Origin of the sequence: Pseudomonas sp. RIT-PI-o (assembly GCF_001297215.1) — a bacterium.
Classification (GTDB): Bacteria; Pseudomonadota; Gammaproteobacteria; order Pseudomonadales; family Pseudomonadaceae; genus Aquipseudomonas; species Aquipseudomonas moraviensis_A.
This window is the reverse complement of record NZ_LHPA01000021.1, coordinates 57,188-114,119: the sequence shown is the minus strand read 5'-3', so window position 1 is coordinate 114,119 and position 56,932 is coordinate 57,188. Positions and strand designations below refer to the sequence as shown.

The 56,932-nt window shown below is 58.9% G+C and carries 48 protein-coding genes, 4 pseudogenes and 1 riboswitch (2 of these 53 cut by a window edge); of the genes and pseudogenes, 25 read left to right on the top strand and 27 right to left on the bottom strand.

Translation table 11 applies throughout. From position 1 onward, the window contains the following. Window positions 1-729: the 5' portion of a LysR family transcriptional regulator gene (locus tag AEQ63_RS11475; protein ID WP_064363475.1), read on the bottom strand. It extends 171 nt beyond the left edge of the window; only the first 729 of its 900 coding nucleotides appear in the window; the start codon lies at window positions 727-729; its stop codon lies off the left edge, out of view. Between the two features lie 119 nt (window positions 730-848). On the opposite strand from AEQ63_RS11475, the gene AEQ63_RS11470 reads away from it, so the two are divergent. Both AEQ63_RS11470 and AEQ63_RS11465 read left to right on the top strand, forming a co-directional pair. Then, window positions 849-2,216 carry an MFS transporter gene (locus AEQ63_RS11470; protein ID WP_064363693.1) on the top strand — a complete coding sequence of 456 codons (1,368 nt, stop codon included), beginning with the start codon at window positions 849-851 and terminating at the stop codon, window positions 2,214-2,216. A gap of 30 nt (window positions 2,217-2,246) precedes the next feature. Continuing rightward, window positions 2,247-3,521: a glucarate dehydratase family protein gene (locus AEQ63_RS11465; protein ID WP_064363474.1), complete on the top strand. Its 1,275-nt coding sequence runs from the start codon at window positions 2,247-2,249 to the stop codon at window positions 3,519-3,521. A gap of 97 nt (window positions 3,522-3,618) precedes the next feature. Here AEQ63_RS11465 and AEQ63_RS11460 read toward each other — a convergent pair whose 3' ends face one another. Continuing rightward, on the bottom strand, window positions 3,619-4,503 hold the full coding sequence (locus AEQ63_RS11460; RefSeq protein ID WP_064363473.1) for a LysR substrate-binding domain-containing protein: 885 nt from the start codon (window positions 4,501-4,503) through the stop codon (window positions 3,619-3,621). Window positions 4,504-4,660: 157 nt separating this feature from the next. Between AEQ63_RS11460 and ydiJ the strand changes: the two genes are divergently transcribed. After that, window positions 4,661-7,687: a D-2-hydroxyglutarate dehydrogenase YdiJ gene (gene ydiJ / locus AEQ63_RS11455; protein WP_064363472.1), complete on the top strand. Its 3,027-nt coding sequence runs from the start codon at window positions 4,661-4,663 to the stop codon at window positions 7,685-7,687. On the opposite strand, the gene AEQ63_RS11450 is transcribed toward ydiJ, so the two are convergent. Together AEQ63_RS11450 and AEQ63_RS11445 are read right to left on the bottom strand one after the other, a co-directional pair. After that, window positions 7,620-8,306, bottom strand: coding sequence for a paraquat-inducible protein A (locus AEQ63_RS11450; protein WP_042606736.1), 687 nt, complete (start codon window positions 8,304-8,306; stop codon window positions 7,620-7,622). The two genes, ydiJ and AEQ63_RS11450, sit on opposite strands and share 68 nt — an antisense overlap. After that, window positions 8,303-8,899: a paraquat-inducible protein A gene (locus AEQ63_RS11445; protein ID WP_042606737.1), complete on the bottom strand. Its 597-nt coding sequence runs from the start codon at window positions 8,897-8,899 to the stop codon at window positions 8,303-8,305. Before AEQ63_RS11445 ends, AEQ63_RS11450 begins: the two co-directional genes overlap by 4 nt. A gap of 182 nt (window positions 8,900-9,081) precedes the next feature. On the opposite strand from AEQ63_RS11445, the gene AEQ63_RS11440 reads away from it, so the two are divergent. Continuing rightward, a complete protein-coding gene (locus AEQ63_RS11440; RefSeq protein WP_064363471.1) occupies window positions 9,082-10,251 on the top strand; it encodes a DUF1624 domain-containing protein in 1,170 nt (389 codons plus the stop codon). 790 nt (window positions 10,252-11,041) lie between these two features. Here AEQ63_RS11440 and AEQ63_RS11435 read toward each other — a convergent pair. After that, a complete protein-coding gene (locus tag AEQ63_RS11435) occupies window positions 11,042-12,433 on the bottom strand; it encodes an aldehyde dehydrogenase family protein (RefSeq protein WP_064363470.1) in 1,392 nt (463 codons plus the stop codon). A 103-nt stretch (window positions 12,434-12,536) separates the two neighbouring features. Between AEQ63_RS11435 and ptrR the strand changes: the two genes are divergently transcribed. Further along, window positions 12,537-13,415, top strand: a complete 879-nt coding sequence (gene ptrR / locus AEQ63_RS11430) for a putrescine utilization regulator PtrR (RefSeq protein ID WP_064363692.1) — start codon at window positions 12,537-12,539, stop codon at window positions 13,413-13,415. A 12-nt stretch (window positions 13,416-13,427) separates the two neighbouring features. Here the strand turns inward: ptrR and AEQ63_RS11425 are convergent, their stop codons facing one another. Beyond that, window positions 13,428-14,051, bottom strand: a complete 624-nt coding sequence (locus tag AEQ63_RS11425) for a glutathione S-transferase family protein (RefSeq protein ID WP_064363469.1) — start codon at window positions 14,049-14,051, stop codon at window positions 13,428-13,430. Window positions 14,052-14,167: 116 nt separating this feature from the next. After that, window positions 14,168-14,986, bottom strand: a complete 819-nt coding sequence (locus tag AEQ63_RS11420) for an alpha/beta fold hydrolase (protein ID WP_064363468.1) — start codon at window positions 14,984-14,986, stop codon at window positions 14,168-14,170. Window positions 14,987-15,209: 223 nt separating this feature from the next. On the opposite strand from AEQ63_RS11420, the pseudogene AEQ63_RS27995 reads away from it, so the two are divergent. From AEQ63_RS27995 to AEQ63_RS11405, 3 genes and pseudogenes are all read left to right on the top strand, one after another. Next, window positions 15,210-15,560 (top strand): annotated as a pseudogene (locus tag AEQ63_RS27995) (POTRA domain-containing protein); the annotation flags it as partial. 234 nt (window positions 15,561-15,794) lie between these two features. Further along, on the top strand, window positions 15,795-16,031 hold the full coding sequence (locus tag AEQ63_RS11410) for a hypothetical protein (RefSeq protein ID WP_064363466.1): 237 nt from the start codon (window positions 15,795-15,797) through the stop codon (window positions 16,029-16,031). A 136-nt stretch (window positions 16,032-16,167) separates the two neighbouring features. Continuing rightward, window positions 16,168-16,662, top strand: coding sequence for a hypothetical protein (locus AEQ63_RS11405; RefSeq protein WP_064363465.1), 495 nt, complete (start codon window positions 16,168-16,170; stop codon window positions 16,660-16,662). Window positions 16,663-16,764: 102 nt separating this feature from the next. Here AEQ63_RS11405 and AEQ63_RS29095 read toward each other — a convergent pair whose 3' ends face one another. Both AEQ63_RS29095 and AEQ63_RS29090 read right to left on the bottom strand, forming a co-directional pair. Then, window positions 16,765-16,956, bottom strand: coding sequence for a DUF4291 family protein (locus AEQ63_RS29095; protein ID WP_252874699.1), 192 nt, complete (start codon window positions 16,954-16,956; stop codon window positions 16,765-16,767). Further along, window positions 16,953-17,255 carry a DUF4291 family protein gene (locus tag AEQ63_RS29090; RefSeq protein WP_252874698.1) on the bottom strand — a complete coding sequence of 101 codons (303 nt, stop codon included), beginning with the start codon at window positions 17,253-17,255 and terminating at the stop codon, window positions 16,953-16,955. Before AEQ63_RS29090 ends, AEQ63_RS29095 begins: the two co-directional genes overlap by 4 nt. An 83-nt stretch (window positions 17,256-17,338) precedes the next feature. Between AEQ63_RS29090 and AEQ63_RS11395 the strand changes: the two genes are divergently transcribed. The 7 genes and pseudogenes from AEQ63_RS11395 (at window position 17,339) to AEQ63_RS11370 (ending at window position 25,124) form a co-directional block, all read left to right on the top strand. Continuing rightward, window positions 17,339-17,884 (top strand): hypothetical protein, encoded by a 546-nt coding sequence (locus tag AEQ63_RS11395; protein WP_064363691.1) that lies wholly within the window; start codon window positions 17,339-17,341, stop codon window positions 17,882-17,884. Window positions 17,885-18,350: 466 nt separating this feature from the next. Further along, window positions 18,351-21,811: pseudogene (locus AEQ63_RS27190) on the top strand (DUF637 domain-containing protein). Beyond that, a complete protein-coding gene (locus tag AEQ63_RS11385) occupies window positions 21,808-22,353 on the top strand; it encodes a hypothetical protein (RefSeq protein WP_236705257.1) in 546 nt (181 codons plus the stop codon). Before AEQ63_RS27190 ends, AEQ63_RS11385 begins: the two are co-directional and overlap by 4 nt. Before the next feature lie 105 nt (window positions 22,354-22,458). After that, a complete protein-coding gene (locus tag AEQ63_RS11380; protein WP_042606744.1) occupies window positions 22,459-23,094 on the top strand; it encodes a hypothetical protein in 636 nt (211 codons plus the stop codon). 68 nt (window positions 23,095-23,162) lie between these two features. Further along, complete coding sequence (locus tag AEQ63_RS27185) at window positions 23,163-23,855, top strand: transposase (RefSeq protein ID WP_082367795.1); 693 nt, start codon at window positions 23,163-23,165, stop codon at window positions 23,853-23,855. Window positions 23,856-24,086: 231 nt separating this feature from the next. Then, window positions 24,087-24,638, top strand: a complete 552-nt coding sequence (locus tag AEQ63_RS11375; RefSeq protein WP_064363464.1) for a hypothetical protein — start codon at window positions 24,087-24,089, stop codon at window positions 24,636-24,638. Between the two features lie 141 nt (window positions 24,639-24,779). Next, a complete protein-coding gene (locus AEQ63_RS11370) occupies window positions 24,780-25,124 on the top strand; it encodes a hypothetical protein (protein WP_064363463.1) in 345 nt (114 codons plus the stop codon). Between the two features lie 93 nt (window positions 25,125-25,217). On the opposite strand, the gene AEQ63_RS11365 is transcribed toward AEQ63_RS11370, so the two are convergent. Continuing rightward, window positions 25,218-26,261 carry an LLM class flavin-dependent oxidoreductase gene (locus tag AEQ63_RS11365; RefSeq protein WP_064363462.1) on the bottom strand — a complete coding sequence of 348 codons (1,044 nt, stop codon included), beginning with the start codon at window positions 26,259-26,261 and terminating at the stop codon, window positions 25,218-25,220. A gap of 203 nt (window positions 26,262-26,464) precedes the next feature. Between AEQ63_RS11365 and AEQ63_RS29290 the strand changes: the two are divergent. Next, window positions 26,465-27,505: pseudogene (locus AEQ63_RS29290) on the top strand (cache domain-containing protein); the annotation flags it as partial. Window positions 27,506-27,643: 138 nt separating this feature from the next. Next, window positions 27,644-28,411, top strand: a complete 768-nt coding sequence (locus AEQ63_RS29285) for a methyl-accepting chemotaxis protein (RefSeq protein WP_420220201.1) — start codon at window positions 27,644-27,646, stop codon at window positions 28,409-28,411. A 138-nt stretch (window positions 28,412-28,549) separates the two neighbouring features. Here the strand turns inward: AEQ63_RS29285 and AEQ63_RS11355 are convergent, their stop codons facing one another. Beyond that, window positions 28,550-29,035 carry a flavin reductase family protein gene (locus AEQ63_RS11355; protein WP_042606747.1) on the bottom strand — a complete coding sequence of 162 codons (486 nt, stop codon included), beginning with the start codon at window positions 29,033-29,035 and terminating at the stop codon, window positions 28,550-28,552. 322 nt (window positions 29,036-29,357) lie between these two features. Between AEQ63_RS11355 and AEQ63_RS11350 the strand changes: the two genes are divergently transcribed. After that, window positions 29,358-30,764, top strand: a complete 1,407-nt coding sequence (locus AEQ63_RS11350; protein ID WP_064363460.1) for a purine-cytosine permease family protein — start codon at window positions 29,358-29,360, stop codon at window positions 30,762-30,764. A gap of 255 nt (window positions 30,765-31,019) precedes the next feature. After that, entirely contained in the window at window positions 31,020-32,120 is a 1,101-nt protein-coding gene (locus AEQ63_RS11345) for a polyamine ABC transporter substrate-binding protein (protein ID WP_064363459.1), read from the top strand. A gap of 115 nt (window positions 32,121-32,235) precedes the next feature. Here the strand turns inward: AEQ63_RS11345 and AEQ63_RS11340 are convergent, their stop codons facing one another. From AEQ63_RS11340 to AEQ63_RS11330, 3 genes are all read right to left on the bottom strand, one after another. After that, window positions 32,236-33,210: a TerC family protein gene (locus tag AEQ63_RS11340; RefSeq protein WP_064363458.1), complete on the bottom strand. Its 975-nt coding sequence runs from the start codon at window positions 33,208-33,210 to the stop codon at window positions 32,236-32,238. A 242-nt stretch (window positions 33,211-33,452) separates the two neighbouring features. Next, on the bottom strand, window positions 33,453-33,917 hold the full coding sequence (locus AEQ63_RS11335) for a hypothetical protein (protein WP_064363457.1): 465 nt from the start codon (window positions 33,915-33,917) through the stop codon (window positions 33,453-33,455). A gap of 194 nt (window positions 33,918-34,111) precedes the next feature. After that, window positions 34,112-34,900, bottom strand: a complete 789-nt coding sequence (locus tag AEQ63_RS11330; RefSeq protein WP_064363456.1) for an AraC family transcriptional regulator — start codon at window positions 34,898-34,900, stop codon at window positions 34,112-34,114. Between the two features lie 83 nt (window positions 34,901-34,983). Here AEQ63_RS11330 and AEQ63_RS11325 point away from each other — a divergent pair, with 83 nt between their 5' ends. Next, entirely contained in the window at window positions 34,984-35,982 is a 999-nt protein-coding gene (locus tag AEQ63_RS11325; RefSeq protein WP_042606753.1) for a bile acid:sodium symporter family protein, read from the top strand. 60 nt (window positions 35,983-36,042) lie between these two features. On the opposite strand, the gene AEQ63_RS11320 is transcribed toward AEQ63_RS11325, so the two are convergent. After that, complete coding sequence (locus AEQ63_RS11320; protein ID WP_152972350.1) at window positions 36,043-38,316, bottom strand: hypothetical protein; 2,274 nt, start codon at window positions 38,314-38,316, stop codon at window positions 36,043-36,045. 30 nt (window positions 38,317-38,346) lie between these two features. Further along, window positions 38,347-38,952, bottom strand: coding sequence for a LuxR C-terminal-related transcriptional regulator (locus tag AEQ63_RS11315; RefSeq protein ID WP_042606755.1), 606 nt, complete (start codon window positions 38,950-38,952; stop codon window positions 38,347-38,349). A 114-nt stretch (window positions 38,953-39,066) separates the two neighbouring features. Here AEQ63_RS11315 and AEQ63_RS11310 point away from each other — a divergent pair, with 114 nt between their 5' ends. Next, on the top strand, window positions 39,067-40,695 hold the full coding sequence (locus AEQ63_RS11310; protein ID WP_064363454.1) for an ATP-binding response regulator: 1,629 nt from the start codon (window positions 39,067-39,069) through the stop codon (window positions 40,693-40,695). 50 nt (window positions 40,696-40,745) lie between these two features. On the opposite strand, the gene AEQ63_RS11305 is transcribed toward AEQ63_RS11310, so the two are convergent. The 3 genes from AEQ63_RS11305 to AEQ63_RS11295 all read right to left on the bottom strand — a co-directional run bounded on the left by AEQ63_RS11305 (window position 40,746) and on the right by AEQ63_RS11295 (window position 44,115). Beyond that, window positions 40,746-41,315: a phage infection protein gene (locus tag AEQ63_RS11305; protein WP_236705256.1), complete on the bottom strand. Its 570-nt coding sequence runs from the start codon at window positions 41,313-41,315 to the stop codon at window positions 40,746-40,748. Window positions 41,316-41,569: 254 nt separating this feature from the next. Continuing rightward, window positions 41,570-42,742: a cystathionine gamma-synthase gene (locus AEQ63_RS11300; RefSeq protein WP_064363453.1), complete on the bottom strand. Its 1,173-nt coding sequence runs from the start codon at window positions 42,740-42,742 to the stop codon at window positions 41,570-41,572. Continuing rightward, on the bottom strand, window positions 42,739-44,115 hold the full coding sequence (locus AEQ63_RS11295) for a pyridoxal-phosphate dependent enzyme (RefSeq protein ID WP_064363452.1): 1,377 nt from the start codon (window positions 44,113-44,115) through the stop codon (window positions 42,739-42,741). The genes AEQ63_RS11300 and AEQ63_RS11295 overlap by 4 nt, the downstream gene beginning before the upstream one ends. A 444-nt stretch (window positions 44,116-44,559) precedes the next feature. Here AEQ63_RS11295 and metE point away from each other — a divergent pair, with 444 nt between their 5' ends. Beyond that, a complete protein-coding gene (metE, locus tag AEQ63_RS11290) occupies window positions 44,560-46,848 on the top strand; it encodes a 5-methyltetrahydropteroyltriglutamate--homocysteine S-methyltransferase (RefSeq protein ID WP_064363451.1) in 2,289 nt (762 codons plus the stop codon). Window positions 46,849-47,033: 185 nt separating this feature from the next. After that, window positions 47,034-47,585, top strand: a pseudogene (locus tag AEQ63_RS11285) (GNAT family N-acetyltransferase). Here the strand turns inward: AEQ63_RS11285 and AEQ63_RS11280 are convergent. Genes AEQ63_RS11280 through AEQ63_RS11270 form a run of 3 tightly spaced genes read right to left on the bottom strand, consistent with a single transcriptional unit; the run spans window position 47,524 to window position 50,311 of the window. Beyond that, entirely contained in the window at window positions 47,524-48,288 is a 765-nt protein-coding gene (locus tag AEQ63_RS11280; RefSeq protein ID WP_064363450.1) for an ABC transporter ATP-binding protein, read from the bottom strand. The pseudogene AEQ63_RS11285 and the gene AEQ63_RS11280 sit on opposite strands and share 62 nt — an antisense overlap. Next, window positions 48,285-49,301 (bottom strand): FecCD family ABC transporter permease, encoded by a 1,017-nt coding sequence (locus tag AEQ63_RS11275; RefSeq protein WP_064363449.1) that lies wholly within the window; start codon window positions 49,299-49,301, stop codon window positions 48,285-48,287. The genes AEQ63_RS11280 and AEQ63_RS11275 overlap by 4 nt, the downstream gene beginning before the upstream one ends. Beyond that, window positions 49,298-50,311, bottom strand: coding sequence for an ABC transporter substrate-binding protein (locus AEQ63_RS11270; RefSeq protein ID WP_064363448.1), 1,014 nt, complete (start codon window positions 50,309-50,311; stop codon window positions 49,298-49,300). Before AEQ63_RS11270 ends, AEQ63_RS11275 begins: the two co-directional genes overlap by 4 nt. A gap of 141 nt (window positions 50,312-50,452) precedes the next feature. Next, window positions 50,453-50,646: riboswitch (cobalamin riboswitch) on the bottom strand. 209 nt (window positions 50,647-50,855) lie between these two features. On the opposite strand from AEQ63_RS11270, the gene AEQ63_RS11265 reads away from it, so the two are divergent. After that, window positions 50,856-51,083, top strand: a complete 228-nt coding sequence (locus tag AEQ63_RS11265) for a ParD-like family protein (RefSeq protein WP_003225727.1) — start codon at window positions 50,856-50,858, stop codon at window positions 51,081-51,083. Next, window positions 51,080-51,871, top strand: coding sequence for a type I methionyl aminopeptidase (map, locus tag AEQ63_RS11260; protein ID WP_064363447.1), 792 nt, complete (start codon window positions 51,080-51,082; stop codon window positions 51,869-51,871). Before AEQ63_RS11265 ends, map begins: the two co-directional genes overlap by 4 nt. 200 nt (window positions 51,872-52,071) lie before the next feature. Here the strand turns inward: map and AEQ63_RS11255 are convergent, their stop codons facing one another. The 5 genes from AEQ63_RS11255 to ribBA form a co-directional block, all read right to left on the bottom strand. After that, window positions 52,072-53,226 (bottom strand): ABC transporter ATP-binding protein, encoded by a 1,155-nt coding sequence (locus AEQ63_RS11255; RefSeq protein ID WP_064363446.1) that lies wholly within the window; start codon window positions 53,224-53,226, stop codon window positions 52,072-52,074. A 17-nt stretch (window positions 53,227-53,243) separates the two neighbouring features. Continuing rightward, window positions 53,244-54,053 (bottom strand): ABC transporter permease, encoded by an 810-nt coding sequence (locus tag AEQ63_RS11250; RefSeq protein WP_007918021.1) that lies wholly within the window; start codon window positions 54,051-54,053, stop codon window positions 53,244-53,246. 6 nt (window positions 54,054-54,059) lie between these two features. Then, window positions 54,060-54,968, bottom strand: a complete 909-nt coding sequence (locus AEQ63_RS11245; protein ID WP_064363445.1) for an ABC transporter permease — start codon at window positions 54,966-54,968, stop codon at window positions 54,060-54,062. Next, complete coding sequence (locus AEQ63_RS11240; RefSeq protein ID WP_016775018.1) at window positions 54,965-55,990, bottom strand: ABC transporter substrate-binding protein; 1,026 nt, start codon at window positions 55,988-55,990, stop codon at window positions 54,965-54,967. The genes AEQ63_RS11245 and AEQ63_RS11240 overlap by 4 nt, the downstream gene beginning before the upstream one ends. Before the next feature lie 322 nt (window positions 55,991-56,312). Next, window positions 56,313-56,932, bottom strand: partial view of a bifunctional 3,4-dihydroxy-2-butanone-4-phosphate synthase/GTP cyclohydrolase II gene (gene ribBA, locus AEQ63_RS11235; protein WP_016775017.1) — the 3' portion only. The gene runs 490 nt beyond the window's last position; only the last 620 of its 1,110 coding nucleotides appear in the window; the start codon falls outside the window, past its right edge — the gene reads right to left on this strand; its stop codon occupies window positions 56,313-56,315.

Below are 56,932 nucleotides of genomic sequence, written 5' to 3'. Positions count from 1 at the left end.
TACCAGTGCCAGACCCATGCCGGCGTTGACCAGCGCCAGAATCGTCAGCGAAGACCCCAGCCATTGCACGTAATCCGGTGCCACCCGCGCTGAACGCAGCGTACCGGTCAACAGTTCGTTGAACGGCGGATAAGCTTCATGGGAGTACATCAGGAACGGTTGTTTATCCAGATCAGCGACTGACACTTCAGCCGCGTTTGCCAGCCGATGCCCGCTCGGTACCGCGAGCACGAACGGCTCGCGCACCAGGCATTCGGTGGCATAGCCCGGTTCCTGCAATGGCGCCCGGGCGATGCCCAAGTCGATACGGCGAGCCCTCAACGCCTCGTGTTGCTGATAGGTGTTCATCTCTGCCAGATCGATTTTTACCTGGGGCTGCTTGAGTCGCGCTTCGGCGATCACCTTGGGTAGAAACTCATACACCGCGCTGCCGACGAACGCGATGTTCACCGTACCGATATCGCCCTCGGCAAACCGGCGTGCGGTGACCGCCGCTTGCTGTGCGCGCTCCAGCAGATTCTGCGCTTCAACGAAAAAAGCCCGGCCCGCCGCCGTCAGCGCAACGCTGCGGGTGCTGCGGGTGAACAGCTCGACGCCAAGGTGATGTTCGAGCAATTGAATCTGCCGACTCAGCGGCGGCTGGGTCATGTTCAGGCGTTCGGCGGCGCGGCGAAAGTTGAGTTCCGTGGCGACCGTGGTGAAACAGCGCAGTTGGGTGAGTTCGAACATTGATCTAATCCGGGTATCAATCGAATGCAAGTTTAGATTAGACGGGATCAATGCGCGGCGTCCATGATCGGCTCATCGCTTCAAGCCATCCCAAAAAAAACAAGATCGGGAGTCGCCTCTTGAAAACCCTCCAGAATCCGCCGGACATCACGGTGCTTGCCCGCGCCGCCGCCAAGGTCAAGCGCCATGTGCTGCCGCTGTTCGTAGTGATGTTCATCGTCAATTACATCGACCGGGTCAACATCGGTTTCGTGCGCAGCCATCTGGAGACCGATCTGGGCATCGGCGCGGCGGCTTATGGATTGGGTGCCGGTCTGTTTTTTATCGGTTACGCATTGTTCGAAGTGCCATCGAACATGTTGTTGCAGCGCTACGGCGCGCGGGTCTGGCTGACCCGAATCATGTTCACCTGGGGCGCTGCGGCCATGGCCATGGCATTTGTCCAGGGTGAAACCAGTTTCTATGTACTGCGCTTTATCCTTGGCGCGGCGGAGGCCGGGTTCTTCCCGGGCATCATTTACTACTTCACCCAGTGGCTGCCGGCGTCCGAGCGCGGCAAAACCATGGCGGTGTTTCTCAGCGGCTCGGCGATTGCCTCGGTGATTTCCGGCCCGGTCTCCGGTGCGCTCCTGCATATCAGTGGCTTGGGCATGCACGGCTGGCAATGGATGTTTCTGATCGAAGGCGCGGCCTCGGTGGTGTTGTGCGCATTCGTCTGGTTCTGGCTGCAATCGCATCCGCGGCAAGCGAAATGGCTCAGCGAGGAAGAGCGAGACGCGCTGGTCGCGGCGATTGCCGAGGAACAGCGCGCCCGCGAAGCGGTACAAGTTGCCAAGCCGTCGATGTTCAAGCTGCTGGCCGACCGGCAGATCGCGCTGTTCTGCTTCATCTATTTCTCCATTGCCCTGACCATCTATGGCGCGACATTCTGGCTGCCAAGCATGATCAAGAAGATGGGCAACCTCGGTGATTTCCAGGTCGGGCTGCTTAATTCGATTCCCTGGATTATTTCGATTGTCGCCATGTACGGCTTTGCAGCGATGGCCGGCAAGTGGAAATTCCAACAGGCCTGGGTCGCGCTGACCCTGGTGATCGCGGCCATCGGCATGTTCATGTCGACCACGGGCGGGCCGGTGTTTGCTTTCGTCGCCATCTGTTTCGCGGCCATCGGCTTCAAAGCGGCGTCGGCGCTGTTCTGGCCGATCCCGCAAAGCTATCTGGATGCACGCATCGCTGCGGCGGTGATCGCGCTGATCAACTCCATTGGCAACCTTGGCGGCTTTGTCGCGCCGACCGCGTTCGGCATTCTCGAACAAACCACCGGCTCCATCGAAGGCGGCCTGTATGGCCTGGCAGCGACATCGCTGGTCGCCGCCGTGGTGATCTTCTTCGCCCGCACAGCGCCCGGCGCCAAAGGCCAAAACCCGGCAAAGCCAAGTGACGAAGCCGCCGTTGTGGCGCCGGTTCGTCCGGCTGCGAGCCACTGAATCGATTGTTGATCTGTCAGGAGCGTCATCTTGAAAATCACCCGTGTCAGCGTCACCCCGATTGCCTTCCGCGATCCGCCACTGCTCAACGCCAGTGGCATCCACGAACCTTTTGCCCTGCGCTCGATCATCGAGATCGAGAGTGACAACGGCTACATCGGCCTCGGCGAAAGCTACGGCGATGCCCCGGCGCTGGCGATCCAGCAACAATTGCAGAGTCAGTTGATCGGCCTTGATCCGTTCAATCTCAATCAATTGCGCGCGATCGTGCAGGCCACCGTGGCGGCGAATAAACCCGCAAGCATCGCTGGCGCCGAACTGGCGCCCGGTTCTCACGCCAGTAAAGCGGTGAGTAATGCCTACTCGGCATTCGAAGTGGCGTTTCTCGATTTGCAGGCGCGCTACCTCAATGTGCCGCTGGTGGACCTGCTCGGCGGGGCGATCCGCGAGGAAGTGCCGTTCAGCGCCTACCTGTTTTTCAAATACGCCGAACATATCGACACGCCCTACAAGCCGGACAACTGGGGCGAGGCGCTGAACGAGCAGCAGATCGTCGCGCAGGCCGCGCGGATGATCGAGGCGTACGGATTCAAGAGCATCAAGCTCAAGGCTGGCACCTTGCCGCCGGAGCATGAAGTGGCGTGCATCAAGGCGCTGAAAAAAGCCTTTCCGGGATTTCCGCTGCGCATCGACCCAAACGGCAACTGGTCGCTGGAGACGGCGATTCGCATGGCCGAACTGCTCGGCGATGATCTGCAGTATTACGAAGACCCGACCCCCGGCCTTGATGGCATGGCCGAATTGCACAAGCGCACCGGTCTGCCCCTGGCGACCAATATGGTGGTCACCGATTTCGACGAGTTCCGCCGCAGCGTTGCGCAGAACAGCGTGCAGATTGTCCTTGCCGACCACCATTACTGGGGTGGTCTGCGTGATACGCAGACGCTGGCGAAAATGTGCGAGGTATTCGGCTTCGGCGTGTCGATGCATTCCAACTCGCACCTGGGCATCAGCCTGATGGCCATGGCGCACGTCGCGGCGGCGGTGCCGAATCTGGATTACGCCTGCGACACCCACTACCCGTGGCAGGAGCCTGACGAGGAAGTGATCAAGGGCGGCAAGCTGCCGATTGTCGATGGCTGCGTGAAGATCACCAGGGCGCCCGGGCTGGGGCTGGAACTGGATCATGAGCAACTGGGCAAGCTGCATGATCAGTACCTGACCTGCGGGATTCGCCAGAGGGATGATGTGCGGCAGATGCAGCGGTACAAGGCGGATTGGCGGGCGGTCAAACCCCGATTCTGAGGTGTCTGATTTGGCGCTATCGCGAGCAGGCTCACTCCTACAGTTTGAAATGCGTTCCCCTGTAGGAGTGAGCCTGCTCGCGATGGCGCCGGTGCTGTCAAAGCGTCTCCAGCAGCCAATCCCTGAACGCCTTCAACGAAGGCAGATTCTCATTGCGCGGCGGATACACCAGGTAATAGCTGCGCCGACTGGTAATTGGCTCGCCCAGTTGCAGCAATTCGCCCTTGAGCAATTCTTCCTCGACCAGAATTCGCGGCACCAGGCCCACGCCGATATTGGCGCGTACCGCCTGAATCAAGTGAGAGGTCATCTCAAAGCTCGGCCCGATCCTCATGCTGCGGTGCGGCAGTTGATGATGGCTGAACCATTCCGCCCACGCTTGGGCATTGCTGCTGACGTTGAGCAGCAACTGCCCGGCGATGTGCCGCTCGGCCTCGTCGCGTTCAGTTTCCGACAGCTGCGCGCTGGCAATCGCCACCAGTTCTTCGGTGTGCAAGGGCAGGGCAGTCAGGCCTGGCCACTCACCCCCGCCAACGCAGATGGCGGCGTCGATTTCGCTGGTGTCGAAGTCGATGGTCTCGATCCGCGAGTGCAGGTGCACGGTCATGCCCGGGTGCGCCGTGTAGAAATCCTTCAGCCGTGGCAGCAACCATTTCGAACCGAAGGTCGGTAATGTCGCCAGGCGCAGGCTGTGAATGCCCGAACCAAACGCCATCGCCTGCAACGTCGCGCTGCGAATCTGCCCAAGGGCTTCGGCGAGCTCGCGCTGATACATGCGCCCGACATCGGTCAGTACCACCTGCCGGCCTTCGCGAGTGAACAGGCGCATGCCGAGCATCTTCTCGAGAATCTGTACCTGCCGGCTGACCGCGCTCTGCGTCAGTGACAGTTCATGGGCGGCGCGGGTGTAGCTCTCGTGGCGAGCGGCGGCCTCGAAAGCCAGCAGCAGCGACATGGACGGCGTGAGGGTGCGCGGATTCATTCGTAAAACTCATCGATAGCGGGCCGAATTTACGCTTGTTCCAAGGTTTGCCAGCAATGAACATGGGCGCAATCAGATGGCGGAGCCTGACGCAATCATTCGTTGCGCACAACTGTTCACCGCCACACAGCCCGATTTGACCGAGATGACCTGACCGATGATTGCCCAGCTGTCGCCCGCCAAAGCCCTGACCGGCGATTACCAACAATTCCTCGCGGCCCTGAAAGACAGCGGCTTTCGCGGTGAAATCAGCGCCGATTACGCCAGCCGCGTGGTGCTCGCTACCGATAACTCGATCTACCAGCGCCTGCCGCAAGCGGCGGTGTTTCCGCTGGATGCGGGCGATGTGGCGCGGGTAGCACGGCTGATTGCCGAGCCCGCCTACGAGAACGTAGTGATCACCCCGCGTGGCGGCGGCACCGGCACCAACGGCCAGTCGCTGACGGACGGCATCGTCGTCGACCTGTCGCGGCACATGAACCGCATCCTGGAAATCAACGTCGAACAGCGCTGGGTGCGGGTGCAGGCCGGGGTGGTCAAGGATCAGCTCAACGCCGCGTTGAAATCCGCCGGGTTGTTTTTCGCCCCGGAATTGTCGACCTCGAACCGCGCCACGGTCGGCGGCATGATCAATACCGACGCCAGTGGCCAGGGCAGTTGCACCTACGGCAAGACCCGCGACCATGTGCTGGAACTTGAGATGATCCTGCGCGGCGGCGAGCGTCTGCACGGTCTGGCACTGACGGAGGATGAGCTTGAAAGGCAGTGCGCTCGCAATGATCGGGTCGGCGAAGTCCATCGTTGTGCACGGCAGATCATTGATGAGCAGGGCGAGCTGATCAAGGCACGCTTCCCCGATCTCAACCGTTGCCTGACCGGTTATGACCTGGCGCACCTGCGCGAGGCCGACGGGCGCTTCAATCTCAACAGCGTACTCTGTGGCGCGGAAGGCTCGCTGGGCTTCGTTGTCGAAGCGCGTCTCAACGTGCTGCCGATCCCCAAACATACGATGCTGGTCAATATCCGCTACGCCGGGTTCATGGATGCACTGCGCGATGCGCGGGCGTTGATGGCGCTCAAGCCGTTGTCGATTGAAACCGTCGATTCCAAGGTCTTGTTGCTGGCGATGCAGGACATCGTCTGGCACGGTGTTGCCGAGTATTTTCCCGAAAACGCTGAGCGCCCGACTTTGGGGATCAACCTTGTCGAGTTCTGCGGCGACGACCCCGAAGATTTGCAGCGTCGCGTCGAAGTGTTCGTCGAACACCTGAAAAATGATCGCACCGTGGAGCGCTTGGGCCACACGCTGGCGGTCGGTCAGGCAGCGGTGAACAAGGTCTACGGCATGCGCAAACGTGCGGTGGGCCTGCTCGGCAACGTCGCCGGTGAAGCCCGCCCGCAGCCCTTCGTCGAGGACACCGCCGTGCCGCCGCAGCACTTGGCCGAATACATCGCCGAACTGCGCGACCTGCTCGATAGCCACGGTTTGCAGTACGGTATGTTTGGCCATGTCGACGCCGGTGTGTTGCACGTGCGGCCGATCCTCGACATGAAAGACCCGCAGCAAGCGGCGCTGGTGCGCCCGGTGTCCGATGGTGTCGCGGCATTGACCCAGCGCTACGGCGGCCTGCTCTGGGGCGAACATGGCAAGGGCCTGCGTTCGGAGTACGCGCCGGCATTCTTTGGCGAACTGTATCCGGCGCTGCAAGCCTTGAAAGCAGCGTTCGACCCGTTCAACCAGTTCAACCCGGGCAAGATCGCCACGCCTGCCAACAGCGGCGCGGCGCTGCTGAAGATCGATGAAGTGACCCTGCGTGGCGAACTGGATCGGCAGATCGACGAGAAGGTCTGGCAGAGCTACGGTGCCGCCATGCATTGCAACGGCAATGGCGCCTGCTACAACTTCGATCCCGATGACGCCATGTGCCCGTCGTGGAAAGCCACCCGCGAGCGCGCGCAGTCACCCAAGGGCCGCGCCTCGCTGATTCGCGAATGGTTGCGGTTGCAGGGAGAGGCGGGTGTTGATGTGCTTTCGGATGCGATTCGCCAACCGGCGTTCTTCCGCACGTTGTGGCAGCGCTGGCGTAACAGTCGCGACCCGTCGGCGGACTTTTCCCATGAGGTGTATGACGCCATGGCCGGTTGCCTGGCCTGTAAATCCTGCGCGGGGCAATGCCCGGTCAAGGTCAACGTGCCGGAATTCCGCTCGCGCTTTCTTGAGCTGTATCACAGCCGTTACCTGCGTCCGGCGCGGGATTATCTGATTGCTTCGCTGGAATATACGATCCCGTACATGGCGCGAATTCCGGCGCTGTATAACGGTTTGATGGGCGCTGGCCGGGTGCGTGGCGCACTGGCGCGTATCGGCGGCATGGTCGATGTGCCGTTGCTCAGCCGTTTCGATTTCCACGCGGCGATGCGTCGTTGGCAGGTGCAGCCAGCGACGGTTGCGACACTGTCGACGCTCACGCCGGAGCAACGCGAACGCAGCGTGGTCATCGTGCAGGACGCCTTCACACGCTACTTCGAAGCGCCGTTGTTGGCGGATCTGGTCGAGCTGATTTCGCGCCTGGGTTATCAGGTGTATCTGGCACCGTTCAGCGCCAACGGCAAACCGCTGCATGTGCAGGGCTTTCTTTCGGCGTTCAATCGGGCGGCGTTGCGCAACGCTGAGCAATTGCAGGCGCTGGCGCAGACTGGCGTGCCGCTGCTGGGGCTCGATCCGGCGATGACCCTGGTCTACCGTCAGGAGTACTTGAAAGTCCCGGGCCTGCAGGCCTGTCCGCAAGTGGCTCTGGTGCAGGAATGGTTGCTCGAAGTCATGCCGGAGCAGACGCCTAAGACTCAGGCCAAAGCGTTCCGCCTGCTCGCCCATTGCACGGAGAAGACCAACGCGCCGGCCGCGACCCGGCAGTGGGAACAGGTTTTCGAACGTGCCGGTTTGCAGTTGGCGACGCAAGCCACCGGTTGCTGCGGCATGTCCGGCACCTACGGCCACGAGGCACGCAATCGCCAGACGTCGGCGTTGATTTACGAGCAGTCGTGGGCGCGTCAGGTGCAGGCGCCGGCGGAGCAGGGCGAGGCGTTGGCGACCGGCTATTCCTGCCGCAGCCAGGTCAAGCGCCAGTCGGATCGGGCGCTGCGCCATCCGTTGCAGGTGTTGCTGGAGGCTCTGCGTCGCTGATCATGTCGCTGGTGTCCTGGTCCCAGATCAGGCGCGGGTCGAAACTCATCGCCGCGAGCATGGTGAACACCACGACCAGGCCGAAGAACAGGATACCCGGTCGTGGCTCGATATCGCCCAGCGCCTGGAATTTCACCAGCGCCGCGACCAGCGCGACCACCAGCACGTCGAGCATCGACCAGTAACCGATCAGCTCGACGAAGCGATATAACTTCGAACGTTCCCTGCGCGCCCAATCGCTGTTTCGCTGGACGGTGATCAGCAGCAGGGTCAGGGCGACGAATTTGATCCCCGGCACCGCGATGCTGGCGATGAAAATGATCAAGGCAATGTCCCACGCCCCGGCTTCCCAGAACTCCAGCACGCCGCTCATGATCGTGCTGTCGGCACCGTTGCCGAGCATCACCGTGTTCATCACCGGGAGCAGATTGGCGGGAACATAAAAGGCCAGCGCGGCGAGCATGTACGCCCAGGTGCGCGCCAGCGAATTGGTCTTGCGCCGATGCAACGGCGCATCGCAGCGCGGGCACTCGTGTGGCTCGTCGGTCATATCGCAGGCCAGGCCACAGCTGTGGCACAGGCACAGGTTGAGTTCGCTGGCGGTCGGCGGACGCTTCATAAAATGTCCCACAGTTCGCGGATGTCCCGGCCGGCGATGCGGATCATCATCAGGCTCAGCACCGCCAGGGCGAACAGGCCGATCCCGGGCAGCACATCGAGCAGGCCGGCGAGTTTGAACACTGCGACCATCGCCCCCAGCAGACACACTTCAAGCATGCTCCACGGGCGCAGGGTTTCCAGCCAGCGCATGCACAGATTGAACCCCGGTGCCCGACGCAGGCCGAGGGCAAAACCCAGCACCCAGACCAGCAGCACCAGCTGAAAGGCCGGGGCGATGATGATCGCAATCGCCGCGACCATGGCGATAAACGTGATCGGCCCCTGGCTCAGCGCCAGCACCGAATCCCACAGCGTCGCGCTGTTTTTCATGCCTTTGAGGCTGATGCTCATCACCGGGTAGAAATTGGCGAACAGCCACAGCATCGCCGCCGTGAACGTCAACGCCAGACGCTGCTCGATGGTCAGGCCGTTGAAGCGCTGCAGCACGCCACCGCAGCGCACGCATAGGGTTTTCTGGTGCTTGGCGAGCACGACTTTCTCGTACACACAATCACAGTGCTCGCAGATGATCAGGTGTTCGGTGTTGACCATGGACAACGCTCGAGGAAGGCCGCGACGGCAGGGCAGACCTGTTCACTATAGAAGGCCACGGCCGATGGGCAACCTTGATCCTGAGATGTTTGGGTTTTGCTTTTTTGATGTTATAAGGTAACGCGAATTTGCGGGCGGCGGTGCGGCCGTCCGGTGTTATCCCTCTCGATTGCGAAAGATCCATGACCCCTGTGCTTCCCCGTTCTGCCCCATTGACGACTGGCCGGCTGCTCTCCATTGATGCGCTCCGAGGCTTGGTGATCCTGTTCATGCTGCTCGATCACGTCCGCGAAACCTTCCTGCTGCACCGCCAGGTGGCTGACCCGATGGACATCGCCAGCACCGAGCCGGCGCTGTTTTTCAGCCGCACGCTGGCGCATTTGTGTGCGCCGGTGTTTGTCTTGCTGACCGGATTGTCGGCCTGGCTGTACGGTGAAAAATACGCCGGCAAAGCCGATGTCAGCGCGTTTCTGTTCAAGCGCGGATTATTTCTGGTGGTGCTGGAATTCACTCTCGTCAACTTCGCCTGGACGTTCCAGTTACCGCCCAGCGTGATCTACCTGCAAGTGATCTGGGCGATCGGCCTGAGCATGATCGCGCTGGCGCTGCTGGTCTGGTTGCCGCGCGCGGTGTTGCTGACGCTGAGCCTGGCGATCATCGCCGGGCACAACTTGCTTGATACGCTGCACTTCCCAGTGGATTCGGCGCTGCATGTGCCTTGGGCGATTCTGCATGATCGAGGCTGGATCGAGATCAGCGACACCCTGCGCTTGCGTACCTCGTACCCGCTGCTGCCGTGGATCGGTGTGATCGGCTTGGGGTACGCGCTGGGCCCGTGGTTTGCCCGAAGTATGGATGCGGCGGTGCGTCAGCGTCGTTTGCTGCTTGCCGGAGTCGGTGGGTTGCTGGGGTTTGCGGCACTGCGCTTGATCAACGGCTACGGCGAGAAACCGTGGGCGGTCAGCGATTCGCTGGTGCAGACGCTGATGAGCTTTTTCAACATCACCAAGTACCCGCCGTCACTGCTGTTCATCGCATTGACCGTTAGCTCCGGCCTGTTGCTGCTGCTCGCCTTCGAGCGCGTGCAGAGTCGCCGCTGGATTGGCTGGCTGACCGTATTCGGCTCGGCGCCGATGTTTTTCTATCTGCTGCATCTGTACGTGTTGAAAGTGTTGTACCTGATTGGCGTGGCGCTGTTCGGCCTGAATCAGGGCAGCTATTTCGGCTTTTCGACGGTGGCGGCTGTGTGGCTGGCAGCGGTGGTCCTTGCCGTGGTGTTGTACCCGGCAGTGCGCTGGTTTTCGCAACTGAAAGCGCGGCGCCGGGACATCAGCTGGTTGAAATATCTGTAACTTGCGCGGACTTGTGGGAGCGAGCCTACTCGCGAAGAGGTGGTGTCAGTCAATACATTCGGTGACTGACAGAATGCTTTCGCGAGCAGGCTCGCTCCCACAATGGAAGGGTGTTGCGCCCCACATCACCTACACCGCCGTCCCCCTGTGGGAGTGAGCCTGCTCGCGAAGAGGGCGTGCCAGTCAATACTTTCTCGGCGACTGACAGAATGCTTTCGCGAGCAAGCTCGCTCGCACAATGGAAGGTGTTGCGCCCCGACTCACCTGCGCCGCCGTGCCCCTGTGGGAGTGAGCCTGCTCGCGAAGAGGTGGTGTCAGTCAATACATTCGGTGACTGACAGAATGCTTTCGCGAGCAGGCTCGCTCGCACAATGGAAGGTGTTGCGCCCCGACTCACCTGCGCCGCCGTGCCCCTGTGGGAGCGAGCCTGCTCGCGAAGAGGTGGTGTCAGTCAATACATTCGGTGACTGACAGAATGCTTTCGCGAGCAGGCTCGCTCCCACAATGGAAGGGTGTTGCGCCCCACATTACATACGCCGCCGTGCCCCTGTGGGAGTGAGCTTGCTCGCGAAGAGGGTGTGCCAGTCAATACTTTCGGCGACTGACAGACTGCTTTCGCGAGCAGGCTCGCTCCCACAGTGGAAGGGTGTTGCGCCCCGACTCACATACGCCGCCGTGCCCCTGTGGGAGTGAGCCTGCTCGCGAAGAGGGCGTGCCAGTCAATACTTTCGGCGACTGACAGAATGCTTTCGCGAGCAGGCTCGCTCCCACAATTGCTACCGTGATTGGCTTATTTGCGATCCAGCCACACGGTCTGCGCGTTGCAGAATTCCCGTACGCCAAAGTGCGAGAGCTCACGACCGAAGCCGCTCTTCTTCACGCCGCCGAAGGTCACGCGCGGGTCGCTGGCGGAGTAGCCGTTGATGAACACGCCGCCGGTTTCCAGTTCGCTGGTCAGTTGCTGGGCCAGCGCCACGTTGGCGGTGTAGATCGTCGCGGTCAGGCCAAAATCGCTGTCGTTGGCCAGAGCCACGGCGTGCGCGCAATCGCGGGCGGTGATGATCGAGGCGACCGGGCCGAACAGTTCCTGTTTGAACGAAGTCATGCGGTCAGTGACATCGGCCAGAACCGTCGGCTCATAGTAGTTGCCGGCGCCTTCGGCCTTTCTGCCACCGAGCAACAGCGTCGCGCCTTCTTCAAGGGTGTCGCGCACTTGCTGATCGAGTTCGTCACGCAGATCGAAACGCGCCATCGGCCCGATGTAAGTGTCGGCGTTCAGCGGATCGCCCATTTTCAACTGGCGTGTAGCTTCAACGAACTTACGCGTGAATTCCTCGACCACTCCTTGTTCGATGATCAGGCGCTTGGCAGCCGCGCAGACCTGCCCGGAGTTCTGATAACGACCGACTACCGCCGCATGCACGGCTTCATCCAGATCGGCGTCATTAAGCACAATGAATGGATCGGAACCGCCGAGCTCCAGCACGCACTTCTTCAACGCTGCACCGGCCTGAGCACCGATGGCCATGCCGGCGCGGACGCTGCCGGTCAGCGTCACGGCGGCGATGCGCGGATCGGCGATGGCGGTGGAAACGCCTTCCGGGGTGACGTTGAGCACTTCGAACACGCCGTCGGGGAAACCGGCGCGGACGAACGCATCGCGCAGCAGATAAGCGCTGCCCATCACGTTCGGCGCATGCTTGAGCACGTAGGTGTTGCCGGCAAGCAGCGTCGGCACCGCGCCGCGCAGCACCTGCCAGATCGGGAAGTTCCACGGCATCACCGCCAGAATGGGCCCCAGCGGGCGATACTCGATGCGCGCCTTGCCGCCTTCAACTTGTGTGGCCTCAGCATCGAGCATGGCCGGGCCGTGTTCGGCGTACCACTCGCAGAGCTTGGCGCATTTCTCGATTTCGCCACGGGCCTGAGTGATCGGCTTGCCCATTTCCTGGGTGATCATCGTCGCCATCGCTTCTGAGGTTTCACGCAGCGCGCCGGCCAGAGCGGTCAGCAGGCTTGAGCGATCCTGCAGCGGCTTGCGCTTCCACTTGCCGAAGCCGTAAGCGGCGCGGGTCAGTGCTGCATCGAGGGCAGCGGCGGATTCAAACGCGTAGTGACCGATCTGCTCGCCGGTGGCGGGGTTGATCGAGATGGCGTGGGTCTGGCTGGAAATCTGGCTCATGGCGTTGTCCTTCATGTTCGTCGGATGGGCCAAGAGTAGGGTGGTGTTTGTTTTCTGGAAACTGAATAATAAAGATCGTTTCCTTCACGTTTGGAGAATGACCGTGGATCTGGTGCAACTGGAAATCTTCAAGGCCGTGGCCGAGCACGGCAGCATCAGCGCCGCCGCCACGCAGATTCACCGCGTGCCGTCGAACCTGACCACGCGGATCAAACAGCTGGAGCAGGATCTCGGTGTCGATCTGTTCATCCGCGAGAAAAGCCGTCTGCGTTTGTCGCCGGCCGGGTGGAGTTTTCTCGAATACACGCGGCGCATTCTCGATCTGGTGCAGGAAGCCCGGGCCACTGTGGCGGGGGAGGAGCCCCAAGGCGCATTTCCTTTGGGCTCGCTGGAAAGTACTGCTGCAGTGCGCATTCCTGAACTGCTGGCGGCGTACAACCAGCAGCATCCGAAGGTCGACCTCGACCTCTCGACCGGGCCATCGGGGACGATGATCGACGGCGTGCTGTCCGGGCGTCTTGCCGCTGCATTTGTCGACGGCCCGGTACTGCATCCGGCCCTGGAAGGCGTGCCGGCGTTCGAGGAGGAAATGGTCATCATCGCGCCGCTCAATCATTCACCGGTCGAGCGTGCGGCGGACGTGAATGGCGAAAATATCTACGCTTTTCGTTCCAACTGTTCCTACCGTCACCATTTCGAAAAATGGTTCAGCACTGACGCCGCCGTGCCCGGCAAGATTTTCGAAATGGAGTCCTACCACGGCATGCTCGCCTGCGTCAGTGCCGGTGCTGGCCTGGCGTTGATGCCACGTAAAATGCTGCAGAGCATGCCCGGCAGCGCGACGGTCAGCGTCTGGCCGCTGACGGCGGATTTTCGCTATCTGACTACCTGGCTGGTGTGGCGTCGGGGCACGGTGTCGCGCAGTCTGAGCATGTTCGTGCGGTTGCTTGAGGAGCGTGGCGTGGTGAGTGAACAGGGCTGAGCGCAGGCGTGGTTACGGCGTGCCGTTGCGCCCGTACAAACGATAACCGTCGTGCTGATTCAAGCGATCGTAGTAGGCGCGCACCGCAGCCAGGTCCCCGTGATCGAGCGGCGTTTCGAACCAGCGATTGACCGACAGCCCGATCGGGATATCCGCCAGGGAAAACTGCTCGCCACTGACGTAAGCACCGGTCTTGTGCAGTTGGCGATCGAGGATTTGCATGTTCCGCGTCCAGTCCCGGCAGCCAGCGGCCAGGGCGTCGCGGTCCTGATAATCCGTCGACTTGCGCACCAGCGCCATCAGCGGGTACGACCATGAGCGATTCAGCTCCGAGGCCTGCCAGTCGATCCACTGATCGACCCGCGCCCGGGCGATCGGCTCGGCGGGATACAAATTCGCGCCGCCATAGCGCGTCGCCAGATACCGAATGATCGTGTTGGATTCCCACAGGGTGAAATCGCCGTCCTGAATCACCGGCACCATGGCGCAGGGGTTGAGCGCGAGAAACTCCGGAGTGTTCGGCGACTTGAAACCCGACCCCCAGTCTTCACGCTCGAACGGGATGTCCAGTTCGGCGCAGGTCCACAGGACTTTGCGCACATTGATCGATGAGGCTTTGCCGAGAATTCGCAGCATGGGATTTCCTTCTCCTGGTGTCGGACGCAGAAAAATACCATAGCGCAAAACACAGGGCCCGCATTGCGCGGGCCTTGGTGGATAAGCATTTACCGGCCGCTTGTGCCCAGCGGAAATCAGCGGTTGAGGAACGCCAGCAGATCCTCATTCAACGCCTGCGCATGGGTCACGGCAAACCCGTGCGGCGCACCTGCGTAGACCTTCAACTCAGCGTCCTTGATTTGCGCGGCGGCCTGCTTGCCGGTGATTTCGAACGGCACGATCTGGTCGCCATCGCCATGGATCACCAGAGTCGGCACGTCGATCTTGGCCATGTCCGGGCGGAAGTCGGTTTCCGAGAACGCGGTTACGCAGTCGACTGTGCCCTTGAGCGACGCCAGCAGCGCAATGTTCAGAGTTTGCGTGAGCACGCCGTCAGAGATTTTCTGGCCCTGATTGATGCCGTAAAACGGCGTGTTGAAGTCAGCGATGAACTGCGCGCGATCCTTCAGCAGGCCAGCCTTGATGCCGTCGAATACCGATTTGTCGACGCCATCGGCGAAGTCGGCTTTCTTGCCGAACAGCGGCGTGACCGCACCCAGCAATACCAGACCGGCAACGCGCTCGCTGCCATGCCGGGCGATGTAACGGCTGACGTCGCCGCCACCCATGGAAAAGCCGACCAGGGTCACGTCGCGCAGATCCAGATGGTTGATCAGGCCGGCGATGTCATCAGCGAAGGTGTCGTAGTCGTAGCCGGTCCACGGCTGATCCGAGCGACCGAAACCACGGCGGTCGAACGCGATAGTGCGGTAGCCGCGACTGCTCAGGTATTCCATCTGGTATTCCCACATGTCGGCATCCAGCGGCCAGCCGTGGCTGAACAGCACGGGCTTGCCGCTGCCCCAGTCCTTGTAATAGATCTCGGTGCCGTCTTGGGTCTTGAAGGTGCTCATGCAAACTCCTTGTGATCGTGTGTGGCAAGAATAGATGCCGAATGGGCAACGGCCACTATCCGCGCAAAATGCGAAAGTCACTTGTACGCAGGTGCTGGTTTCACACGTATGAAAACGCGACGAACCCTGATGAACGGTGCAAACATAAGTTTGACGCCAAAATGATGGCTATCTAATATCGCGCCACTATTTTGATGTCACTTTTTGTGTCGAGGGATCGAAGATGTTTTCACCCGCCTTCACGGCGCGGTTGTGCTTGGCTTTGCTCTGCCTTTCTCCGCTTGAATCCGCTTGGGCTGCGCCCACCCCCGGCGAAACCGACCTGATCCGCGAACGTCAGAACCGTTTGCTCGAAGAGCAGCAACGGCGTCTCGAAGAACTCAAGGACCTGCCCGGCAAAGACGCCAGACCAGCGCAACCGACGACCCCCGCCGATAGTCGCTGTTTCACCATCAAGGACATTGAGCTCAAAGGCGCCGACAGCCTGTCCGAGCGCGAAAAGGCGCGTCTGCTCGAACCCTATATCGGCGAATGCCTCGGCGTGCCGCAGCTCAACGAGCTGCTTAAAGTCCTTTTCTTCAACGAACATACTATGCGTGATGGAAGTGTAGGTCGTTTTGATCCTGATGCTGGCATCGCAGAAACCTGGTCGAGATTTCAAAGTGGTACTTTTAAGCAGGAAGATATCCAGCTGTTCAAGCATGAGTATTTCGAGTCCAGATTCGAGGGTATATTTAGACAGGATTATGGCGTTTCTCATGATAAAACACAGATACGTTATCCAAGCCCGCTAGATTGAGAGGTGTACGTGGCTATTTATATAGAGATGGACAAGGTTATAGAGACTGAAGATTATGTTGAATATACGTTTGGTCGGGGCGGCGATGTAGGTCTGATACGGCTAGATAAAATAAAGGAAACTATAAGCGTCATAAAGGAGTGCCCGTTGGATGTAAGCGGAAAATGGTCGGAGAGAGCCGGTATGAAGCTCGCTCGGCTCTTTGTAAAAGGCGAGTTTCCCGAGAAAACCCAGTGGGCTTCTTGAGAGGGGATAGATAGGAGATGGGATAAATGTGGACAGACCCTGAGGGATGCTCACAAATCCACTCCAGGCTCTGCGCTTGATGATGTACCTCATCACGCAGAGCTTTCGCCAGACTTTTCCGATTGGAGGCTAAACGATGAATCATGAGCAGCAGGATCTGATTATCGATTTGGTGTCAAAAAAAACTTCCAAGGAAAGATTGGTTGAGATATTTTTTGGGGGCGAAATTCCTGATGGATATCTCCGTCGTGAGTTGGAAGTTGCGCTCGAAATTAAAGATTCTGATAATGTTGAATGTCTGCTGATATTCGGTTCTGTTTTTGGAATTGCACAGGATTGTGCCGATATTTTGTGCCGTCTGTTAATTCAGGATTGGCACACCAGTCATGAAAATATCGCTAGGGAATTGAAGGTGTTTAAATACCCTGGCGCGGTTGATTATTTATTTAAAGCAGCACTAATTCACCATCAGTACATCGCTTCCGATTACGCGCTTGGAGTTAAGTGCATTTACGCGCTATATGAAATAGGGACGGACGATGCACGGGAAAAACTGCAGTTGTTGATGGAGGTCGACGTTCCTGAAATGTCAGAACTTGCAGTGCGATTGCTAAATTCCATGAAAAAGTAAGGTGTAGGTTACAAGTCACTAGTTGCTGCATTATAGGATTATTCGATTGGGATGAGCTCTTTGGCTTTTTCAATCTCGCCCTTTAGCAGCAACTCGTGAATGTCATGAGCAAGTGGAGTGACATCGCTTATGTTCTGGATCCATGTCGTTGACATAGAGCTCGACGGCTTTTGCGCTCAGGCCTATCTGAATGGCACGGCTTATCTGAGCTTTGAGATGTTCGTCTCGATCTGGGTCCCACTGAATTCGGACAGGTGTCTGCTTTTTCAGTTTTAGCCATTCTTCCTCACTCATGGAATCTTCCGTGCCCATTCAAACCCATCTCGTGAAATATCGATGGCCAGAATTCGAGACTGTCTTGTGTCCTTCAAGCCCCATCCCGACCGATGCATCATCCACAGGAAGGATGGCTTTATCCATGTCATCCGTTCCATTTTGAAAGGCGGGGAAACAAAGGTGCCGTGACTTAGCGCGGCATCGGCAATGACATCAGAATAAGCTTGGTAAACACGGATGGTGTTCGCATCGTATAAGCCGCGAATCTGGCGGATTGGTGTGGCATTTGAACTCGCTAGCTGATTCACCATTTTCATACCCTAAGCTTAATGACGCGTAAATGGTCGGCGTCCTGGCGTTTGGCTTTTGTTACTACACATCCCTCGGAGGGCCTTCATACATGAAACTGTCTCGACTGCTGCTGTCTTTTATTCTCACGTTAACCGGCTGCCATTCCAACGTCAGAGATTCTTCCCCCAGCCTCCTGAAAAACGGCTTGCAACTACAACAAAGAACTGTCACGCCAGATACGCAACACGCCAAAGTAATCATGAAAGCCACAGGTTACACAAACCCTGTCGAGTTCTCGGTTCGCCGGGCTTCAGATCCCGATCAACGAATGGAAGTGCTGGGTACCGTGGTGGATTCCGGGCGGGGCAAGGTATTCGGCTGGATCGCCAAACTCAGCGAAGCGGCCAATAGCGCCACGTTCAAGCACTTCCCTCAGTTGGAAACGCAAGCCAATGCCGACGAACCCTTCGAGGTGTCGGGGCGTTCCAACAGCATGGGCACCGGCAATACTTATAGCTGCGGGCCGCTGAACAGCACTTTTACGCCGGAGCGAAGCACGGTCTACCTGGTGGAGTTTCAGTTTGCCGGGCAAGGTTGCGAGCAGCATGTTTACGATGTCACCCAGCCGGGTCAACGTCGCCTTATCGGAGGCTGAGGCATTTGAAATTAAATCGGGTAAATGGGGACAAACCACGTTTAGAAGGCACTCCAAAACGTGCTCTGTTCCCGTTTCCTTTGCAGCCAGCAACACCGCACCGGCTCTGACCTGGACAGTCGGTAATGTTGCGGTAAATGCCCAGGACCATCTGGTCGCAGCGACCAGTGGCGGGCCGCGCAATCTGTTCATCGATGCCCCGGCAGCGGTGTCTGACAGCACGCGCGCCGTTGACACTTTCCACCGCACCCCAAGCATGGTTCAGGCGGTTGCCAGTACGGTCGATGTCAAGGTACCAGAGGACGCCACCGGCTCGGGCATGGCAAGTCGCGGCAACGACATGAAAGAGTCGATCGACACCCGTCCGGTCGCCCGTGTTACTGGACTACCTGACACCAAAGCACCGTCCAATCCGCACAAATACCTGATCGAAACCAACCCGGCACTCACCGACATCAAGTCGTTCATGAGCTCCGATTACCTGCTCGACAAACTTGGCTTCGACCCCGACCAGAGCGCCAAGCGTCTCGGCGATGGCCTCTACGAACAACGCCTGATCCAGCAAGCCGTCACCGCACGCACCGGCCAGGCGTTCCTAGACGGCCAGACCTCCAACGAGGGCATGTTCAAGTACCTGATGAACAACGCCATCGCCAGCAAGGACGCACTCAACCTGTCGGTCGGCGTCGGCCTTACATCGCAGCAAGTCGCGGCGCTGACCCACGACATCGTCTGGCTCGAAGAACACGAAGTGAATGGCGAGAAAGTGCTGGTGCCGGTGGTTTATCTGGCGCAAGCCAATGGCCGTCTCGGCCCGACCGGGCGCTGATTGCCGGTAACGACGTGACGCTGATTGCTGGTGAAAACCTCGATAACGTCGGTACGTTGAAAGCGACGAATAACCTGTCCGCCACAGCCGGCAAAGACTTGGTCAACAGCGGCTCAATCGAGGCGGGTAATCGTCTGGACTTGCTGGCCACCAACAACATCGTCAACAAGGCCGGCGGCATCATTGCCGGCAAGGACGTCAGCCTGACCACGCGCACGGGCGATGTGATCAACGAACGAACCATCACCTCGATGGACGACCAGTACGGGTCAGTTACCCAGCATAAGGATTACGCCGATAACGCCGCACGCATCGAAGCCGTCAACGACCTGACCGTCAAAGCGGCGAAGGACATCAACGTTATTGGCGGTGTTCTGAAAAGCGGCCAGGACATGACTTTGAATGCCGGGCGCGACGTCAATGTCGCCTCAGTACAGGTCAACGACAGCGTGTCACTCGGGTCGAGGGCAAGTGCCAGCGATGTCACTCAACTGGGTGCTGACATTGATGCCGGACGTGACTTCAAGGCAGACGCCAAACGCGATATCAACATCATCGCCAGCGAAATCGATGCCAAGCGCGATGTGTCGATGAAGGCGACCGAAAATCTGGTGATTACCTCGGCGGCGGACGAGGAACATTCGAACTCGAAAAACAAGAACGAGAAACGCCAGGAGGACCATGTCACTCAGGTCATGTCCGGTATCACGGCGGGCGGCGATGTCCGGCTGGATGCGGGCAAAGACCTGAGTGTGATTTCCAGTCGGGTGACGGCGGGGGATGAAGCGTATCTGGTGGCCGGCGATAACTTGCAGCTCCTGGCCCTGCAAGACACCGATTACTCCCTTTACGACATGAAGAAAAAGGGCAGCTTCGGCAAGCTGAAAATGCAGCATGACGAGGTCACCGACAACAAGTATGTCGGCTCGGAAATCAAGGCTGGCGGCGATCTGACGCTCAAGAGCGGAGGCGATCAGCTTTATCAGGTCGCCCAGCTCGAAAGTGGCAACAACATCACACTCGATAGCGGTGGGGCGATCACGTTTGAAGCGGTAAAAGACCTTCATAACGAAAGCCATACCAAGACTGACAACAACGCCGCGTGGGTGTCCTCCAAGGGCAAGGGCAACACCGACGAAACCCTGCGTCAGACCCAAATGATTGCCAAGGGCAACATCGTCATCAAAGCCGTCGATGGCTTGAAGATCGATATCAAGGATGTGAACCAGCAGTCCGTCAGTCAGACCATCGACAGCATGGTCAAGGCTGACCCGCAGTTGGCGTGGTTGAAAGAGGCCGAGGCCCGTGGGGACGTCGACTGGCGTCTGGTTAAAGAGATTCACGAGTCGTTCAAGTACAACAACTCGGGGCTTGGTCCGGCTTCGCAGATGATTATTGCGATCGTTATGGCTGCGGTTGTTGGACCGGCAGCTTTGACGGCGATGAGTGGGATGGGCACGTTCTGGGCGGCATCTTATGCTGCTGTAGCCACCGGAGCAGCGACAAATGCCGCCACCAGTTTTATCAATAACGGTGGCAACCTTGGCGCTGTATTCAAAGATGTAACGTCTTCTGATGCGCTGGCTGGCTATGTTATTTCAGGAGTAACTGCTGGCCTGACGGCGGGCTACTTCGACAGCATTCTCAAGACCACAACAAATCCGATAACCGGCCAAGTCATGACTGACTTGAGCAGTCTGGAAGGCATCGGCCGTTTCGCAGGTAACCAGCTGCTGCAGAACACGACTTCCACTGTTTTGGGCGCGACTTTCGGTCAGCACGCGAATTTCGGTAATGCGTTGACGGGCGCTCTGTTGAGTACTCTGAACGCGGCGGCATTCAATGCTGTAGGCGATTTTGCTGCTAAACAGGGCTGGAAAGACGGCAGTCTCGAAAAAATCGCATTGCACGCGGTTGTTGGAGGGTTGCTGACTGAAGCTGCGGGTGGCGATTTCAAAACGGGTGCATTGGCGGCGGGTGCAAATGAGGCTCTGGTTACCCAGTTGGCCACGCTGGTCAAGAACGACAGCAACCTGTTGTCGATGTCCTCCCAACTGGTGGGTATCGCTGCGGCAGCCGTAAGCGACGGTAACCTTCAAGAGGGCGCGACTATTGCGAAGGACGCTACTAATTACAACTACCTTATGCACCACGAAATCGTGGAAATGTTGGATGAGCAGGCAAAATGCGCATCCGAGACGTGCAAAGCAGAAGTGCGAGAGCGTTATGCCAATCTGGATGAGCAGCGAAATGCGGAGTTGGGTAGCCTCTGTCAGAAAAACTTAAGTGCCTGCAAGCAGCTTTCGGATCAGCTCCTAGCCGATCAGCCAAAAATTCGCGAACTGGCAGAGCAGCTCAGGCTCAGTGGGGATATAGGTGCAGCTGCAAACGTAGGCTGGATCATTACGGAGAATAACCAAACTGCGCAAAACACGATCATCAGAGAGATTGTGGTTCAGCGTGATGGTGAAAGCGCCGCGTTTTGGGCAGATGCTGCAGGCGTAGCCGCAGATGTCGCGGGCGGTGGTAAACCGGGCGGTAGCAAAGGAACGACTAAGACTGGCATTGCTGATAACACCGAGTCTTCCCTCCCAAATTCACCGTCCACGAAAGGGCCGAGTGAAGATATACCTCCTGCCACGTCTGCCATTTCCCGCGTAGGTTTGAAAGAGGATCTCGCAGGACAGGCGGGCATTCCGCGGGATATGATTGGTAATCCATCCAGCGTTTGGGGACGATCGATTGACGATATTAAACAGTCACTTACAATGGACGGAGCAACCGCTACTTTGTCGACTAAGAGCAAAACGTCAGGTAATGCTCAAGTTTACGAGATCAGTGGGAGTGCAACAGGTATTAAGGAAATCCAATATAGTCCGTCTACCGTTGATAGCGTCAATAAATCAACGCACATAGGTGAGTACTATAGAATCACGTATAGTGATAATACTTCAGTTAAAGTGGTTGATCCTGATACGTATCGACCTCAGTTTAAAGGGCCGAACGAGCCGATTTATGACAAAGATACGCTTTTCATGAACCCTCAGGGGCAAGAAGTGCTATTTAACCCGGCTACCAACAAGTGGGTACCAAAATGAGTAATGTTTCTATATCTTGGGTCGCAACCATATTGCCTAGAAGATCACTTGCTGGAGTGCCGCTAGGGCTAGCGGCGCCTGATCTCGAAACATGGCTGGCAATGTATGCTATCGACGAAGCAAAAACCTTATATAAATTTGAAGAAGGTCCAATCCTAAGGTTGACAAAGTGCGATAATCGAAAGGGCGAAGGTGGTTATGTATTTTATTTATATGATAATAGTGTTATCAATTCCAATAAGTTTGGTATTCCTGCTTTAAGTATAATGCTGAAATGCAACAAAGTTTTCGCGCTTAAAGTTTATGATTTTAGTTTTCCCGGTGAGGCGGCTAGTGCTTTTGTCTACCAGGGATCGCTAACTTCGAATATAAGATTGGGGAGCAATGTTGCTGAGTTGAAAAAAATCACGTCATTGGACTTTGATAAGGGCGAAGGCTGGTTTATAACAGATGAAAAGTTTGGTTTGATTGAGGTTTCAGGCTGGGGAGTACCGCTGGAAGAAGAACCTCAGCAGCTGATTACTGCCATTTGTGTAATTTGATGCGCTTGCACGGAAGCCGATCCGGATGCTTCTTCATGACTCGATAATGCAAGTTGATAAATGGATAAATGGGGACAGACCACGTTTAGAAAGTAGGTGAAGGCGATGGATCCCAAAACATACGAACTGCTCAATGGTATTCCGGAACACGCCGATTACGCTGTGGAGGCGGGTGACCTTGACCGAGAAGACATTTCACAAGAAAGAATGGCGGCAGTGAGACAGCTGCTCAACTGTGAGAATGAAATGGAGCGTTTTCAGGCTTCTAAACTTCTCACCAGTTGGGGCGTCCATGACGGCTTGATAGTGCTGGAAGAATATATGCGGCGCCCAGAGATTATTGAGGGTATTTATACCCATAGACTCCATGGGTACGATGATACATATCGGCATATATTGATGGCAGTGACGATGTATTTCGCGAATGCCGCTGAGGTCAGTGGAAAGGAATTAGCGAGGCGTCAGGTATATGATGTGCTTTCAAAAATAATCGCTCTGGCCAACGAGAGGCCTTTTGAAATATCGGAAATATATTCTTTCGTGCATCGTGAAAAGTATTCAGAGTACCTCCCGCTGCTGAAGCAGCATTTGATCGCAATGGTTGAACATCCCGAACTGCACCGATGGAAAGTCAAGGATGCCATTGGTTTGATAATGGAGTTTGATGCTGATTTTGTCAGAGCTTTATTGGATAAATGGGGACAGACCACGTTTAATGTAATTGACTGCAACAATACGTAAAAATTTGCCATCATGTTTACCTTTCGGCCCGCTAAGCTTTCAGTTCGACCAATTGAAAGGATTCATTGATGCCGCGTAGAGCCCGAGTTTTGATACCAGGCGTGCCACTCCACTTGATTCAGCGAGGAAACAATAGATCTGTCTGTTTTTTTACCGAGGAAGATTACCTTTTTTATTTGGAGCTTTTGGTCGAGCAGGCTTCTAAAAATGACTGTGATATTCATGCGTGGTGCTTAATGACCAATCACATTCATTTGTTAGTCAGTCCTCATAATGCCAACAGCGCAAGCCTGCTGATGAAAGGTGTCGGTCAGAGATACGCTCAATATATAAATCGTACGTATAGTCGCAGCGGGTGTTTGTGGGAAGGCCGGTATCGTTCATGCCTTGTTGAGAATGAACGATATTTGTTGTGTTGTTATCGATACATCGAATTGAATCCCGTCAGAGCTAAAATAGTAAATCATCCGGCAGAATATCGCTGGTCAAGTTACCGTGTTAACGCACAATCAGAGCGATCACACATTGTTACCCCTCATGCTCAGTATTTGGCGCTTGGAGGGCTGGGCGGGCAACCGGCAGAAGCTTACCGCGAACTGTTCAAAAATCACTTAGAGTCGGAATTGGTTGACCAGATTCGTGACGCGACCAATGGAAATAATGTTTTTGGCGGTTCAAAGTTTGCTGTTGATGTCGAGGCAATGATCGGTCGTCGTGTGCAGCGAGGGAGCCCGGGACGGCCCAAAAAGCCGACGATTTAGTGGAAAACGTGGTCTGTCCCCGTTTTCTCCTATTCGTGTCGAACGTAAAAAAGCGGACAAAAGGGAACCGTCCCCTTTTGTCAGATATCGATTTTGCCAGAGAGTTGATTGGAGATATAGTTGGGGGTGATTGCGGACTGTTCTCTTCTAAACTGAGGGGACAAGGTGCTGTCCCTTTTCATTGCAGGTATCAACAAATCGATTGTCAGAATCCGATTCGAGAGTGAATGAATGTGCCTCACCAAACTTGAACATCAAGAACTGCGTCAGATAACCGCGATGTTATCAAGTCGTCTTGAACTGAATAAAGATTTGCCCGAAATGGTTTTTCGAGATTCAGGATTAGAGTTTTATTTTTTTGAGAGGCCTCTTTTGAGTAATGTTGATGTACTCGATGATTTGCTCTGTTCTAGCTTTAAAGTTTTTTCGACTCGCGCGTTTGCCCTGTTCAGTGCGCCGCTGGCCAATATTTGTTATCTTTTTGATGGGGAGAATATTCAGAAAGGTGTTGAGGAATTAAGCGTGGGGTTTCGAGATTTTTTCAAGGGCACAGTAAATTATCCGGTAGTCATGGGTAATGTGAGTTTTGATTGGCTCTTGTTTGAAAGTGCTTGCGAAGAGTACGGTGTGCTGGCTTTCAATTCACGGCATGCTTCTGGTGAGTTTTCTGAGTATTTGAGCTGCAACTTGATCAGTTCTGCAGAGTTTCAGAGTCTTAAAGGTCACGATAAAACCTTGGATAAAATAATTACAGCGTTTCATGCCTATTTTGAGAGGATATAGGTTGTGAATAATTTTTTCTTTAAGTGAGGTCGGACAAATAAATCGCTCTTCGCGTTATACCTTTCATACGGACCCTCATACTCATACCTACCAGTACGGACCGCGCAAGGATGTCAATGACCAGCACACGAGGATCAACCATTGAGCAATCTCAAAGCATTGAATAGCTTTCTGCGTGAATACGTTTATGTGGAAAGTCTTCACCTGGATTCTGAAGATGGACTTACCGGTTACAACCTGTTGATGACGCTGGCGAATTCTTCGGATCCTGGAGCAGCGACTATCGCGGTCATATTTTTTAACGTGGGCGGTTTGAACGTGCGGGGATTTGGTGGTGGCCTGACACAGTTCATGGATCTTTGCGTGTCGAGAGTTGAAGGCGGACTGGATCGTATCCGGTATGAGCTGGTTGATGAGGAAGAAGAAAAAATAGCCTTTAACTTCCACTCCTTCAAAGTGCTCAGCGAGGATGGCAGCGGCGAATAGGCTGCGAAAGCTAGGTTGCACAAGTCGATGCTGTTTTCAAAAAAACGCCCCGTCTGAAGCGGGGCGTTTGTTTTGGTTTAACCTGCGAAACCTTTAGCGAAACGCCGGCACCACATGCTTGATAAACAACTCCAGCGACTTCTTCTTCTCTTCATGCGGCAGGCTGTTATCACACCAGAAACTGAACTCATCCACCCCCAGTTCCTGGTAGTACTTGATCCGCGGGATGATCTCTTCCGGCGTGCCAATCATCGCGGTCTTGTGCAGGCTTTCCAGTTCAAACTCCGGACGCCCGGCGAACTTCTCTTCCGGACTCGGCGCTAGGAAGCCATTGACTGGCGTTTGCTTGTTGCCAAACCAGGCATCGAAGGTGCGGTAGAAACGTGAGATGGCTTTGGCGCCGACTTTCCAGCCGTCCGGGTTGTCGGCGGTGTGCAAGTGGGTGTGGCGCAGCACCATCAGTTGTGGGCGCGGCACGTCAGGGTTGTTGTCCAGCGCGGTCTGGAATTTGTTTTTCAGGTCGAGGACTTCTTCGTCGCCTTTCATCAAAGGCGTGACCATGACGTTGCAACCATTGGCCACGGCGAAGTTGTGCGAGTCGGGGTCGCGGGCGGCGATCCACATGGGTGGGTTGGGCTTCTGGATCGGCTTCGGCACGCTGGTGGAGGTGGGGAATTTCCAGATGTCGCCGTCGTGGGCGTAGTCGCCTTGCCACAGGGCGCGGACCACCGGGACCATTTCGCGCAGGGCCTGGCCGCCGCTCGAGGCGGGCATGCCGCCGGCCATGCGGTCGAATTCGACTTGATAGGCGCCGCGTGCGAGGCCGACTTCCATGCGGCCGTTGCTGATCACGTCGAGCAGGGCGCATTCACCGGCGACGCGCAGTGGGTGCCAGAACGGCGCGATGATGGTGCCGGCGCCGAGGTGGATGGTCGTGGTTTTCGCTGCGAGGTAGGCCAGCAGCGGCATCGGGCTTGGGGAGATGGTGTATTCCATGGCGTGGTGTTCGCCGATCCACACGGTGCTGAAACCGCCGGCCTCGGCCATCAGGGTCAGTTCGGTCAAGTCTTCGAACAGTTGGCGGTGGCTGACGCTTTCGTCCCAGCGTTCCATGTGTACGAACAGGGAAAATTTCATGACGCTACCTCGAGTCTTTTGTAATTGGCCGGTCGTGTGCGGGCCTGTCGAACTGACGTGAACGCTGTGCGCTCGCGAGTCTTCTCACCATTCAAGCACGCCTTCAAGGACGGCTGTTCGGTTGATTGAATATTGGTATACCATAATACGGAATATCCGCAAAACATTTCTGACCGACACTTCGAACAAGGAAGGCGCAAGCAATGAACATAAAACAAAAACTGACTTTGGCGTTTGCGGTAATCGCCAGCCTGCCGGTGTTATTGGTGGCAGCGCTGATCATCCTCAATGTCCGCGAGGGCGCGCGCGACACCTTTACCGACAGCACCGGGCGCGAAGTGCGTCAGGTGGAAAACGCCATGCAGCTGTTTTTCGAGGGCATCAGCCAGAACGTTGCCTACCTGGCCGAGCATCCGCAACTGCAGAGCATCGACGCCAGCCTCAAACGCTACCTGAGCAGTGACGCCGCGCAAGTGCCAATGGGCCCGCAGGATAATCAGCTGTTCAAGCTGTTCGACGGTCTGGCCAAGGCGCATCCGGCTTACACCTACCTGTCACTCGGCACCGAGCAGGGCGGTTATCTGTTCTGGCCGGGCGATGCGCAACTGGCGAACTACGATCCGCGCACCCGTCCCTGGTACAAAACGGCGATGGCAAATCCTGGCAAAACGCTGCGCACCGAGGCCTATTACTGGGCGGCGGATGACGTGGTGCTGGTGAGCACCGTGCGCAGTTTCAACAACCAGTTGGGCAGCAATGCCGGCGTGGTCAACATCGACGTATCGCTCAAGCAATTGACCGATCTGGTCAAGCAGATCCGCCTCGGTGAAAGCGGTTATCTGATGTTGATGGAAGCCAACAACACCGTGCTGGTCGACCCGAGCGACCCGGCGCACAACTTCAAGAAACTCAGCGAGCTCGGCGACGGTTATCAGCAACTGGCCGAGGCCGGCAAAGGCCTGGTCGAGGTGCAATTGGCCGGCGAGGATTACATGGCGCTGGTCTGGCCCTCGCAGGCGTTGGGCTGGCGGTTTGTCGCCTTGGTGAAGGCGAGCGAAGTGATGGCAGGGGCGACTCGTTTGACCTGGCTGATCGGCGCTATCGCAGTGATCTGCGCGTTGCTGTTTGCGATGGTCGGCGCGTGGTTCGCCGGGCTGATGGTCAAGCCGATTCGTGGTGTCGCCAGCGGTCTCGAAGGCATTGCTCAAGGCGAGGGCGATCTGACTGCGCGACTGGAAGTACGCGGGCAGGACGAAACCGCGCAACTGGCCGGCTGGTTCAACCAGTTTCTTGAGGCGATTCGTACGCTGATCCAGCGTATCGGCCAGGCGGCGGGACAGATTCACAGCAGCTCCGGCAGCGCCACCGAAGTCTCGGCGGAAATGGCCGACGTGGCTGCACGTCAGCGTGAGGCGGTGGACATGGTGTCGACCGCATTCCACGAAATGGTCGCCACATCCAACGAGGTCGCGCGCTCCTGCAGTCAGGCCGCCGATTCGGCAGACAACGGTCAGCGTCAGGCACATACCGGGCAGCAACAGATCGACGCGGCGGTGAGCAATGTTGGGCGTTTGAGCCAGGAGATCGGCCACAGTGCCGAGTCGATGCAGCAACTGGAGCAGGACAGCAACGACATCCAGTCGATCCTCGGCACCATCCGCTCGATTGCCGAGCAGACCAATCTGCTCGCGCTCAACGCCGCTATCGAAGCCGCGCGCGCCGGAGAGCAGGGCAGGGGCTTTGCCGTGGTCGCTGATGAAGTCCGCGCTTTGGCCAAACGAACTTCAGACTCGACCGGTGAGATTGACGCACTGCTCGGCAATCTGGCGCGGCGCACTCATCAGATGGGCAAGCAGATGCACGCCAGCCTGGAGGTGTCACAGGAAACCGTGGTGTCGATCAACGAGGCGCGGGCGAGTTTTGAATTGATTCGCGAGTCGGTGGATGTGATTCGCGACATGAACACGCAGATCGCCACGGCGGCGGAGGAACAGCATCAAGTGGCCGAAGACATCAATCGCCACATCAGCCAGATTCATGGCGATGCGCAGTTAGTGGCAAGCCTGGCGGACTCGACTCGCCAGGATGCGCAGAACCTGACGGCGTTGTCGCAGACGTTGAATCAGTTGGTGAGCCGGTTCCGGACGTAATCAGCTACACCGAAACCCCTGTAGGAGTGAGCCTGCTCGCGATAGCGGAATATCAGCCAACATCTGCATCGACTGACACACTGCGATCGCGAGCAGGCTCACTCCTACATGGGATTGATGTGTTCAACAGTTCCGGGATCACGCCACAACCGGCAACGCACCCATCTTGCCGTGGCAGTACACCAGCGGCCCGGCGACTTGCTCAGGGACGATCAGGTTCTTCACCGCGCCGACCATGATCGCGTGGTCGCCACCTTCATATTCACGCCACAACTCGCACTCGATCACCGCCGTGGCATTGGCGAGGATCGGGTTGCCCAGTGCGCTCAATGTCCACTCGATGCCCTGCGCCTTGTCCTTGCCTTTGCGGGCGAAGGCATAGGCCTCGCTTTGCTGCACGCTGGACAACAGGTGAATCGCAAAGCGTTTGTTCTTGATCAGCACTGGATAGGAATCGGAGCTGTAGTTGGGGCAGAACAGCACCAGCGCCGGGTCCATCGACAGCGAGCTGAAGGCGCTGGCGGTCAGGCCGACGATCTGGCCGTCGTCGTCCAGGGTAGTGATGACGGTGACGCCGGACGGGAACGAGCCCATGACTTGTTTGTAAATGGCAGCATCGATCATTGGGTGGTCCTCGGGTGTGTGACACGGTTTTTATGATTTGTAGGTCTGATGGTATACCGTAATACATATCTTGCAAGGGCTTTTCTGGTGAACCGATAAACGTGCGGATTTCGTCGGAAAGTCCATGTTTACGGGGCTTTCAGCTAGCCGATGAGGGGCAGGATCAGCGAGGATAACGGATCAGAGAACGACAGAATCAGCGGATCAGGCTTGTGCAAAGCTTGGAATACCATAATATGGTCTGCATCTGAGGGGCGACCCAAGAGTCCTCCCGGTTTGGCTTCATACAAAGATAAAAACAGACAAACTCGAGTTCATGCATATGTCCCAGATGTCCCGGCAAGATCCGTTGATCGAGAATCATACGGTCGATTACGTCCCACTCGCGGAACGCCACGGGAAGGCCCGCGACCTGTTCACTCTGTGGTTCAGCACCAACATCGCGCCACTGCCCATCGTCACCGGCGCCATGGTGGTTCAGGTGTTCCATCTCAATCTGTGGTGGGGGCTGCTGGCGATTGCGCTGGGGCACATGATCGGCGGCGTGGTGATTGCACTGGCGTCGGCCCAGGGCCCGCGCATGGGCATTCCGCAAATGGTCCAGAGTCGCGGCCAGTTCGGCCGATATGGCGCACTGCTGATCGTGTTCTTTGCGGCTCTCATCTATATCGGTTTCTTCATTTCCAACATCGTGCTGGCCGGCAAATCCATCGTCGGTATTGCGCCGTCGGTGCCGGCCCCGCTGAGCATTCTGATCGGCGCGCTGGCCGCTACCGCGATCGGAGTGATCGGCTACAACTTCATCCACACGCTCAATCGCATTGGCACTTGGGTGATGGGCGGCGCGTTGCTCGCAGGGTTTATCTACATCTTCGCCCATGACTTGCCGGCGGACTTCCTGACGCGCGGCAGTTTCAACCTCTCGGGCTGGCTGGCGACGGTATCGCTGGGCATCATCTGGCAGATCAGTTTCTCGCCGTACGTCTCCGACTACTCGCGTTATCTGCCGGCGGACATCGGCATTGCCAAGCCATTTTGGGCGACGTATCTGGGCGCGACGCTGGGCACGATTCTGTCGTTCAGTTTTGGCGCGGTTGCGGTGCTGGCGACGCCGGAAGGCACTGAGGCGATGGCGGCGGTCAAGCAGTCCACCGGCTGGCTGGGGCCGATTCTGATGGTGCTGTTTCTGCTCAATATCATCAGCCACAACGCGCTCAACTTGTATGGCGCGGTGCTGTCGATCATTACCTCGATCCAGACCTTCGCCAGCCAGTGGACGCCGAGCATCAAGGTGCGCGTGGTGCTGTCGAGCGTGATCCTCGGCGGATGCTGCGTGGTCGCCCTCGGCGCTTCGGCGGATTTCATTTCCCAGTTCATCGGGCTGATTCTGGCGCTGTTGCTGGTGCTGGTGCCGTGGGCGTCGATCAACCTGATCGACTTCTACCTGATCAAGCGCGGCAACTACGACATCACCTCGATCTTCCGCGCCGACGGCGGGATCTACGGGCGTTTCAACCTGCACGCGATCATTGCCTACTTCATCGGCATCATCGTGCAACTGCCGTTTGCCAACACCTCGCTGTACGTCGGGCCGTACGCCAATCTGGTCGAAGGTGCGGATCTGTCGTGGCTGGTTGGCCTGGTGGTCACCGTGCCGCTCTATTACTGCCTCGCGACCCGTGGTCAGGCGCAGCGGAGCAGGGCGGCAAAACTGAGCTATCGCTCGTAAGCAATTCTGTGGCGAGGGAGCAAGCTCCCTCGCCACAACTGGTTTTCGGCCGTCCCGAGTATTTCAGCGGTCACGCAAATTGGCCATATCGATCCCCTTTTGGCCTGCCGCCTACTGTCATCGCGCTACGCTGTCAGCAAGAATCGAAACCATAACAACAGGCTCGACCTTTTTTGCCCTTGGCTTTCGTTACAGCCACTGCCGTGTACAGAACATAAAAACCATCGATCTCACGCCGCATTCGGGGAAACAACCATGGTCACGATCAAACGCATTCTGGGCGCCACCGTGTGTGGCCTGACGCTGCTGGCCAGCGCCGTCCAGGCAGAGCAGCGCGAACTGCGGGTGTACAACTGGGCGGATTACATCCTGCCGTCAGTGCCCAAGGACTTCGCCGAGCAAAGCAAGATCAAAGTGACCTGGGACACCTTCGACACCAACGAATCACTGGAAGCCAAACTCCTCACCGGCAACTCCGGCTACGACCTGGTAGTGCCGTCCAATCAGTTCATCGAAACCCAGATCAAGGCGGGCGTGTTCCAGAAACTCGACAAGTCGAAACTGCCGAACTGGCAGCATCAGGATCCGGCCCTGCTCAAGTTGCTCGAGGCCAACGACCCCGGCAACCAGTACGGTGTGCCCTACATGTACGGCACCGTGCTGATCGGCTTCAACCCGGCCAAGGTCAAGGCTGCCCTTGGCGAGAATGCGCCGGTGGACAGTTGGGATCTGGTGTTCAAGCCCGAGAACATGGAAAAGCTCAAGGCGTGCGGCGTGGCGATGCTCGATTCGCCGTCGGAAATCCTGCCGCTGGCCCTGCATTACCTCGGCCTCGATCCGAACAGCCAGAACCCGGCGGACTATGAAAAGGCCAAGGCCTTGATGATGAAGATTCGCCCCTACGTGACCTACTTCAACTCGGCCAAATACATGACCGACATCGCCAACGGCGACATCTGCGTGGCGATCGGTTATTCCGGCAGCTTCTACCAGTTCGGCAATCGCGCCAAAGAGGCGGGCAACGGCGTGGTGGTCGACTGGCGCTTGCCGAAGGAGGGCGCGCCGATCTGGTTCGACACGTTCGCCATTCCGAAGAGCGCGAAGAACGTCGCCGAGGCTCACGAATTCCTCAACCACTTGCTCGATCCGAAAGTGATCGCACCGATCAGCGATTTCCTCGGCTACCCGAATGCCAACAAGGACTCGATGCCGCTGGTCAACAAGGAGATCACCGACAACCCCAACCTGACCCCGACCCGCGAAGCGCTGAAAACCCTGTATGTGGTCCAGCCGTTGCCGCAGAAAATGGAGCGGGTGCGCACGCGGGTGTGGACCAGTATCAAATCCGATAAATAAGACCATTCCCTGTAGGAGTGAGCCTGCTCGCGATAGCGGTGTGTCAGTTGACGTAGATGTTGGCTGATACACCGCGATCGCGAGCAGGCTCACTCCTACAAGGGTTTTGTGTGGGTCATTCGGTGCTGCGTTCGCCCTCACGGGTGGTCACCAGACTCAACAGCACCGACCCGAGAATCACCGAACCCACTACCGCCAGCGACCACTCCACCGGCATGTGAAACCACGGCATCAGCACCATCTTGCCGCCGATGAACACCAGCACGATCGCCAGCCCGTATTTGAGCAGGTGAAAACGGTCAGCCATGTCCGCCAGCAGGAAGTACAGCGCGCGCAGGCCCATGATCGCGAAGATGTTCGAGGTGAAGACGATGAACGGGTCAGTGGTGACGGCGAAGATCGCCGGGATGCTGTCGACCGCGAACATCAGGTCGCTGGCCTCGATCAGCACCAGCACAAGGAACATCGGTGTTGCCCAGCGCACGCCGTTTTGCAGGATGAAAAACCGCTCGCCGTGGAAACCGCTGGTGATACGCATATGCCCGCGCACCCAGCGCAACAGCGGGTTGTTGTCGAGATCCGGTTGCTGGTCGGCGAACACCAGCATCTTGATCCCGGTGATGATCAGGAACACACCGAACGCATACAACAGCCATTCGAACTGCGACACCAGCCATACGCCGGCAAAGATCATTATCGCGCGCATGACAATCGCGCCGAGCACGCCATATAGCAGCACGCGCCGCTGCAATTCCGGGGGCACGGCGAAGTAGCTGAAGATCATCACGAAGACGAACATGTTGTCGATCGACAGCGACTGCTCGATCAAATAACCGGTGAGGAACTCCAGGGTTTTCTGCCGGGCGATTTCACCGCCAAATTCGCCGTGCAGGTACCACCAGAGCAAACCGGCGAAGCTCAGCGCCAGCAGGCACCAGGCAACCACCCAGGCCGACGCTTCACGCACCGAGACCCGATGCGCCTTGCGCCCGCCGAAGACAAACAAGTCCAGGGCCAGCATGGCCAGAACGAAGATGATGAAGGCGCCCCACATCCAGGGTTCGCCGATATTGATGTTCGTGGCAGGCATGGCACGCTCCCTGTCTCTTGTTTGAATTGAATCAGACGGGGCCATGCTAGCGACGCAGTTATGGCAAAGAAAAATCGTTTATTTCTGAGGGTTGGTTCGAGAAAAACGAAGTGTCCTACCTCGGGGCACTTTGGCATTTCATTGGAGCATTCCTGCATGGGAAGTACCGCCGATTGGCGAATCCAGCCTCCAGCGATACCGCATCACAGAATTCAAGCTGATACCGAGGGAATATATATGGATCACAGCTCTCCCGTTGCCAGGAGAAATATATCTGCAGCGACCGTGTAGGGTGTTGACTCATAAACAATGTCGAACTTGAGAGTTGCTTTGACTGATTTTCGGCTGTCATCTACATCGTAAGTAACACTACCTCCCTTGATGCTCACTCCGTCAACCATAAAAACAACTGAATGCTTGCCGGGACCATAATCCTCGAGTTTATACGTGCCGCTTTTAAGTTCCCGTGGAGTAATTAATGTCAGCTGGTAGAAGTTCTGCAAGGTTTGATGGCGCCCAATGATGCTGCGCGAGTCTCCTGTGAAGGAGGCGTACCAGGTATGTGTCGCTTCAAACTTTTCAATGGGCGGAAAAGGTTTTGAGAACTTTACGTCGAAGCGCTCGTCCGCGGCGATTTTGTGCGCCAGATCCTGTGGCTTGTTTTCGCTGTTGATTCCAAGTTTTATGTTCCTGATTATGTCGGTCATGATCAATCTCCGGATAAAAATGCGTTCCGCTTTTTAGGCAAACCGACTTTTCCGCCGGTTGGGAGATTCAATTTACGCTTCGGTTTGTGTGCCAACTACTGACAGACCTGACAGGTGCAAAATTTTGAGGAATATGGTAGCGAAGTGTCGGGCGATGAGTTCCCTCGTATACAAACAGGCCATTGGCGCATGCCTCAACGGAAAAACTCCCCCGGCGTCTCACCAAATTGCTGACGAAATGCCGCAATGAACGCCGATGTCGAGTCGTATCCGCAGGCCAGCGCGACATCGGTCACACGCTCACCTTTCTCCAGCGGGGTCAGCGCCCCGAGCAGGCGCAGACGCTGGCGCCAGGCGCGGAAGGTCAGGCCGGTGTCGCGCAGGAACAGCCGCGTCAGGGTCTTTTCGGTGACGCCGAATTCGCCGCTCCAGTGGCTCAGGGTGGTCTGTTGTTCCGGATGTTGTTCGAGGCTCTGGTAGATCTGCTTCAAGCGCGGATCTTGTGGCAGCGGCAGCATCAGGTCGATGGTTGGCGCATCGGCCAGCTGATCGAGGATGACTTGGGCGAGGCGTCCGTCAGGGCCGCTCTCGTCATACTCCACCGGAACCTGACTGAAGGCGCGGATCAACTCCCTGAGCAGATCGCTGACGCCCAGCACATGGCAATGTTCGGCCGCCCAACCGGTGACGCTGCTGTCGATATAGAGGCTGCGCATTTCCGTGTGCGGGGCGCTGAACACCCGGTGCGGTACGCCCGCCGGTATCCACACCGCACGCTCCGGCGGCGCGACGAAACGGCCGGCGCTGGTCTGCACTTCGAGCACGCCCTGGATCGCGTAGGACAACTGCACCCACGGATGGCTATGACGGCGGGTGAGGGCGCGGTTGGGCAGTGATTCGGTACGTCCATACACAGGACGCGGCAGGCTGGGCAACCCGGGAACACTGCGGCGAACGCTCTTGGTATGTCCTTTGGGCGGCATCTTGCGGCTCTTCGGCGTTAGTCGGTAATTGCCAGTCACGTTAGAGTCGTCGGCACGCACTGGCAACCCCCCGGATGAATCTCATGACGCGCCCACGTTTTCTGCCCGATAACTTCACCCTGACTCTGATCGGCGTTGTCCTGCTGGCCAGCTTCCTGCCCGCCAGCGGCCAGGTCGCGGTCGGCTTCGGCTGGCTGACCAACATCGCTATTGCCCTGCTGTTTTTCCTGCACGGCGCCAAGCTGTCGCGCGAATCGATCATTGCCGGCGCCGGCCACTGGCGTTTGCATCTGCTGGTGTTTGGCCTGACTTTCGTGCTGTTCCCGATTCTCGGTCTGGCGCTCAAACCGCTGTTGTCACCGCTGATCGGCGATCAGCTGTACATGGGCATGCTCTACCTTTGCGCGTTGCCAGCCACGGTGCAGTCGGCCATCGCGTTCACTTCGCTGGCGCGAGGCAATATTCCGGCGGCGATCTGCAGCGCGGCGGCGTCCAGCCTGTTCGGGATTTTTCTTACGCCGCTGCTGGTGACTTTGCTGCTCAACGTCCACGGCGACGGCGGCTCGACCCTCGATGCGATCGTGAAAATCAGCGTGCAGTTGCTGCTGCCATTTATCGCCGGGCAGATCGCCCGCCGCTGGATCGGCGCGTGGGTAGGGCGCAACAAGAACTGGCTGAAATTCGTTGACCAGGGTTCGATTCTGCTGGTGGTCTACGGCGCGTTCAGCGAAGCGGTCAACGAAGGCATCTGGCAGCAGATTCCATTGTTCGAGCTGCTCGGCCTGGTGGTGGTCTGCTGCATCCTGCTCGCCCTGGTGCTATTGGCCTCGACCCTGCTTGGCAAAGCCTTCGGCTTCAATCAGGAAGACCGCATCACCATTCTGTTCTGCGGCTCGAAAAAGAGCCTGGCCACCGGCGTGCCGATGGCGCAGGTGTTGTTCGCCGGCAGCACCATCGGCGTGCTGATTCTGCCGCTGATGCTGTTCCATCAGATTCAACTGATGGTCTGCGCGGTATTGGCCCAGCGCTATGCCAAGCGGCCGGAGTCGGTGCCGGATCTGATGGCGCAGGTGGATCCGTGAGCGAGATCGAGCCATTCGCAGTGTTTCCGGACCAACAGCTTTGTTGTTGATGTTTGCGGGCTAAAGTTGAATGAATGCCGAGTCGCTCTGATCGTGAACCGACTGTCGCAGTTCAGCCAGCAGCTCAGGGGTATAAACGATGGGTAAGCCATGCGCGGTCAAGCGATTACAGGCATGCTCGACAAAGCTGCCCATCCCCCGGAGGTACTGCTTGCCATCAAGCAGGTAGGGACGATAAAACAAACCGCCCTCAAGGTTGCACAAGGGCATGGCGTGGGCAAGGTAACCCGCTTCCTTGTGTTTGCGCGTCGAGGGATAGCTCGCCAGTTTTCCGCTCACCACGTCGTCGGTGCGGTAGGCCCAGACCTCGATCCACAACGGTGGTGAATCGATGAGGAAATCAGCCGTCGGCCGACCTCCGCCGACACCTGGAAAATCCTCGATCGGAGGATGGTCGATGAACTCGTAATCAGCCAGGTGCAAAAGGTTCGCCACAATCGTTTCCGGCAGGGAATCGTAGCTGAACCCGTTCAGGCCCCGGTAAATGCCCCAGTTGAAGCGTTTCGATATCTCACGTACCCAGTTCTGTGTGGCGGCGTATTTGTATGAGCCCGATGAGGAGGCGTGCCAGTCGGATGACGATGCAAAATCGTTGTCGCGTATGTGCCGGACAAGATCGTCAAGGCTCATGCCTTGCCACACAGCGGTTTGCTCGAAACCCTGCGCGGCGCACAGATCGGCAGTCAGGCCTCGTTCGCGGATGTTGCGAATCAGGCTGCCGTAGGCACGCTCGAGCAGGGCGAGAGTGTCGAGTTGCTCGGCGTGACGGAGCTCTCCGGCTTTGTCCAGCAGTTGCTGGTTTGTCAGCCTTGAATAGTTGACGAGCGATGTCCAGCCGAAACTGGCCATGACATCTTCTTTCAGGCCTTGTTCGATGATGCTGGTGCTGGCGCCCGGGTAGCGCGAGACGAACTCTGCCCATGTCGCGGACTTTGTATCGCGAATGCTTTCGATGGCGTCGTGCAGCGAAGCAATTTCATAGCTGCGCTTGAACCGGATACCCATATTGGCGAGAACCCGGTGGTGCACGAAGTCGCCAGCCATTCTGCGGCGGCTGATGAAGTTATTGATGTCGTTGGGCAGCTTTGCCCGAACCGCGCCAATGTTCGTAGCGCCAGCATCGATCGCGTGCTGAAAGGCGCTGCGCAGGTCATCGTCGGTGAATTCGGCGAGCCGCGTGTTCACAGGCAAGTCCAGCGCTTGCTGCACGATCTCATATTTGCGCACGGGTTTCTTCGCGCCTTTGGGGCTCGCCGCAGAAGGCTGCTTCAGATAGCGCATCGACCTTGGAAACAGCCGCTGACCGTCGGCAAACTTCCTGATGCCATGGGTCCTCAGCAGGTCGATATAGTACTGGTCCGGTTCGCAGGTTCTGTCTGCCGGCAAATAGGTATTGCTACAGCCCGGGTTGTCGCAGTAGGTGAAGCCCCGATAACGGACAAGATCATAACTCCGTGCGTCGTTGCGCTGGTGACAGAGGTTGCAGGTGATCGAAATGGCCTGGCTACGTTTGACCTGTGACTTTCGCTCCATCACTTCGAGCGTACCGTCGAATGTCATTTCAAAATCGAGCAGGAAAGCCTTGAACGCGTCCAGAGCGGTTTTCTCGAGAGAATGACAGTGTGGACATCGGGTCTCGCTCCACTGCTGAAGTTCGACGAACCTGAGGGCAACAGTGCCGCCGCAGGCAATATGCGTGTACTCGACCTTGTCGGCTCGACGGGCAGGCATGCTGGCAGGGAGCGCGAGACGTTTTGGCGCGCAACATAAAGCGAGGGTCGACAGCGAGAGTTCAGCGGAGCGGGGCTTTCTGCGGGTTGCGTCGGATTGGAAAAAGGTGCCTTTTTTGCAAGACAGCGCTCGCGAACGCACGGTATGCCAACTTTGGGTCATGACCGCATCCCCTTTTGTCCAGCGCAACAGATCGTTGGCAGAAATCGTCAGACGACGCAGTTCCGTTTGTCCCTCCTGGTCGTGGGTAACGTCATCCAGCCCCAGTCGTGTGGCAATGGTCTTCAGGTACAGCAAACTCAATTTGCCCCGTGGATGGCACGGGATAAAGCCACAATGGCGTTTATCGCTGAGCAAGGTCTTGGAGTTTTTCAGATTCACCATGCCGCACGAATGGATGAGTTCGTGCACTGACTGGCCGTTGCTGTGCTGGCCACTGAGGCGCACGTAGCCAGCTGCGTGGATGATATCGAGGATGTGCTGATCGCTGTAGTCAGATAGACGAGACATGTACGCTGGCTGGCTCAAGGTAGTTTCAGACATTTGATCCACTGGAGCAGTCTGTGTCGAGTCCTATCCGATACCGGAATACTTGACCGCCGCGGCCGCCCGCGTCGGCACATCAAGCGTGCGCAACAACGACGACACATGGATGCGCACCGTGAACGGCGAAATATCCAGTTCACGGGCGATTTCCTTGTTGGTCTTGCCTTGCGCGATCAACCGCAGTACGTCCTGCTGACGCGGCGTCAGCGTCGTCGCGGTTTCCAGCGGCAGCAAGCCGGACGGCGCCGACTTCACCAGCACCTCGCCATCACGGATCGCCAGAATCGCCTGGCCGATTTCATCCGGCGCAATGTTCTTGCCGATAAAGCCGTCTATGCCCGCCGCCATGACTTCACTGATCAACGCCTGATCGTCGACCATCGAAACTACGATCAGCGTGGTGCGCGGCAATCGTCTTCGCAAGTCGGCGAGCTGGGTGATGCACGTCAACCCGGGAAAACGCAGATCGAGCATCAGCGTGTCCGGCTCGTCGCCCTGTGGCAGCAGCTCGAGCACAGCGTCGAAGTCGCCGGCCTCGCAGATATTCGCTGCGGGCAGCACGCGCTGTACGGTGCGCAGCATCGCCTCGCGAAACAGTGGATGATCGTCGGCTATGATGATCCGGCATGTCATGACGTGACCCTCCCTGGGTCAGGCGTGATTCAAGGCCTGCACCTTAGCACTGGACGCGAAGGTTGCCTGTAGGCTGCTTCCGAAACTGACGATTGCTGCACAAGGACGTTTACCATGAAGTTCGAGAAAAATACCGAACTCGACCAGGCCAACCTGCGCATCATCATCGCCGCCATCGCGGTGGTTTACATGGTTGTGCTGGGTTTTCTGCCGGGCCAGCGCTTCGATACCTACCTGCCGGTCATCACTTACATTGTCCTGTTTCTGCTTGCCTCAATCGTGTTCCGCCAAGCCATTGCGCGCTGGCCGGGGCATTATCCGGCGCGACGGATTTTCGCCATGGTCCACGATTACACCGGCACCTGTTTTGGTCTGGTGATCGGCGGCGAAGCGGCGCTGCCACTGTACGCGGTGATGGTCTGGGTCAACCTCGGCAACGGCATGCGCTACGGCTCGCGTTATCTGGCGATTGCCACCGGCCTGGCGCTCGTAGCGCTGCTGGTGGTCTATCGCTTGACGCCGTACTGGCAGGCGCAACCGTTCATGGTGTTGATGCTGTTGATCACCAGCACGGTGATTCCGTTTTACGCGCACTTGCTGTTGGAGCGTACGCGCAAGGCGTCGGAAGAAGCGGTCGCAGCGAATCTGGAGAAATCGCGCTTCCTCGCGCAGGCCAGTCACGATTTGCGTCAGCCGATTCATTCCATCGGCTTGTTCACTGCCTGTCTTCGCGAGTCGCGTTTGGGCGACGACGAGCGACGGCTGGTCGACAACATCGACCGCTCGCTGCTTAACGTCTCGCAGTTGTTCCGTTCGATTCTCGATCTTTATACGCTGGATAACGGCCGGGTCGAGGCGAAATGGCAAACGCTGAACCTCGGCGAATGGCTCGCGGACATCGTCCGCCAACATCAGGAAGCGGCGCGTTGGGCGGGTGTCGAGCTGCGTTTGCGACCCTGTCACCACTGGGTCAGAACCGACCCGGCGCTGCTGGCGACCATGGTGCAGAACGTGCTCTCCAACTGTTTCAAATACGGCGCGCAACGGCCGGTGCTGATCGGTGTGCGTAAGCGCGGGGCAGGGCTGGCCATCGTCATCCATGACCGCGGCAACGGCATTGCCGAAGAGCATCTGCCGAAGGTTTTCGAAGAGTTCTATCGAGTGCGACAAGTGCGCGATAAAGACGTCGAGGGGGTCGGACTGGGTCTGGCGATCGTCAAGCGTCTGGGTGAGTTGATCGATGTGCAGGTTGCGCTGCGTTCGCGGGTAGGGCGCGGCACAGCAGTAACCCTCGCCGGTTTATCGTTCGCAGCGGCGCCACCGTCACCGGTCATGCGCGATGAAGCGCGGCAGGTGGGTTTGTTGACGGGGCTAAAGGTGTGTCTGGTCGAGGATGACCGCAACGTGTTGCTCGCGACCTCGGCGTTGCTCGAGCGCTGGGGCTGCGTGGTGCAGGCCGAGTGGTCGGCTGAGGAGCTGGTCACCGACTGCGACATCATCGTCGCCGACTATGACCTCGGCACCCACGCCACTGGCATCGAGTGCATCGATGAGGTGCGCCGGCAACGCGGCTGGGCAGTGCCAGCGATGATCATCACCGGTCACGACATCGAAAAGATTCAGGCAGCCTTGCACGATCGGCAGATCGCCATTCTGTCGAAACCGGTGCGCCCGGCCGAGCTGCGCGCGACATTACGCGCCCTGCGTGATCGACAAGGCGAAGCGGTCGAAAAGACGCTGTAGAGGCTGATGTAAACGGGCGGCTCGGGAGCCCGCCCGTTTCTTCGGGGCGTTTATTGCGGACTGTTGAACTGGTCGGAATAGCTGCCGGTCATCAGCGCCGATGCCACGCGATCAGAGCCGACTCCGACCCGAGAATAGGCCACACGGTTGACGCCGGTGCGATCTGCGCCATCCGCTGCCAGCGTGCCGGCCCCGACCTTATCGGCGCCATCGGCAGCTACCGCCCCGGCACCGACCTTGTCAGCGCCATCGGAAGCCACTGCGCCGGCCCCGACCTTATCGGCGCCATCGGAAGCTACTGCCCCGGCCCCGACCTTATCAGCGCCGTCGGAGGCCACCGCGCCGGCGCCGACACGGTCGGCACCGTCGGACGCCACCGCACCTGCACCGACTTTATCGGCGCCATCGGAAGCCACTGCTCCAGCACCGACCTTGTCAGCGCCATCGGAAGCCACTGCTCCGGCACCGACCTTATCGGCGCCATCGGCAGCTACCGCCCCGGCCCCAACATGATCAGCCCCATCCGAAGCCAACGCCTGCGGTTGGGCCGCCCACGCACTCGGCACTGCGACACCGGCCGCTACCGCAAGAAGCACGCCTGACAACAACTTGTATTTCATGGTTTTCTCCACGACCCAGCAGCCAGAAAGCGATGAGATGTCGTCCGTTGCGTATGCCCGGCGCTGTGACTCATTGGCTTGGGTTTTACCTGGTTGGCGAAAGGCACGGGCACACCGAGCGGCGTGCGGGTGTCGAGATAATTTTGATCGAGCCGATTGAGTATAGGATCGGCCTCGGGAACTGCCACGGCGGGCAGATCGACGGACAAAAAAGACGAAGCCCGCATTGCGCGGGCTTCGTTGTGCGTGGCTTCTTATATGCTCGCCAGTGCCTGGGCCAGGTCGGCGCGCAGGTCTTCGACGTCTTCAACCCCGACCGACAACCGCACCAGCCCATCGCCAATCCCCAGCTTCGCGCGGGTTTCCGGCGGAATCGTCGCGTGGGTCATGATCGCCGGATGCTCGATCAGGCTTTCCACGCCACCGAGGCTTTCGGCCAACGCAAAGATCTTCACGTTTTCCAAAAACCGCCGTGCACCGGCCAGGTCGCTGTTCAGATCGACGGAAATCATCCCGCCAAAACCACGCATCTGCCGTTGGGCCAGTTCATGCTGCGGATGCGACGTCAGGCCCGGATAGTAGACGCGCTTGACCTGCGGTTGCTGCTCGAGCCACTGCGCCAGATCCAGGGCGTTGCTGCAATGGCGCTCCATGCGCAGCGCCAGGGTTTTCACCCCGCGCAAGGTCAGGAACGCATCGAACGGCCCGGAAATCGCGCCGACGGCGTTCTGCAGAAAACCGAGTTTTTCCGCCAGCTCGGCGTTCTGCCCGACCACGGCAATGCCGCCGATCACGTCGGAGTGGCCGTTGAGGTATTTGGTGGTCGAGTGCAGCACGATGTCGAAACCCAACTCCAGCGGACGCTGGATGTACGGGCTGGCAAAGGTGTTGTCGGCGACGCAGATGATCCCGCGAGCGCGGCAGATGCGCGCGATTGCGGCCAGGTCCGACAGGCTTAGCAGCGGGTTGGTCGGGGTTTCGACCATGACCATGCGCGTGTCGTCCTGCAGCGAGGCTTCGAACGCCGACAGGTCGGCCAGATCGACGAAGCTGAAACGATGCCCGGCGCTGCGCTGGCGAACCTTGTCGAACAGGCGGAACGTGCCACCGTAAAGATCATTGCCGGAAACGATGTGCGAGCCGGCATCGAGCAATTCCAGCACCGTGGAAATCGCCGCCAGCCCTGAAGCGAAGGCGAATGCGCGGGTGCCGCCTTCGAGGTCGGCGACACAGCGTTCCAGGGCGAAGCGCGTCGGGTTGTGCGAGCGGCCGTAATCGAAACCCTTGTGCACGCCGGGGCTGTCTTGCAGGTAAGTGGAGTTGGCATAGATCGGCGGCATCAGCGCGCCGGTGGTCGGGTCCGGTTCCTGCCCGGCGTGGATCACCCGGGTGGCGAAGCCTTGGGATTTATCGTCGTGCTGACTCATGCAAGGGATCTCCGTAATTGGTTGAGCATGTCGGTGCGGGTGATCAGGCCATGGAAGCCGGAGGCGTCGGCGATGATCGCAACGAGGCCACGGCTGAGCACCGCTTCCAGCTCGGCCAGGCTCGCAGCCGGCGCAAGGGTTTGCAGTTTGTCGGTCATCACGCTGGACACCGACTGGCTGAAGCGCGCGGCGTCTTCGTGCACGCCGAGAAGGATGTCGGACTCGTCGATCACGCCTACCAGTTGCTTGCCTTCGACCAGCACCGGCAGTTGCGAAACATCCGCCAGACGCATGCGCTGGAACGCGGTGAGCAGGGTGTCGTCAGGGCCGACGCTGATAACCCGGCCGTCCTCGAAACGTCGGGCGATCAAGTCGCGCAAATCGCCGTAGCCCTTGCGTTGCAACAGGCCCTGATCGGTCATCCACTGGTCGTTGTAGACCTTCGACAGGTAACGCGTGCCGGTGTCGCAGACAAAACTGACCACGCGTTTCGGCTCGGTCTGTTCGCGGCAATAACGCAGCGCGGCGGCGAACAGGGTGCCGGTCGAAGAGCCACCGAGAATGCCTTCGGCCTTGAGCAACTGGCGGGCGTGATCGAAGCTTTCTTCGTCGCTGATCGAGTAGGCGTGGCGCACGCTGGACAGGTCGGTGATCGATGGAATGAAGTCTTCGCCGATGCCCTCGACCGCCCACGAGCCTGGGGTCGGCAGGCTGCCGTCGCGGCTGTATTGGGCCATGACCGAACCGACCGGATCCGCCAAGACCATTTCCAGATTCGGCTGCACACGTTTGAAGAAACGACTCAATCCGGTCAGCGTCCCGGCCGAACCGACACCGACGACGATGGCGTCCAGATCATGTTCGGTCTGCGCCCAGATCTCCGGCGCGGTGCTGCATTCATGGGCCAGCGGGTTGGCGGGATTATTGAACTGGTCGGCAAAAAACGCCCCGGGAATATCCTTGGCCAAACGCGCGGCGACGTCCTGGTAATACTCGGGATGACCCTTGCCGACGTCGGAGCGAGTGATGTGCACTTCGGCGCCCATGGCCTTCAAGTGCAGGACTTTCTCGGTGGACATCTTGTCCGGCACCACCAGCACCACACGATAGCCTTTGGCACGGCCAACCAGCGCCAGACCGAGACCGGTGTTGCCGGCAGTGGCCTCGACAATCGTGCCGCCCGGTTGCAGGCGGCCGTCACGTTCAGCGGCGTCGATCATCGCCAGACCGATGCGGTCCTTGATCGAGCCGCCGGGATTCTGCGATTCGAGTTTGAGCAACAGCGTGCACGGTCCGGTATCAAAACGGGTGACCTGAACCAGCGGAGTATTGCCTATCAGCCCAAGCACGGCAGGGCGTGATTCCTTCGACATTTCTTCACCTCTTTATGGTGTTGATCGCGTTCCGATCGCGGGGAAAAGACTCGCGTGCAACTTAGGCGCAGACATCTTCCCTCGCAACCTTTAATCCTTGAGAAATCCAGCCATTTGGATCTAACGATAGAACGAATTTGCCAAGCTGCCGGAACAGTTCGAACGTGTTTACAGCGAGGCGTCATCGAGTATTCAAAGGGCGTCTTCGCCGCGACAAAAGCTTGATCCGGACGTCGCAGTTATGATGGTTCCCACGCTCTGCGTGGGAATGCAGCCGGGGACGCTCTGCGTCCCTACGGTCCAAAGATCGCTGCCTTCGGCAGCTCCTATAGGAGTGTCTGTGCATGAGTAGAACTTGTGATGATCTAGAATAAATTGAGTTTGTTTCATCAAGCCTCGTTCCTGACAATGGCCGCCATCGAATAAGCACCTGGAGTTGTTCTCATGGCACTGGCCCATTCCCTTGGATTTCCGCGCATCGGTCGCGACCGCGAACTGAAGAAAGCGCAAGAGGCGTTCTGGAAAGGAGAACTGAACGAGGCGGGCCTGCGTGACGTCGGGCGTGACCTGCGCAAGGCTCATTGGGACCTGCAGAAAAACGCCGGCATCGACTTGCTGCCAGTCGGCGATTTCGCCTGGTACGACCAGGTGCTGACCCACTCGCTGATGTTCGGCGTGATCCCCGAGCGCTTCCGTCCGCACGACGGCAAAGCCACGCTGCAGACCCTGTTCAGCATGGCCCGTGGCGTCAGCAATACTTGCTGCGGCGAAGGCCACGCTCAGGAAATGACCAAGTGGTTCGACACCAACTATCACTATCTCGTACCGGAATTCAGCGTCGATCAACAATTTCAGCTGGGTTGGGAGCAGTTGTTTGAAGAAGCTGAAGAGGCGCGCGCGCTGGGGCACAACGTCAAACCGGTGATCATCGGCCCGTTGACCTATCTGTGGCTGGGCAAAACCAAAGGCACTGATTTCGACAAGCTCGATTTGCTTGATCGCCTGCTGCCGCTGTACGGCCAGATCTTTGCGCGGCTGGCGGCACTGGGCGTGGAATGGGTGCAGATCGATGAGCCGATTCTAGTGCTCGATCTGCCCCAGGACTGGAAAAATGCCTTCGAACGCGCCTACAACCAGATCCAGCGCGATCCGCTGAAAAAACTGCTCGCCACCTACTTCGGTGGTCTGGAAGAAAACCTCGGTCTGGCGGCGAACCTGCCGGTCGATGGCCTGCACATTGATCTGGTGCGCGCGCCGGATCAGTACCCGACGATTCTGGATCGTCTGCCGGCCTATAAAGTGCTGTCGCTGGGTGTGGTCAACGGTCGGAACGTCTGGCGCTGCGATCTGCACAACGCGCTGGCGACGCTGCGGCATGCCCATGAGCGTCTGGGTGATCGTTTGTGGGTGGCGCCGTCCTGCTCGTTGCTGCACAGCCCGGTGGACCTGAGTCGTGAAGACCAGCTCGATGCCGAACTGAAAAGCTGGCTGGCGTTTGCCGTGCAGAAGTGCGAAGAGGTCGCCGCGCTCGCCCAGGCTGTCAGCGAGCCGGAAGCGCCGCAGGTGCTGCGCGCGTTGGCGCAGAGCCGTGCGGTGCAGACCAGTCGCGCCGCCTCGCCGCGCATTCACAAACCGGCGGTGCAGGCACGGGTAGCGGCGATCACAGCCGGCGATGCGCAACGTCAATCGCCGTTTGCCCAGCGCATTGCCAAACAGCGGCGCAAGCTTGATCTGCCGCTGTTCCCGACCACCACCATTGGCTCGTTTCCGCAAACGGCGGCGATTCGTCTGGCGCGTCAGGCCTACAAGCAGGGCAAGCTCAGCGCGGCGGATTACACCGACGCCATGCACAGCGAAATTCGCCACGCGGTGGAGATTCAGGAGCGCCTCGGGCTGGATGTGCTGGTGCACGGTGAAGCCGAGCGTAACGATATGGTCGAGTATTTCGCCGAACAACTCGATGGCTACGCTTTCACTCGCTTCGGCTGGGTGCAGAGCTACGGTTCGCGTTGCGTGAAACCGGCGGTGATTTTCGGCGACCTGAGCCGCCCGCGAGCAATGACGGTCGAGTGGATCCGCTACGCCCAGAGTCTGACCGACAAAGTCATGAAAGGCATGCTGACCGGTCCGGTGACCATGCTCATGTGGTCGTTCCCGCGCGAGGACGTCAGCCGTGAGGTCCAGGCACGACAACTGGCGCTGGCAATCCGTGATGAAGTCAATGATCTGGAAGCCGCCGGAATCAACATCGTGCAGATCGACGAAGCGGCGTTCCGTGAGGGCTTGCCGTTGCGCCGGGCGCAGTGGCAGGCGTATCTGCACTGGGCGAGCGAAGCGTTCCGCCTGTGCGCCTCCGGGGTGCGCGACGAGACGCAGATTCATACGCACATGTGCTACAGCGAGTTCAACGATGTGATCGAGTCGATCGCGGCGATGGACGCCGATGTCATCACCATCGAAACCTCGCGTTCGGACATGGAACTGCTCGAAGCGTTTGAAGCGTTCGCCTACCCGAACGACATCGGCCCCGGCGTGTACGACATTCACTCGCCACGCATTCCCGATGTGGCGGAGATGGTCGGGCTGCTGCGCAAAGCTGCCCGGCGCATTCCGACTGAGCGCCTGTGGGTCAACCCGGATTGCGGCTTGAAAACCCGTGCCTGGCCAGAAACCGAAGCGGCGTTGGTGCACATGGTCACGGCCGCGCGGCAGCTGCGCAAAGAGTGGGCATAGTAGCCAACGCAGTCCCCTGTAGGAGTGAGCCTGCTCGCGATAGCGGTGGGTCAGTCGCTTATGTGTTGAATGACACTCCGCTATCGCGAGCAGGCTCACTCCTACAGGGGTGTGTGATTCCGGATGGCACGGCAGGCTCGCAATTGTTACCGTGACCCACCGCAACCCAGGTACCTCCCGCACCCATGGACCCGCAGCCAGTCATTCAAGCCGCCTCTGAAGCCGACATCCCGGCCATCCTCGATTTCACCCTCAAGGCCCGCGCCGAGCTGTTTCCCAAACTCAGCGCCTCCGGCACGCCTCACGATCTGGCGCGTTTCGCCGAGGTTTATCTGCATGGCGCAGGCTGCTTTCTGATCGCTCGTCAGGAAGGGTAGATCGTCGCCTCGATCGGCTATCTGCCGTATGACCGACGCTTCCCGCAACTGGTGTATCCCGGCCTGAAAGTGGTGGAAGTCGTGCGCCTGTTCGTCCTGCCTTCGCAGCGCCGATCAGGACTCGCTGGTGCGCTGTATCGGGCGTTGAAGGAACACGCGCTAGCCAACGGCGTGGAGCTGATCTACCTGCACACCCATCCGTTTCTGCCGGGCGCCATCGAGTTCTGGCAGCGCCAGGGTTTTGCCATTGCTCAGGTCGACAAGGACCCGGTCTGGCAGACCACGCACATGCAATCGTTCATGAATGAAAACGCAATATCTGCGCGCCATCGAACGGATCCGTCAGGTAGTGCGCCCTGACCCCGAAGGTCGTCTGTAAGCGCTCCGGCGTCAGCACGTGCAGCGGTTCGCCGAGCGCCACCAGCCGCCCGCGTTCCAGCACCGCCAGGCGATCGCATTTAAGCGCCTGATTGAGATCGTGCAGGGCGATCAGCGTAGTCACCGGCAGAGTGCGCACCACTTGCAGAATGCTCAGTTGATGCTGGATGTCGAGGTGGTTGGCCGGCTCGTCGAGCAGCAGAATCTGCGGGCGCTGCGCCAAGGCGCGGGCGATGTGCACGCGCTGGCGTTCACCGCCGGAGAGGCTGCGCCAGAGGCGGTTGCGCAGGTGCACGGCGTCAACGTCGACCAGCGCTTGCTCGACGATGGCGGCATCGGCCGGCGACCACGGTTGCAGCGCCGACAACCATGGCGTACGCCCCAGCGCGACGGCGTCGAACACACGAATGCCATCGTCGGTATCGGCCTGCTGTTCAACCACCGCGAGCGTTTGCGCGATGCTGCGCCGGGACAACTTGCAAAGCGCCTGGCCGTCGAGCTGCACTTGGCCTGTGCTCGGTTCACGCAGGCCGGCGAGCAGTTTCAGCAAAGTGGATTTGCCGGAGCCGTTCGGGCCAACGATACCTAGGGTTTCACCACGCTGAACATCGAGACTGACACCGTTGAGCAACTCGGCACCACGCACCTTGAAGCCCAAACCAGCACAACTCAGAACCGGGTTCATCGCGCCGATCTCCGACCCACCAGAATCAGCGCGAACACCGGTGCGCCCACCAGCGCGGTGATCACGCCGACCGGAATCACCTGACCCTTGATCAGGGTGCGTGACAGCACATCGGCGGCAATCAGAAACACCGCACCGCCCAGCGCACTGGCCGGCAGCAGACGCGCATGACCGGTGCCGAGCAACAACCGCGCGGCGTGGGGAATCCCCAGCCCGACAAAACCGACCGAGCCGACAATCGACCCCATCACCGCCGTCACCAGCGCGGCGCAGCCAATCAACAGAATCTGCACACGTCGTACTGGAATGCCGAGAGACGCCGCCGAGTCCGCGCCAAAGGTGAACGCATCCAGCGCCCGGCGATGCCACAGACAAACAACCAACCCCAACACAGCCACCGGCACCGCCAGCCACACCGACGGCCAGCGCACGCCGCCGAGATTGCCGAGCAGCCAGAACATGATCCCGCGCGCCTGTTCGGAGCTGGCCGAGCGGGTGATCAGAAAAGCGGTGAGGGCGTTGAACAGCTGCGAGCCGGCAATCCCGGCAAGAATGATCTGCCCGGTGCCGCTGGCCGAGCCGCTGACCCGCGCCAACAGAATCACCAGCACGAACGCGGTCACCGCACCGGCGAAGGCACCGGCCGACAGCGAGATCGCTCCGGCGCCGACGCCGAGCAGGGCGACCATCACCGCGCCGGTCGAGGCACCTGCGGAAATCCCCAGCAGATACGGATCGGCCAACGGATTGCGCAGCAGCGATTGCAGGATCACCCCGCATGTCGCCAGGCCGGCACCACAGGCCGCCGCGACCAGCGCGCGGGTCAGGCGATAGTTCCAGACGATGCCTTCGTCGATCGGGTCGAGCACATAACCGGCGCCCCACAGCTTGTTCGCCAGCACCTGCAGCACCACGCTCGGCTCGATGGAGGTCTCACCAATGGCCACACCACCGATCAGCGCAACCGACAGCGTCAACAGAACCAGCAGGGCACGGATCAGGCGTCTGCTCATTGCGACAGGTCGTAGCCGTTGATGGCGGTGGCCAGTTGTGCGAGGCCATCGAAGGTGCGCAGGCTGGCCTGCATGGCCATGGCGTCGAGGATGATGATGCGGTTGTGCTTGACCGCGTCCATGTTGCGCGTCACCGGATCACTGCGCAGGAATGCGAGCTTCTTCTGGTAGTCGTCAGCCGGGAAACGCCGGCGATCCATGCGCGCGATGACCAGAAACGTCGGGTTGGCCTTGGCGATGGTTTCCCAGCCGACGGTCGGCCATTCTTCATCCGACTCGACGATGTTGCGCACGCCGAGGGTGCTGAGCATGAAATCGGGCACACCTTTGTGCCCGGCCACGAACGGCTCGATGTCCATCTCGGCGCTGGAGAACCACACCAGAGCGCTGACGTCTTTGCGCTGCTGGTTTTTCGCGGTGGCGATCGATTGTGCGAGGCTGGCTTTGAGCTGCTCATTGAGCTGTTCGCCACGCGCCTGCACGTCGAAAATCGCCGCCAGTTGGCTCACGCCTTTGTAGATGCTGTCGATGCGAAACGGCGCCAGCCGCGTGCCGTCCGCACCGACGAGGTTGTCCTTGGCTTCGCAATCGGAGGGCAGCAGGTAGGTCGGAATCTTCAGCTCGTGAAACTGCTCGCGGGTGCCGACCGCGCCTTGCGGGCCGACCATCCATTCCAGCTCGACGGCGACCAGTTCCGGGCGTTTGCCGATCACCGCTTCGAAACTCGGCTCGTTATCGGCGAGGCGCTCGATCCTGTCGTTCTGCGCTTTGTATGTGCCCAGCACGTCGTTGAACCACAGCGAAGTGCCGACAACCTTGTCGCCCAGGCCCAAGGCATAGAGCATTTCGGTGCCGGCCTGGCCGATGGTCACCGTGCGTGCGGGCGCGTGCTGGAAAGTAAGGCTGCTGCCGCAGTTTTCCACGGTCAGCGGATAGGCAGTCGGCGCCGCTTGCGCCAGGGCGCAGAGGCTCAGAGAGGTGAGCAGGGTGGCAACGCGGGGCAGCAGCATGGGGCAGTCTCCAGGGGGAACCGTACGGGAGCGGGCGGGTACGGTCTGGAAACACACCTCGGGCGCGGTCGTGGAAACTGCGCTAGGCCGGCATGGTGAAAAAGCGCACGGCACGATGTCCTTCCCGGACACCCCGCCGGTTAGTCAGTCACTGTGCCGGCAGGTCTCCTGACTGATGCGTCATCGCCATGCTCCGGCCTTCCCGGGGATTACCCAGTGGCAGTCGAGGAGCAGGCTCGGCACCTACAGTTGCGGGGGCAGTTCCGATTGATGCTGTGCAAGCATTTCGGATTCCCTATTAATTCCGTGTGGAAACCGGCGCGGGCATGGTAGTCGATCAGGCCGCTGATGGGGAGCCGAATCTGCTTTGGTAGGAGCTGCCGAAGGCTGCGATCTTTTGATCTGGTCTTTAACGGGCAAGATCAAAAGATCGCAGCCTTCGGCAGCTCCTACACGGGTGCGTGTTTGCGTGGCGGAGTGTTTGCAATCCGAGGGTAAGCTTGGCTAGTATACGATCCATATACATTTCGTATCGGATATAGACATGGGCATCGTAAAGATTTCAGAGGACATGCACGAAAATCTGCGCATCTCCAGCAACGCACTCAGCCGCTCGATCAACGCGCAGGCCGAGCACTGGATGCGCATCGGCATGCTCGCCGAGCTGCACCCCAACCTCGACCACAGCGCCATTTGCCGCCTGCTGATCCGCGCCGAACAGAACGGCGGACTGGATCTGCACCAACTGACACAGGAAGCCGTCAGCGCATGAGAAACCAGATCAGGATCAACACACCCGCCGACATCGAAAAATCCCGCGCCGCCGGCAAACTGGCTGCCGAAGTGCTGGCGATGCTGGTGCCGCATGTGAAGGCCGGCGTGACCACCGATGAGCTCGACCGGTTGTGCAACGAGTACATCGTCAATGTGCAGAAAGCCGTGCCGGCCAATGTCGGTTATCACGGTTTCCCGAAAACCGTCTGTGCATCGGTCAACGATGTGGTGTGTCACGGGATTCCGTCGGGCACGCCGTTGAAGGACGGCGACATCGTCAACCTCGACATCGCCGTGATCAAGGACGGCTGGTTCGGTGATACCAGCCGCATGTACGTGGTGGGTGAGGCGACTCCCGAAGCGCAGCACCTGATCAAGACCACCTACGAGGCCATGTGCGCAGGCATTCGCGCAGTCAAACCGGGCGCGACGCTGGGCGATATCGGCCATGCGATCCAGCGCCTGGCGGAGGCGGAGGGCTTTAGCGTGGTCCGCGAGTATTGCGGTCACGGCATCGGCAAGGTCTATCACGATGAGCCGCAGATCCTGCATTACGGCTTTCCCGGTCAGGGTCTGAAGCTCAAGGCCGGGATGATCTTCACCGTGGAGCCGATGCTCAATGCCGGCAAGCGCCATGTGAAGAATATGCCGGACGGCTGGACCGTGCTGACCAAGGACGGCTCGTTGTCGGCGCAGTGGGAGCATATGGTCGCGGTGACGGAGACCGGATTCGAAGTGCTGACGGCGTGGCCGGATGAGGTTGAAGGGTACCGGGCCATTGGCTGAGACCGCGTCGCCTGCTTGCCCTCACCTAGCCCTCTCCCAGAGGGAGAGGGGACTGACCGAGGTGTTGTTGCGAGATACGCCGAGGTGCGATACCGAGTCGATCTTGCATTTGAACAGCATGAAGATCGGCTCCCTTTCCCCCTCGCCCCCCTGGGGGAGAGGGCTGGGGTGAGGGGGTAGATCCAACTGACTCAGCGCAATCAGTGGGCACCTGCGGCCTTGTTCAAATCGCTCTCGGTCCATTCGGTATAAACGCACGCATCCGCCGTCGCCCAGCGAACCCGCACCGGGTCGCCAGCCTTGAGCGGCATGCCCGCCGCCGACAGGGCTTTCACCGTCATCGACGTCCCGCCCGCAGTCACCACGCTGCAGGTCTGGCTCTCACCGAGAAACAGCACCTCCACAACGTTCGCCGAAACCTCATTCCAACCCGCCGCCAGCGGCTCATCCAGCGCTTGCTGCGTGCTCAGCGCCAAGGCCTTTTCCGGCCGCACCATCAGCAGCACATCCTGATCGGTGTGCAAGCCCGCCGTCAGCCGAATCGACAACGACTGCCCCTCGAAACTCGCCGCTGCATTGCCTTGCGCCTTGAGCTTGAGGAAGTTCGAGTTACCCAGAAACGACGCGACAAACGCATTCGGCGGATTCTGATAGAGGTCATAACCACTGCCCAGACCGACGATCTTGCCGTGGCTGAAAATCGCAATGCGTTGCGACAGACGCATGGCTTCTTCCTGGTCGTGGGTTACGTAGACGATGGTGATGCCCAGGCGGCGGTGCAGCTGGCGCAGTTCATCCTGCAAATCCTCGCGCAGCTTCTTGTCCAGCGCGCCCAGTGGTTCGTCCATCAGCAGGATGCGCGGCTCGTACACCAGCGCCCGGGCGATGGCGACACGTTGCTGCTGACCGCCGGACAGTTGCGAAGGGCGGCGATGGGCGAACTGTTCGAGCTGCACCAGTTTCAACATTGCATCGACGCGTTTTTCGCGCTCGGCCGCTGCCAGTTTGCGAATCGCCAATGGGAAGGCGATGTTGTCGCGCACCGACAGATGCGGGAACAGCGAATAGCGCTGGAAGACCATGCCGATGTCGCGCTTGTGCGGCGGCACGTTGACCAGCGACTGGCCATTGACGAGGATCTCGCCGCTGCTCGGTGTTTCAAAGCCGGCGAGCATCGACAGCGTCGTGCTTTTTCCCGAGCCGCTGGAGCCGAGGAAGGTGAGGAATTCACCGTCCTTGATGTCCAGCGAGATATTGTCGACGGCCGCAAAATCGCCGTAGTGCTTGTTCAGGTTGCGCAGGCTGACCAGGGGTTTGTCGTTCTGCTGGGATGCGTCTTTGATCACGGCACTCATGTCGTACTCCTGGGCGCTCAGGCGCTGATTTCGTTGCGCCGGCGCAGGGCGGCGGCGATCACCATGACCAATACCGACAAGCCGATCAGCAGCGTCGAAGCGACGGCGATCACCGGGGTCAGGTCCTGGCGCAGGGTGGTCCACATTTTCACGGGAAGGGTTTGCAGGGTCGGGCTGGCCATCATCACGCTGAGCACCACTTCGTCCCACGAAACGAGAAAGGCGAAGAGGGCGCCGGCGACCATCCCCGGCCGGATCGCCGGGAACGTCACCTTGAACACCGCCTGCAAGCGCGAGGCACCGCAGATCACTGCGGCGTCTTCGATCGACTGATCGAACAGCTTCAGCGAGTTGATGATCGAGATGATGGTGAACGGCAGCGCAACGATCACATGGCTGACGACGAAAGCGAACATCGTCCCGGTGTAGCCGAGCTTGAGAAACAGCGCGTACACCGCCACGGCGATGATCACCAGCGGCACGATCATCGGCAGGGTGAACAGGCCGTACAACATCTCGCGTCCGGGAAAGCGTCCACGCACCAGCGCAAACGCCGTCGGCAAACCGAGGGCCACGGCACAAATGGTGGTCAGCACTGCAACCTTGAGACTGGCGGCAGCGGCGTTCATCCAGTCGGGATTGGAGAAGAACTGGCCGTACCATTTCAGCGTCCAGCCCGGCGGCGGGAACACCAACCACTGCGAGGAGCCGAACGACAGCAGCACGATGAACACGATCGGCAAGAGCAGGAACAGACCGATCAGCCCGGTGGTTGCATACAAGCCGAAGCGCATGCGCCGGCTCATGGCATTGGGGGTCAGGAGCATGTCGGCTTACCTCGCGTTACTGGCGCCAACCGGGGATTCCGGCTGAAGCTTCAGGTAGAAGTAGAATAGCACCAGGGTGATTGCGATCAGCAACGCAGCGCCGGCACTGGCCAGGCCCCAGTTGAGGAACGATTGCACCTGCTGAATGATGAACTCCGGCAGCATCATGTTCTGCGCCCCGCCAAGCAGCGCCGGGGTGACGTAGTAACCGAGCGACATCACGAACACCATCAGACCGCCCGAGGCCAGACCCGGCCGACACAGCGGCAGGAACACCCGGAAGAAGTTGGTCCACGGACTCGCGCCGCAGATCGAGCCGGCCTGCAGGATCATCGGGTCGATGGCCTGCATGGTCGCCTGCAACGGCAGGACGATGAACGGAATCATGATGTAGCTCATGCCGATCACCACGCCGGTCAGGTTGTGCACCATTTCCAGCGGCTGATCGATGATGCCCATGGCCATCAGCGCCTTGTTGATCACCCCCGAGGCTTGCAACAGCACCAGCCACGAATAGGTGCGGGCGAGCAGGCTGGTCCACATCGACAGCAGCACGATGTTGAGGATCCAGCGCCCCCAGCCGCGCGGCACCAGGGTGATTGCCCAGGCCAGCGGAAAGCCCAGCAGCAGGCTGAACAGCGTCACCAGCCCGGCCACCGAAAAGGTATTGAGCAGCACCCGCGCATAGGCCGAGTTGGCGAACAGTTGTTCGTAGTTGCCAAGCCCCGGCACCGGTTCCAGCACGCCGCGCAGCAGCAATCCAATCAACGGCGCGAGGAAGAACAGGCCGAGAAACAACAGCGCCGGGACGAGGTTGCCAGCGCCGCGCCAGCGTTGTTTGAACGCCGAGCCGGTAGCGCCCGCGGCGCTCCCGGTGGCAGTGGAGGGACGGGGCGCAGTGGCCGCGATTTTCATTTGACCAGCCATTCGTTCCACCGTGTTGCGATAGCCGGACCGTTCTTGGCCCAGTATGCGAAATCAAGGGTGATCTGATCCTTGGCGTAAGCCGTCGGCAGGTTGGGCGCCAGCGTCGAATCCAGACGCTCCACACTGTCGAGGTTGACCGGGGCGTAGGCGGTCAGGTTGGAGAAATCGGCCTGGCCCTTGGCGCTGCTGGCGTTGGCGAGGAATTTCATCGCCGCGTCCTTGTTCTTCGAGCCTTTGGGGATGACCAGAATGTCGGCCATGACCAGGTTCTGTTTCCAGCTCACGCCGACCGGCGCGCCGTCTTCCTGCAGAGCGTGCACGCGACCATTCCAGAACTGGCCCATGCTCGCTTCACCGGACGCCAGCAGCTGCTGCGACTGCGCGCCGCCGCCCCACCAGACGATGTCTTTCTTGATGGTGTCGAGTTTCTTGAAGGCGCGGTCCAGGTCCAGCGGGTAGAGCTTGTCAGCCGCGACGCCGTCGGCCAGCAGCGCCAGTTCGAGCACGCCGGGGCTTGGCCATTTATAGAGGGCGCGTTTGCCCGGGTAGGTCTTGGTGTCGAACAGCGCGCTCCAGTCCTGCGGCTTGTTGGCGCCGAGCTTGCCCTCGTTGTAGCCGAGGACGAAGGAGAAGAAGAACGAACCGACGCCGTGATCGCTGACGAAGCGCGGGTCGATCCTGTCGCGCTGGATCACTTTGAAATCGAGGGGTTCGAGCAGGCCTTCGGCAGCGGCGCGCAGGGCGAAATCGGCTTCGACATCGACCACGTCCCACTGCACGTTGCCGCTTTCGACCATGGCCTTGAGTTTGCCGTAGTCGGTTGGCCCGTCCTGGACGACGGTGATGCCGCTGGCCTTGCTGAACGGATCGGCCCAGGCCTGTTTCTGCGCATCCTGGGTGCTACCGCCCCAACTGACAAAATTCACGCTTTCGGCAGCCATTGCAGCCTGGCCGGTAACGCTGAGCAGTCCCGCGAAAAAGATCGCGGTTGCAGCTTTGTTCAACACCATGTTCACGCCCTCATTGTTGTGTTTTTGAGCGGGCCTTGCGTTGTTGCCCGCCTGTCGGGAGCAGTAGCTGGACGGTTTTTCAGGTCGCCCGGTCTATGGAATATCATATTATGGTATTCCAAACTTTGTGCAAGCATTTTGCCTTACCGGTTATCTGGCAGCTGTCCTTTTTTGTGGTTCGAAGAAATGGATCTGAAATGCAAACCCCTTGTAGGAGTGAGCCTGCTCGCGATAGCGGTGTGTCAGTCAACATCATTGCTGAATGTCACACCGCTATCGCGAGCAGGCTCACTCCTACATTTGGATTCGTGCTCGACGAAAGTTATTCGGTGAAAGGGATGCTCTCAACCACCTCGAGGTCATACCCGGTCAACCCTGCATACTTCAGCGGTGGGCCAAGGTGGCGCAGCTTGCCAACCCCAAGGTTCTGCAGAATCTGCGCCCCGGTCCCGACTTCGGAATAGATCCGCGACTGCGAACGGCTGAACTGCCTCGGCGGCTGGGTCAGTTGCGGCACGCGCTCCAGCAACGCCTGCGACGATTCGTGGTTGGCCAGCACCACCACAACCCCATGACCTTCCGCCGCGACCCGTTGCAGCGCCGCCCACAGCGTCCAGTTCGTCGGCCCGCTGTACTCGGCACCGACCAGATCGCGCAGCGGATCGATCACGTGCACGCGCACCAGCGTCGGCTCTTCGCGACGCAAGTCGCCCATGACCATCGCCATGTGCACGCCGCCTTCAATGCGGTCTTCGAAGGTGATCAAACGGAACGTGCCATGCACCGTTGGCAGCTCACGTTCGCCGATGCGTTCGATGGTGTGCTCGGTGCTCAGGCGGTAGTGGATCAGGTCGGCGATGGTGCCGATCTTGATCCCGTGCTTGCGTGCGAACTGCTCCAGATCCGGGCGGCGGGCCATGGTGCCGTCGTCGTTCATCACTT

Bases quoted from the DNA above. Each gene is read 5' to 3' on its own strand.
- AEQ63_RS11420 (WP_064363468.1), bottom strand. From the start codon at position 14,986: ATGAGCACCTTCAAGACCCAAGACGGCACCGAGATCTATTACAAGGAC.
- AEQ63_RS11395 (WP_064363691.1), top strand. From the start codon at position 17,339: ATGAAACTGTCTCGACTGCTGCTGTCTTTTATTCTCACGTTAACCGGC.
- AEQ63_RS11450 (WP_042606736.1), bottom strand. From the start codon at position 8,306: ATGAAGCGTCCGCCGACCGCCAGCGAACTCAACCTGTGCCTGTGCCAC.
- AEQ63_RS11445 (WP_042606737.1), bottom strand. From the start codon at position 8,899: ATGGTCAACACCGAACACCTGATCATCTGCGAGCACTGTGATTGTGTG.
- AEQ63_RS11275 (WP_064363449.1), bottom strand. From the start codon at position 49,301: ATGAGCAGACGCCTGATCCGTGCCCTGCTGGTTCTGTTGACGCTGTCG.
- AEQ63_RS11385 (WP_236705257.1), top strand. From the start codon at position 21,808: ATGAGTAATGTTTCTATATCTTGGGTCGCAACCATATTGCCTAGAAGA.
- AEQ63_RS11320 (WP_152972350.1), bottom strand. From the start codon at position 38,316: ATGTCTGAAACTACCTTGAGCCAGCCAGCGTACATGTCTCGTCTATCT.
- AEQ63_RS29090 (WP_252874698.1), bottom strand. From the start codon at position 17,255: ATGAAAATGGTGAATCAGCTAGCGAGTTCAAATGCCACACCAATCCGC.
- AEQ63_RS11375 (WP_064363464.1), top strand. From the start codon at position 24,087: ATGTGCCTCACCAAACTTGAACATCAAGAACTGCGTCAGATAACCGCG.
- AEQ63_RS11460 (WP_064363473.1), bottom strand. From the start codon at position 4,503: ATGAATCCGCGCACCCTCACGCCGTCCATGTCGCTGCTGCTGGCTTTC.
- AEQ63_RS11380 (WP_042606744.1), top strand. From the start codon at position 22,459: ATGGATCCCAAAACATACGAACTGCTCAATGGTATTCCGGAACACGCC.
- AEQ63_RS29285 (WP_420220201.1), top strand. From the start codon at position 27,644: ATGGCCGACGTGGCTGCACGTCAGCGTGAGGCGGTGGACATGGTGTCG.
- AEQ63_RS11265 (WP_003225727.1), top strand. From the start codon at position 50,856: ATGGGCATCGTAAAGATTTCAGAGGACATGCACGAAAATCTGCGCATC.
- AEQ63_RS11330 (WP_064363456.1), bottom strand. From the start codon at position 34,900: ATGCCGCCCAAAGGACATACCAAGAGCGTTCGCCGCAGTGTTCCCGGG.
- AEQ63_RS11245 (WP_064363445.1), bottom strand. From the start codon at position 54,968: ATGAAAATCGCGGCCACTGCGCCCCGTCCCTCCACTGCCACCGGGAGC.
- AEQ63_RS29095 (WP_252874699.1), bottom strand. From the start codon at position 16,956: ATGAGTGAGGAAGAATGGCTAAAACTGAAAAAGCAGACACCTGTCCGA.
- AEQ63_RS11425 (WP_064363469.1), bottom strand. From the start codon at position 14,051: ATGCTGCGAATTCTCGGCAAAGCCTCATCGATCAATGTGCGCAAAGTC.
- AEQ63_RS11255 (WP_064363446.1), bottom strand. From the start codon at position 53,226: ATGAGTGCCGTGATCAAAGACGCATCCCAGCAGAACGACAAACCCCTG.
- AEQ63_RS11435 (WP_064363470.1), bottom strand. From the start codon at position 12,433: ATGAGCCAGATTTCCAGCCAGACCCACGCCATCTCGATCAACCCCGCC.
- AEQ63_RS11310 (WP_064363454.1), top strand. From the start codon at position 39,067: ATGAAGTTCGAGAAAAATACCGAACTCGACCAGGCCAACCTGCGCATC.
- AEQ63_RS11295 (WP_064363452.1), bottom strand. From the start codon at position 44,115: ATGTCGAAGGAATCACGCCCTGCCGTGCTTGGGCTGATAGGCAATACT.
- AEQ63_RS27185 (WP_082367795.1), top strand. From the start codon at position 23,163: ATGCCGCGTAGAGCCCGAGTTTTGATACCAGGCGTGCCACTCCACTTG.
- AEQ63_RS11325 (WP_042606753.1), top strand. From the start codon at position 34,984: ATGACGCGCCCACGTTTTCTGCCCGATAACTTCACCCTGACTCTGATC.
- AEQ63_RS11350 (WP_064363460.1), top strand. From the start codon at position 29,358: ATGTCCCAGATGTCCCGGCAAGATCCGTTGATCGAGAATCATACGGTC.
- AEQ63_RS11355 (WP_042606747.1), bottom strand. From the start codon at position 29,035: ATGATCGATGCTGCCATTTACAAACAAGTCATGGGCTCGTTCCCGTCC.
- AEQ63_RS11305 (WP_236705256.1), bottom strand. From the start codon at position 41,315: ATGAAATACAAGTTGTTGTCAGGCGTGCTTCTTGCGGTAGCGGCCGGT.
- map (WP_064363447.1), top strand. From the start codon at position 51,080: ATGAGAAACCAGATCAGGATCAACACACCCGCCGACATCGAAAAATCC.
- ydiJ (WP_064363472.1), top strand. From the start codon at position 4,661: ATGATTGCCCAGCTGTCGCCCGCCAAAGCCCTGACCGGCGATTACCAA.
- AEQ63_RS11340 (WP_064363458.1), bottom strand. From the start codon at position 33,210: ATGCCTGCCACGAACATCAATATCGGCGAACCCTGGATGTGGGGCGCC.
- AEQ63_RS11240 (WP_016775018.1), bottom strand. From the start codon at position 55,990: ATGGTGTTGAACAAAGCTGCAACCGCGATCTTTTTCGCGGGACTGCTC.
- AEQ63_RS11345 (WP_064363459.1), top strand. From the start codon at position 31,020: ATGGTCACGATCAAACGCATTCTGGGCGCCACCGTGTGTGGCCTGACG.
- metE (WP_064363451.1), top strand. From the start codon at position 44,560: ATGGCACTGGCCCATTCCCTTGGATTTCCGCGCATCGGTCGCGACCGC.
- AEQ63_RS11365 (WP_064363462.1), bottom strand. From the start codon at position 26,261: ATGAAATTTTCCCTGTTCGTACACATGGAACGCTGGGACGAAAGCGTC.
- AEQ63_RS11250 (WP_007918021.1), bottom strand. From the start codon at position 54,053: ATGCTCCTGACCCCCAATGCCATGAGCCGGCGCATGCGCTTCGGCTTG.
- AEQ63_RS11270 (WP_064363448.1), bottom strand. From the start codon at position 50,311: ATGCTGCTGCCCCGCGTTGCCACCCTGCTCACCTCTCTGAGCCTCTGC.
- AEQ63_RS11315 (WP_042606755.1), bottom strand. From the start codon at position 38,952: ATGACATGCCGGATCATCATAGCCGACGATCATCCACTGTTTCGCGAG.
- AEQ63_RS11335 (WP_064363457.1), bottom strand. From the start codon at position 33,917: ATGACCGACATAATCAGGAACATAAAACTTGGAATCAACAGCGAAAAC.
- AEQ63_RS11280 (WP_064363450.1), bottom strand. From the start codon at position 48,288: ATGAACCCGGTTCTGAGTTGTGCTGGTTTGGGCTTCAAGGTGCGTGGT.
- AEQ63_RS11300 (WP_064363453.1), bottom strand. From the start codon at position 42,742: ATGAGTCAGCACGACGATAAATCCCAAGGCTTCGCCACCCGGGTGATC.
- AEQ63_RS11405 (WP_064363465.1), top strand. From the start codon at position 16,168: ATGAATCATGAGCAGCAGGATCTGATTATCGATTTGGTGTCAAAAAAA.
- AEQ63_RS11440 (WP_064363471.1), top strand. From the start codon at position 9,082: ATGACCCCTGTGCTTCCCCGTTCTGCCCCATTGACGACTGGCCGGCTG.